General features: G+C 49.3%; 51 protein-coding genes, 19 tRNA genes, 1 other RNA gene, 1 riboswitch and 1 other annotated feature (2 of these 73 only partly in view). Of the genes, 44 read left to right on the top strand and 27 right to left on the bottom strand.

Annotated elements, in window-relative coordinates:
• The 7 genes from B5D20_RS03060 to B5D20_RS13790 all read right to left on the bottom strand — a co-directional run.
• A protein-coding gene (locus B5D20_RS03060) for a TIGR04190 family B12-binding domain/radical SAM domain protein (RefSeq protein ID WP_078664744.1) crosses the window boundary here: on the bottom strand, positions 1-59 show its 5' portion. Its footprint begins 1744 nt before the window's first position; the window shows 59 of its 1803 coding nt (coding positions 1-59); its start codon is at positions 57-59; its stop codon lies off the left edge, out of view.
• A 160-nt stretch (positions 60-219) separates the two neighbouring features.
• Entirely contained in the window at positions 220-822 is a 603-nt protein-coding gene (locus B5D20_RS03055; protein WP_078664743.1) for a hypothetical protein, read from the bottom strand.
• A 113-nt stretch (positions 823-935) separates the two neighbouring features.
• Complete coding sequence (locus B5D20_RS03050; RefSeq protein ID WP_078664742.1) at positions 936-1634, bottom strand: formate dehydrogenase subunit gamma; 699 nt, start codon at positions 1632-1634, stop codon at positions 936-938.
• Positions 1621-2493: a hypothetical protein gene (locus B5D20_RS03045; protein WP_078664741.1), complete on the bottom strand. Its 873-nt coding sequence runs from the start codon at positions 2491-2493 to the stop codon at positions 1621-1623. Before B5D20_RS03045 ends, B5D20_RS03050 begins: the two co-directional genes overlap by 14 nt.
• 30 nt (positions 2494-2523) lie before the next feature.
• Entirely contained in the window at positions 2524-2715 is a 192-nt protein-coding gene (locus B5D20_RS03040; protein WP_078664740.1) for a hypothetical protein, read from the bottom strand.
• Positions 2716-2737: 22 nt separating this feature from the next.
• On the bottom strand, positions 2738-2911 hold the full coding sequence (locus B5D20_RS13795; RefSeq protein ID WP_159071944.1) for a hypothetical protein: 174 nt from the start codon (positions 2909-2911) through the stop codon (positions 2738-2740).
• Positions 2912-3135: 224 nt separating this feature from the next.
• Positions 3136-3300, bottom strand: coding sequence for a hypothetical protein (locus tag B5D20_RS13790; protein ID WP_159071943.1), 165 nt, complete (start codon positions 3298-3300; stop codon positions 3136-3138).
• Between the two features lie 242 nt (positions 3301-3542).
• Here B5D20_RS13790 and B5D20_RS03035 point away from each other — a divergent pair, with 242 nt between their 5' ends.
• Genes B5D20_RS03035 through fdhF form a run of 5 tightly spaced genes read left to right on the top strand, consistent with a single transcriptional unit; the run spans position 3543 to position 10077 of the window.
• Positions 3543-4109, top strand: a complete 567-nt coding sequence (locus B5D20_RS03035; protein WP_078664739.1) for a 5-formyltetrahydrofolate cyclo-ligase — start codon at positions 3543-3545, stop codon at positions 4107-4109.
• 26 nt (positions 4110-4135) lie between these two features.
• Positions 4136-4624 carry an NADH-quinone oxidoreductase subunit NuoE gene (gene nuoE / locus B5D20_RS03030; RefSeq protein ID WP_078664738.1) on the top strand — a complete coding sequence of 163 codons (489 nt, stop codon included), beginning with the start codon at positions 4136-4138 and terminating at the stop codon, positions 4622-4624.
• Between the two features lie 10 nt (positions 4625-4634).
• Positions 4635-6437: an NADH-quinone oxidoreductase subunit NuoF gene (gene nuoF, locus B5D20_RS03025; RefSeq protein WP_078664737.1), complete on the top strand. Its 1803-nt coding sequence runs from the start codon at positions 4635-4637 to the stop codon at positions 6435-6437.
• Positions 6438-6451: 14 nt separating this feature from the next.
• Positions 6452-7390: an NADH-quinone oxidoreductase subunit G gene (locus B5D20_RS03020; RefSeq protein ID WP_078664736.1), complete on the top strand. Its 939-nt coding sequence runs from the start codon at positions 6452-6454 to the stop codon at positions 7388-7390.
• Complete coding sequence (gene fdhF / locus B5D20_RS03015) at positions 7387-10077, top strand: formate dehydrogenase subunit alpha (protein ID WP_078664735.1); 2691 nt, start codon at positions 7387-7389, stop codon at positions 10075-10077. Before B5D20_RS03020 ends, fdhF begins: the two co-directional genes overlap by 4 nt.
• 38 nt (positions 10078-10115) lie before the next feature.
• Here fdhF and B5D20_RS03010 read toward each other — a convergent pair whose 3' ends face one another.
• The 17 genes from B5D20_RS03010 to B5D20_RS02930 form a co-directional block, all read right to left on the bottom strand.
• Positions 10116-11585, bottom strand: a complete 1470-nt coding sequence (locus B5D20_RS03010) for an alanine/glycine:cation symporter family protein (protein ID WP_078664734.1) — start codon at positions 11583-11585, stop codon at positions 10116-10118.
• Positions 11586-11731: 146 nt separating this feature from the next.
• Positions 11732-13714 (bottom strand): NAD(+) synthase, encoded by a 1983-nt coding sequence (locus tag B5D20_RS03005; protein ID WP_477021179.1) that lies wholly within the window; start codon positions 13712-13714, stop codon positions 11732-11734.
• A gap of 119 nt (positions 13715-13833) precedes the next feature.
• Positions 13834-14532, bottom strand: coding sequence for a hypothetical protein (locus B5D20_RS03000; RefSeq protein WP_078664733.1), 699 nt, complete (start codon positions 14530-14532; stop codon positions 13834-13836).
• 143 nt (positions 14533-14675) lie between these two features.
• A tRNA-Val gene (locus B5D20_RS02995) sits at positions 14676-14752 on the bottom strand.
• A gap of 5 nt (positions 14753-14757) precedes the next feature.
• Positions 14758-14833, bottom strand: a tRNA-Met gene (locus tag B5D20_RS02990).
• 7 nt (positions 14834-14840) lie between these two features.
• Positions 14841-14914 (bottom strand) — tRNA-Gly (locus tag B5D20_RS02985).
• A 9-nt stretch (positions 14915-14923) separates the two neighbouring features.
• Positions 14924-15014, bottom strand: a tRNA-Ser gene (locus B5D20_RS02980).
• A gap of 9 nt (positions 15015-15023) precedes the next feature.
• Positions 15024-15099 (bottom strand) — tRNA-Thr (locus B5D20_RS02975).
• Positions 15100-15106: 7 nt separating this feature from the next.
• Positions 15107-15181 (bottom strand) — tRNA-Arg (locus B5D20_RS02970).
• Position 15182: 1 nt separating this feature from the next.
• Positions 15183-15257: transfer RNA gene (locus B5D20_RS02965), tRNA-Gly, on the bottom strand.
• Between the two features lie 14 nt (positions 15258-15271).
• Positions 15272-15354, bottom strand: a tRNA-Leu gene (locus B5D20_RS02960).
• Positions 15355-15362: 8 nt separating this feature from the next.
• Positions 15363-15438, bottom strand: a tRNA-Lys gene (locus tag B5D20_RS02955).
• A 10-nt stretch (positions 15439-15448) separates the two neighbouring features.
• Positions 15449-15523: transfer RNA gene (locus B5D20_RS02950), tRNA-Gln, on the bottom strand.
• Positions 15524-15529: 6 nt separating this feature from the next.
• Positions 15530-15615 (bottom strand) — tRNA-Tyr (locus tag B5D20_RS02945).
• 10 nt (positions 15616-15625) lie between these two features.
• Positions 15626-15701, bottom strand: a tRNA-Thr gene (locus B5D20_RS02940).
• Between the two features lie 4 nt (positions 15702-15705).
• Positions 15706-15781, bottom strand: a tRNA-Glu gene (locus tag B5D20_RS02935).
• Positions 15782-15857: 76 nt separating this feature from the next.
• Positions 15858-15934, bottom strand: a tRNA-Pro gene (locus tag B5D20_RS02930).
• 505 nt (positions 15935-16439) lie between these two features.
• On the opposite strand from B5D20_RS02930, the gene B5D20_RS02925 reads away from it, so the two are divergent.
• The 19 genes from B5D20_RS02925 to B5D20_RS02835 all read left to right on the top strand — a co-directional run bounded on the left by B5D20_RS02925 (position 16440) and on the right by B5D20_RS02835 (position 28931).
• Positions 16440-16631, top strand: coding sequence for a hypothetical protein (locus B5D20_RS02925; protein ID WP_078664732.1), 192 nt, complete (start codon positions 16440-16442; stop codon positions 16629-16631).
• A gap of 87 nt (positions 16632-16718) precedes the next feature.
• Entirely contained in the window at positions 16719-16913 is a 195-nt protein-coding gene (locus B5D20_RS02920) for a hypothetical protein (protein WP_078664731.1), read from the top strand.
• Positions 16914-16926: 13 nt separating this feature from the next.
• On the top strand, positions 16927-17118 hold the full coding sequence (locus tag B5D20_RS02915) for a hypothetical protein (protein ID WP_078664730.1): 192 nt from the start codon (positions 16927-16929) through the stop codon (positions 17116-17118).
• 27 nt (positions 17119-17145) lie between these two features.
• Entirely contained in the window at positions 17146-18036 is an 891-nt protein-coding gene (locus B5D20_RS14050; RefSeq protein WP_078664729.1) for a cytochrome c3 family protein, read from the top strand.
• 11 nt (positions 18037-18047) lie between these two features.
• On the top strand, positions 18048-18815 hold the full coding sequence (locus B5D20_RS02905) for a formate dehydrogenase subunit gamma (protein ID WP_078664728.1): 768 nt from the start codon (positions 18048-18050) through the stop codon (positions 18813-18815).
• A 92-nt stretch (positions 18816-18907) separates the two neighbouring features.
• Positions 18908-19450, top strand: coding sequence for a cytochrome c3 family protein (locus tag B5D20_RS02900; RefSeq protein ID WP_078664727.1), 543 nt, complete (start codon positions 18908-18910; stop codon positions 19448-19450).
• A 145-nt stretch (positions 19451-19595) separates the two neighbouring features.
• A complete protein-coding gene (gene pdxS, locus B5D20_RS02895) occupies positions 19596-20480 on the top strand; it encodes a pyridoxal 5'-phosphate synthase lyase subunit PdxS (RefSeq protein ID WP_078664726.1) in 885 nt (294 codons plus the stop codon).
• 1 nt (position 20481) lies between these two features.
• Positions 20482-21051, top strand: coding sequence for a pyridoxal 5'-phosphate synthase glutaminase subunit PdxT (gene pdxT / locus B5D20_RS02890; protein WP_078664725.1), 570 nt, complete (start codon positions 20482-20484; stop codon positions 21049-21051).
• 177 nt (positions 21052-21228) lie between these two features.
• Positions 21229-21327, top strand: a riboswitch (glycine riboswitch).
• A gap of 102 nt (positions 21328-21429) precedes the next feature.
• Positions 21430-21656: a binding site (T-box leader), on the top strand.
• Between the two features lie 71 nt (positions 21657-21727).
• Entirely contained in the window at positions 21728-22873 is a 1146-nt protein-coding gene (locus tag B5D20_RS02885; protein WP_078664724.1) for a pyridoxal-phosphate-dependent aminotransferase family protein, read from the top strand.
• A 46-nt stretch (positions 22874-22919) separates the two neighbouring features.
• Entirely contained in the window at positions 22920-24497 is a 1578-nt protein-coding gene (serA, locus tag B5D20_RS02880) for a phosphoglycerate dehydrogenase (RefSeq protein WP_078664723.1), read from the top strand.
• Between the two features lie 29 nt (positions 24498-24526).
• Complete coding sequence (locus B5D20_RS02875) at positions 24527-25171, top strand: histidine phosphatase family protein (protein ID WP_078664722.1); 645 nt, start codon at positions 24527-24529, stop codon at positions 25169-25171.
• Positions 25172-25318: 147 nt separating this feature from the next.
• Positions 25319-26590, top strand: coding sequence for a serine--tRNA ligase (gene serS / locus B5D20_RS02870; RefSeq protein ID WP_078664721.1), 1272 nt, complete (start codon positions 25319-25321; stop codon positions 26588-26590).
• 66 nt (positions 26591-26656) lie between these two features.
• The gene (locus B5D20_RS02865; protein WP_078664720.1) at positions 26657-27862 is read left to right on the top strand and encodes an MFS transporter; all 1206 of its coding nucleotides are present in this window, start codon (positions 26657-26659) and stop codon (positions 27860-27862) included.
• Positions 27863-27901: 39 nt separating this feature from the next.
• Positions 27902-27992, top strand: a tRNA-Ser gene (locus tag B5D20_RS02860).
• Between the two features lie 10 nt (positions 27993-28002).
• A tRNA-Ser gene (locus tag B5D20_RS02855) sits at positions 28003-28097 on the top strand.
• A 5-nt stretch (positions 28098-28102) separates the two neighbouring features.
• A tRNA-Arg gene (locus B5D20_RS02850) sits at positions 28103-28179 on the top strand.
• A gap of 6 nt (positions 28180-28185) precedes the next feature.
• Positions 28186-28260: transfer RNA gene (locus tag B5D20_RS02845), tRNA-Arg, on the top strand.
• Positions 28261-28281: 21 nt separating this feature from the next.
• Positions 28282-28761 (top strand): tRNA adenosine(34) deaminase TadA, encoded by a 480-nt coding sequence (tadA, locus tag B5D20_RS02840; protein ID WP_423230528.1) that lies wholly within the window; start codon positions 28282-28284, stop codon positions 28759-28761.
• A 75-nt stretch (positions 28762-28836) separates the two neighbouring features.
• Positions 28837-28931 (top strand) — tRNA-Ser (locus tag B5D20_RS02835).
• 52 nt (positions 28932-28983) lie between these two features.
• Here B5D20_RS02835 and B5D20_RS02830 read toward each other — a convergent pair.
• Positions 28984-29214 carry a helix-turn-helix domain-containing protein gene (locus B5D20_RS02830; protein ID WP_078664718.1) on the bottom strand — a complete coding sequence of 77 codons (231 nt, stop codon included), beginning with the start codon at positions 29212-29214 and terminating at the stop codon, positions 28984-28986.
• A gap of 129 nt (positions 29215-29343) precedes the next feature.
• Here B5D20_RS02830 and B5D20_RS02825 point away from each other — a divergent pair, with 129 nt between their 5' ends.
• From B5D20_RS02825 to B5D20_RS02790, 8 genes are all read left to right on the top strand, one after another.
• Positions 29344-30537 (top strand): AIPR family protein, encoded by a 1194-nt coding sequence (locus B5D20_RS02825; protein WP_078664717.1) that lies wholly within the window; start codon positions 29344-29346, stop codon positions 30535-30537.
• Between the two features lie 106 nt (positions 30538-30643).
• Positions 30644-33871, top strand: a complete 3228-nt coding sequence (locus tag B5D20_RS02820; RefSeq protein WP_078664716.1) for an ATP-binding protein — start codon at positions 30644-30646, stop codon at positions 33869-33871.
• A gap of 19 nt (positions 33872-33890) precedes the next feature.
• Positions 33891-34484, top strand: a complete 594-nt coding sequence (locus B5D20_RS02815) for a DUF7680 family protein (RefSeq protein WP_078664715.1) — start codon at positions 33891-33893, stop codon at positions 34482-34484.
• Between the two features lie 14 nt (positions 34485-34498).
• Positions 34499-37648, top strand: a complete 3150-nt coding sequence (locus tag B5D20_RS02810; protein WP_078664714.1) for a DUF1156 domain-containing protein — start codon at positions 34499-34501, stop codon at positions 37646-37648.
• Positions 37649-37675: 27 nt separating this feature from the next.
• A complete protein-coding gene (locus B5D20_RS02805; protein ID WP_078664713.1) occupies positions 37676-41542 on the top strand; it encodes a helicase-related protein in 3867 nt (1288 codons plus the stop codon).
• A gap of 200 nt (positions 41543-41742) precedes the next feature.
• Positions 41743-42282, top strand: coding sequence for a hypothetical protein (locus tag B5D20_RS02800; RefSeq protein WP_078664712.1), 540 nt, complete (start codon positions 41743-41745; stop codon positions 42280-42282).
• A gap of 61 nt (positions 42283-42343) precedes the next feature.
• Positions 42344-42826 (top strand): hypothetical protein, encoded by a 483-nt coding sequence (locus B5D20_RS02795; RefSeq protein ID WP_078664711.1) that lies wholly within the window; start codon positions 42344-42346, stop codon positions 42824-42826.
• Positions 42827-42836: 10 nt separating this feature from the next.
• Complete coding sequence (locus B5D20_RS02790; RefSeq protein WP_078664710.1) at positions 42837-43583, top strand: hypothetical protein; 747 nt, start codon at positions 42837-42839, stop codon at positions 43581-43583.
• Between the two features lie 31 nt (positions 43584-43614).
• On the opposite strand, the gene B5D20_RS02785 is transcribed toward B5D20_RS02790, so the two are convergent.
• Both B5D20_RS02785 and B5D20_RS02780 read right to left on the bottom strand, forming a co-directional pair.
• The gene (locus tag B5D20_RS02785; protein ID WP_159071941.1) at positions 43615-44409 is read right to left on the bottom strand and encodes an enoyl-CoA hydratase/isomerase family protein; all 795 of its coding nucleotides are present in this window, start codon (positions 44407-44409) and stop codon (positions 43615-43617) included.
• Between the two features lie 57 nt (positions 44410-44466).
• A complete protein-coding gene (locus B5D20_RS02780; protein WP_078664708.1) occupies positions 44467-47691 on the bottom strand; it encodes a DEAD/DEAH box helicase in 3225 nt (1074 codons plus the stop codon).
• Positions 47692-47829: 138 nt separating this feature from the next.
• On the opposite strand from B5D20_RS02780, the gene B5D20_RS02775 reads away from it, so the two are divergent.
• From B5D20_RS02775 to B5D20_RS02715, 12 genes are all read left to right on the top strand, one after another.
• Positions 47830-48057, top strand: a complete 228-nt coding sequence (locus tag B5D20_RS02775; protein WP_078664707.1) for a hypothetical protein — start codon at positions 47830-47832, stop codon at positions 48055-48057.
• Positions 48058-48119: 62 nt separating this feature from the next.
• Positions 48120-48779: an IS607 family transposase gene (locus B5D20_RS02770; protein ID WP_078664706.1), complete on the top strand. Its 660-nt coding sequence runs from the start codon at positions 48120-48122 to the stop codon at positions 48777-48779.
• Positions 48733-50160 (top strand): zinc ribbon domain-containing protein, encoded by a 1428-nt coding sequence (locus tag B5D20_RS02765; protein WP_078664705.1) that lies wholly within the window; start codon positions 48733-48735, stop codon positions 50158-50160. The genes B5D20_RS02770 and B5D20_RS02765 overlap by 47 nt, the downstream gene beginning before the upstream one ends.
• A gap of 553 nt (positions 50161-50713) precedes the next feature.
• Positions 50714-50978, top strand: an RNA gene (gene ffs, locus B5D20_RS02755) — signal recognition particle sRNA large type.
• 66 nt (positions 50979-51044) lie between these two features.
• Complete coding sequence (gene dnaX, locus B5D20_RS02750; RefSeq protein WP_078664703.1) at positions 51045-52685, top strand: DNA polymerase III subunit gamma/tau; 1641 nt, start codon at positions 51045-51047, stop codon at positions 52683-52685.
• An 11-nt stretch (positions 52686-52696) separates the two neighbouring features.
• Complete coding sequence (locus tag B5D20_RS02745; protein ID WP_078664702.1) at positions 52697-53014, top strand: YbaB/EbfC family nucleoid-associated protein; 318 nt, start codon at positions 52697-52699, stop codon at positions 53012-53014.
• Between the two features lie 24 nt (positions 53015-53038).
• Complete coding sequence (gene recR / locus B5D20_RS02740) at positions 53039-53638, top strand: recombination mediator RecR (protein ID WP_078664701.1); 600 nt, start codon at positions 53039-53041, stop codon at positions 53636-53638.
• A gap of 56 nt (positions 53639-53694) precedes the next feature.
• Positions 53695-53955 carry a pro-sigmaK processing inhibitor BofA family protein gene (locus B5D20_RS02735; protein WP_078664700.1) on the top strand — a complete coding sequence of 87 codons (261 nt, stop codon included), beginning with the start codon at positions 53695-53697 and terminating at the stop codon, positions 53953-53955.
• Between the two features lie 130 nt (positions 53956-54085).
• Positions 54086-54907 carry an ABC transporter ATP-binding protein gene (locus B5D20_RS02730; protein ID WP_078664699.1) on the top strand — a complete coding sequence of 274 codons (822 nt, stop codon included), beginning with the start codon at positions 54086-54088 and terminating at the stop codon, positions 54905-54907.
• Positions 54840-55598, top strand: a complete 759-nt coding sequence (locus B5D20_RS02725) for an ABC transporter permease (protein ID WP_078664698.1) — start codon at positions 54840-54842, stop codon at positions 55596-55598. Before B5D20_RS02730 ends, B5D20_RS02725 begins: the two co-directional genes overlap by 68 nt.
• A gap of 20 nt (positions 55599-55618) precedes the next feature.
• Positions 55619-56476 carry an ABC transporter substrate-binding protein gene (locus B5D20_RS02720; RefSeq protein WP_078664697.1) on the top strand — a complete coding sequence of 286 codons (858 nt, stop codon included), beginning with the start codon at positions 55619-55621 and terminating at the stop codon, positions 56474-56476.
• A 215-nt stretch (positions 56477-56691) separates the two neighbouring features.
• A protein-coding gene (locus B5D20_RS02715; protein ID WP_078664696.1) for a hypothetical protein crosses the window boundary here: on the top strand, positions 56692-57086 show its 5' portion. 271 nt of this gene lie beyond the right edge of the window; 395 of the gene's 666 nt are visible here — the first part of the coding sequence; the start codon lies at positions 56692-56694; the stop codon falls past the right edge of the window.

Genomic DNA, 57086 nt, shown 5'->3' with positions numbered 1-57086 from the left:
AAATCATAGACGCTCGGGGCGTGCAAAAAGACCACATCAGTGGAGAAGAGTCTTTTCATCGGTCAGGCCTCCTTTGTTAAATGCGATTACATTCACAATTATATTGGACATGATTGGCAAAATTCCTGCTCATTGGTGAGTAAAAGTTGTAACTTTCACAAATTTATCTGAAAAAATATGCCTCTGCTATACCATATGCAGAGGCCGGGGGTAGTAACACTATTTTCCCTTATTTTGCGGATGGCAAACCGAGCAGCGGTTACTGGCCATAGCGCCGTTATGACAGCCTTTGCATTCTGCCATCTGCACCCGGGAGGGTAAACGCTGGGCCAGGGGGATGAGTTTAGCTTCCGTATATTCTCCGGGGAAGCTGAGCTGCCTGAGGAGTGGGCTTTTGCTGATGCCACGGTGGACGATTTTAGCGTGGCAGTCAACACAATCCACCTGCCTGGTAGTATGCAGGAAATGGGGAACGTTCAGATTGTCTGGCATGGTTAACTGGCGCCGGCTAGTGTGGCATTGACGGCAAGTCTGGTCGGGGATGAAGTTACCCTGGATTGGGGTCTGAAAAAAACCCCGCCAGTGCCGGTAGGCAAAGGTGGTAAGGGTAATGTCCCGATGACAGTTCAGACAGCCGATTTTCTGGTGGGAAGAGAGACGCCAGGTAATGACATTGGGGATCATTTCATGGCAATTATCACAGAGGGCGGCTTCCCGGCGATTCTGACTGAAATCGATGCTGCCCTGGCTGAAAAGGACGGCGGCAGTCAGGGCCACCAGCAAAGTCAGAAGGAGGAAGATAAACAGCCTTTTCATGCTCATCAGTTCACCTCCTTCAACTCAACCCCAGTGGGATGTATTCATAGAGGAACCAGAGCAAAATGAAAAGGTAGAGGAGCATTTCCAGAATAATCAGGAGGCGATTGCGGCTATATTTAAATACTGCCATGGCGGTTCACCTCCTGGCGAATGCGTTCCAGCTCCAATGGATGTTCATGTTCCATTACCTGTTCATCCATCAGGCCACTGAACCAGAGGGTATTGCCAGGGAAGAAGTCCGGGTTGAAGTGGACATTGTAAAAGTGCCAGGTGAAGATGACCAGGACGGCCAGGACTGCTTCATCACTGTGGCCAACCCGCCAGCAATCAATGAGCCAGCGGGGGAGGAAAGAGGCCCCCCATTCGGGAAACCACATGACAAATCCGGAACCGCCGATGATAAACATCCCCCAGAAAACTGCCCAGTAGTCGAATTTTTCTTTGTAAGAATAGCGGTCAAACCTGGCCGGTTGCTCAGAAAGACCTAACTGATATTTCAGGTGGTCAGCCAGGTCGGTAAAATCCTTGAGAGTTGGCATTACAGCCCAGCCCAGCTCCCCTTTCCAGGTTTTGACGGCCATCCAGACCAGGTGGTAGATACAGGCCAGGGTCAGGATCAGTCCACCGAAGAGATGCCACTTGAACATGGTCTCAAAGCCACCGAAGAAATCGACTATGCTACGGGCCCAGGGGGCGTGGTTGAATTTGATCGAAAGGCCGGTAATGGCGCAGAGAGTAAAGCTGCTGAAGACACCGATATGTTGCAGACGCTGGTGTATATCCCAGCGCTGGTAGGCGGATTTAGTGGCTGCCATAGGAGCCACCTCCTTTAGCGGCTTTCCATTTGCGATAGAGTTCCAGTTCCATGTGAATGGTAAGCAGTACCATTACACTAATGGTCAGCCAGACAAAAAACTTGAGGGTATAGTACATGGGGGAACCGGGCCCTTCCTTTTCCAGCAGAAAATGTTCAGTGCCTTTGGCGAAATTGGGTTCGGCCCGGAAATGGCATTTGGCACAGGTTTGTGGTACATTCACCTTGTTTACCGGTGAAGCCGGGTCTTTGGGACCAAGGATGTTGTGACTGCCGTGGCAGCCGCTGCAGGTAGCGGCTTTGGTACCTCCTAAATCCACAGCTTTGCCATGAAAGCTCTCGGTATAGCTTTCCTTGATCCTGCCGCTATGGCAACCGGAAGCAGTGCAGGAAGCAGTCTGATTGCGACCAGAGGTATGAGCCAGGGGGTCTTCTTTCTTGCGGATATCGTGTTTGCCGTGGCAATCCTGACAGAGGGCGGTGGGCTTACCCTGCCGGCGGGCCAGCCCATGGGCACTTTGGTCATAGACTCTGGTAATATAATCATGGCAACGCCGGCAATTGCTTTCTACCAGCCGCCTCAGTTCAGCACCGGTTTTGGCACCAACGTGGGGGTAGTCGGTGATATCGGTGTGGCAGGTGGTGCAGCGATTGGTGCCGTGAATAGAGGAGAAGTATTTGCTCTCATCTACATAGAGACTGATTTTTTGGCCATTGCTTCGCGTATGCAAGCCCTGGGCCCCATGACAGCGCAGACAGCCTTCATTGAACTTGCGGGCGGCAGCCAGGTCGGTATCAGCCAGGGCCCAGCCGGGCCAGGTCAAAAGCAGCAAGAGAAGAAAGAGAAGGGACTTTTTCACGGGCATCACCCCTTTCCGGATGAGGAGGATTTAGACGCCGGGCCAGACGATGAAGATGCTTAAAGCGAAGGTCAGAAAGGAGATGAGGGCACCCAGCAGCAAGAAGGTCAGGCCTTTACTGACGGGATGCTTCAGCTTGAGTCCATAAAAGGCCACCCAGGCGCCCAGGGAAAAACCAAAAGCCAGAATCAGGACCAGGCCAAGGATAAACAGAACTTTCATAGAGCATACCTCCTTTGCAACCTCACGGGTCATTGGAACCGATAACCTGCCAGGGACTGCCGCCAGTAGAAAGAATCAAATAGCGTTTGCAGTGGCGGCACTTGATGTAGAGTTTGTATCTCTTTTTCTGGGCCACGATTTTGCCACATTTGCAGTAGACGTTTTCCAGTTGCTCCTGTTGCCTTTCCCGTTCCATGTTCCCCCTCCCTTGCTGTTTGATCAAAACCAAAGGCCGGCCCTGCACGGTAAAGTTCCATACAGGCCGGCCTCAGGACTCAGGGTCTCCGGGCTCTGGCTGAAAGCCTTTGTCCTCCGGTGAGCACTAAAAAATGCTCGCATTTTCTTTTAGTCCACCGTAAAGAAAATGCCAGCATTAGTAGTCTAATGCTGGCCTCTGGACTTAACGTCTCTGGACTCTCTTCAATATTCTTTTTTAAATTCGCGCCAGAAGATACGGGGCTTGGTCTGACTGGCCTGATTAAATCTGATGATTAAAAACCGCTTGCAATGACGGCATTTAATGATGATCATATTATCCTGGTACTGACAGATGAGCTTGCCGCAGGAGCAGCGGATATCTTCCATTTAGCTCACCTTCTTCACTATTAATTTATGCACGATTCCCCCCGATAGTACTTTTTGGGCTAAATTTTCTCTGTGCGTACTTGCGACCACTTTCACCAACCTCATCTTCCCTCCCCCTTTTTCACCTCCTGGTAAATAATATGCGCAAGTGGTATAATAGTTGCAAATTTTTTATTGTATCCCAAAAAAGACGGGTATATAATAAAAAAGAGTAAGAAAATTCACAAAAAGGTGGTCAGGGGATGAAAAAGGAACTACGCCGGCAGGTCCTGGCTGCCCGCCAGAACCTCACGCCGGAGGAGGTAGGGGAGAAAAGCCGGCAGATTATCGCTGCCCTGCTGGACTTGCCGGAAATCAAGGCTGCTGAGACGGTAATGGCCTATATGGATTTCCGCCAGGAAGTGGAGACCGGGCCCTTGTTGCAGGAGTTGCTGCGGCTGGGAAAACGAGTAGTATTGCCGGTGACGGATGTCGAGAATAAAGTCCTTTTGTTGTATCAAATCCAGGATCTGGAGCGGGATATTGAGCCAGGGGTTTGGGGGATCCGGCAGCCGAAGACCATTTTACCCCGTCTGGTACCGACTGAATTGGATGTGGTAATTGTCCCGGGAGTTGCCTTTGATTATCGGGGCTACCGGCTGGGTTATGGTGGCGGTTTTTATGACCGGTTTTTGCCTCAAACCAGGCCGGATTGCCGCTGGCTGGCTCCCATCTTTGAGTTACAACTGGTGCCTGATGTCCATCCCGAAGCCCATGATTGCCGGATGCACCGGCTGGTGACTGAGGAGAGGACTTTAAATTTCATCTGAAACCATGGAGGAGGGGGAAATAAGGGATGACGTGTTGTCAATGCGGGCAAACGCCCAGGGATCCCAAACAGGAACAGTTAGAACAGGTACTGGCCCATTATGCTGGCCAGAAGGGGGCACTGATTCCGGTGCTGCAGGAAGCCCAGGAAATCTATGGCTACCTGCCGCCGGAAGTATTGCGGCGCATTTCGGAAGCGCTGAATATTCCCTTTGCCAAAGTTTATGGTGTGGTCACATTCTATGCCCAGTTTCATCTGAAGCCCCGGGGCCGCAATATTATTCGGGTCTGTCTGGGGACGGCCTGTCACGTGCGGGGTGGGGCCAAGATTTTTGAAACCATCCAGAATGAACTCAATATTAAGGATGGGGAGACCACCGAAGATTTGCGCTTTACTTTAGAATCAGTAGCCTGTATCGGAGCCTGTGGGCTGGCACCGGTGATCATGGTCAACGATGATACCCATGGTCGCCTGACACCGGACAGGGTCAAGGAAATCCTGGCCCAGTATGAATAAGAGGGGGGAAATGAGGGTGGCACAGTTGCAAAAAGTAGAGAGAATTTTAATCTGTGGCGGTACCGGCTGTATGTCTTCCGGTTCGGTCAAGGTTATGGATGCCCTGAAGGCAGAACTGGCAGCCCGGCAACTGGGACAAATTGAAGTGGTTATGACCGGTTGTCATGGTTTTTGTGAGCAGGGGCCGCTGGTGATCATGGAACCCCAGGGGGTGTTCTACCGCCGGGTACAGGTGGAGGATATTTCTGAATTAGTGCAATCTCACATCATTGAAGGAAATATCCTGGAACGCCTGCTTTATCAGGATCCTGGCAATCAGCAAAGAGCGATTACCTATCGGGATGTGCCCTTTTATGCCAAACAGCAGCGGGAAGTTCTACATAATTGCGGCCATATCGATCCGGAAAACATTCAGGAATATATTGCTGCCGGCGGCTACCAGGCTCTGGAAAAAGTGTTGCGGGAGTATACACCCCAGCAGGTAATCGAGGATGTGAAAAAATCCGGCCTGCGGGGCCGGGGGGGTGGCGGCTTCCCCACCGGTTTGAAATGGGAATTTACCAGCAAAGCGCCCGGTGAGAAAAAATATGTTGTCTGTAATGCCGATGAAGGGGACCCGGGGGCATTCATGGACCGTTCCGTTCTGGAAGGGGATCCCCATGCTGTTCTGGAAGGGATGTTGATTTGCGGCTATGCCATTGGGGCCGATGAAGGCTATATCTATGTGCGGGCCGAATATCCGCTGGCTATCAAGCGGCTGAAAGTAGCCATCGCCCAGGCGGAAGCGGCCGGTTATCTGGGTGACAATATCCTGGGCAGCAATTTTAGTTTCCGCATTAAAATCAAGGCTGGTGCCGGTGCTTTTGTCTGTGGTGAGGAAACGGCCCTGCTCAACTCTATTGAAGGGGAACGGGGTATGCCCCGGCCCAGACCGCCATTCCCGGCTGTCAAAGGGCTATGGGGTAAGCCGACTAATATTAACAACGTAGAGACTTTTGCCAATGTACCTCTTATCTTCCGCAAAGGGGCAGACTGGTATGCTGCTATCGGGACGGAGAAAAGTAAGGGTACCAAAGTCTTCGCTATGACCGGTAAAGTGAACAATACCGGTCTGGTGGAAGTGCCCATGGGTATTACCATGCGGCAGATCATCTTTGATATCGGCGGTGGTATCCGGGATGGCAAGAAATTCAAGGCCGTTCAGATCGGCGGTCCTTCCGGTGGCTGTCTGCCTGAATCTCTGCTGGACTTGCCTATTGATTATGATTCCCTGATCGCCGCCGGGGCGATGATGGGTTCCGGCGGTCTGGTGATAATGGATGAAACTACCTGTATGGTGGACCTGGCACGCTTTTTCCTCAATTTCACCCAGAAGGAGTCCTGCGGCAAGTGTACCCCCTGCCGGGAAGGGACCAAGCGCATGCTGGAGATTCTGCAGCGGATTTGTGCCGGGGAAGGCCGGGAAGGGGATATCGAAACTCTGGAACGGCTGGCCAGGGTGATTAAGTCCACTTCCCTTTGCGGCCTGGGACAGACGGCTCCCAACCCGGTACTGTCCACTCTGCGCTATTTCAGGGATGAATACGAAGCCCATATCCGGGAAAAACGCTGCCCGGCCGGAGTCTGCAGCAATCTGCTCACCTACTATATCGATGCCGAAAAATGTATAGGTTGCGGGTTGTGTAAAAAGAACTGTCCGGTGGGGGCTATCAGCGGCAATACCAAGGAAGCCCATGTTATCGATCCCGCCAAGTGTATCAAGTGCGGTGTCTGCATGAGCAAATGTAAATTCGGCGCTGTCGGGCGCAAGTAGGAGGTGGGCCGTCGGTGAATAAAGTGACTTTGACTATCAATGGTCAAAAAGTGACGGTTCCCGCCGAATATACGGTTCTGGAGGCAGCCCGGGAGCTGGGCATCAACATTCCCACCCTCTGTTACGATCCCCGCCTCTCCAAACCCGGGGCCTGCCGGCTCTGTGTGGTGGAGGTGAAAGGGGCCCGCAATCTACCGGCTTCCTGTGTCACGCCGGTGGCAGAGGGAATGGAAGTGGAAACCCATTCCCCGGCGGTAATGGAGGCCCGGAAAACCATCCTGGAGTTATTGCTGGCCAACCACCCCAATGATTGCCTCACCTGTGAGGCCAGCGGAGCCTGTTTGCTCCAGCAGTATGCCTATGAATACGGAGTACGGGACCCAGGTTTTGGCGGCGAACGCCATGCCTATCCCCTGGATGATAGCAACCCTTACATCCAGCGGGATTTGAATAAATGCATTCTCTGTGGCAAATGTGTCCGCATCTGTGCCGAGATCCGCGGTCAGCATGCAATTCACTTTGCCTACCGGGGCTTTAGTACCAAAATCGCCCCGGCCCTGGATACTGATCTGGCTTTCTCCAACTGCATCTACTGCAATAACTGCGTTTCCGTCTGTCCGGTAGGGGCCCTGGTGGATAAGCGCACTGCTGGTCTGGGCCGTACCTGGGAACTGGAGCGGGAGGAAAAAACCTGTACTTTCTGTGAAGCGGGTTGTCAGTTCTTCCTGCTCAAAAAGCAGGGGCAGGTGGTTGGTGTTGCTGCCGGGCAGGCAGCACCGGGACGCCCCCTGTGCCTGAAAGGGCGCCTGGGCATGGATTTGCGCTACAATCCCAAGGCGCAGCCGCCTTACTTGCGCAATGAAGATGGCAGTTTCCGCCTGGCACCCTGGGCAGAGGCTCTGGGCCTGACCGAAATCCTGGCTAACCTCCAGAAAGAGGGGGGAGAGAGATGAGCACTGTTACTTTGACTATAGACGGCCGGCAGGTGACTGTACCCAAAGGCACTACCGTGCTGGAAGCAGCCCAGGCTGCCGGTCTAGACATTCCTACCTTTTGCCATGATCCGGAATTAACCCGGCCCGGCGCTTGCCGCATATGTGTGGTGGAAATCGAGGGTATGCGCAATCTGCCTGCCTCCTGTGTTACTGAAGCGACTGATGGGATGGTGGTCCATACCGAAAGCCAGCAGGTGCGGGAAGCCCGGCAAACCATCCTGGAATTGCTGCTGGCCAACCACCCGGAAGATTGCATGACCTGTCATAAAACCGGCAACTGCAAGCTGGCGGAATATGCTTACCGCTATGGTGTACGCCAGCCCTCCTTCCAGGGGGAAAGGCATGATTTTCCCATTGATGAGAGCAGCCCCGTTATCCTGCGGGATAATAACAAATGCATCCTCTGCGGCAAATGTGTGCGGGTTTGTGCAGAAATCCAGGGGCGGAGTGTCCTGGATTTCGCCTACCGGGGTTTCAATACCAAAATCACCCCGGCTCTGGATACCGGCATGGGCGAGTCCGTCTGTATCGGCTGCGGCAGCTGTGTCGCTGTCTGTCCGGTAGGGGCGCTGGTGGAAAAGCAGATGGTAGGCCAGGGCCGGCCCTGGGAGATGAAAAAGGTTCGCACCATCTGCCCCTATTGTGGCACCGGCTGTACCATTCAGCTGAATGTCAGGGATGGCAAGGTAGTTGGGGTTACTACAGATGAAAGCGGGGAAGTCAATGGCAAACACCTCTGCATCAAAGGCCGCTTTGGCTATGATTTCATCCATAGCCCGGAGCGTTTGACCACTCCTCTGATTCGCAAAAACGGTGAACTGGTACCGGCCAGCTGGGATGAGGCTCTGGACCTGGTCACCAGTAAACTGAAGGAAATCAAGGAGCGGGACGGCGGGCAAGCATTGGCTTTTCTGGCTTCGGCTCGCTGCACCAATGAGGAAAATTATCTTCTCAACAAACTGGCCCGGGCTGCCTTTGGCACCAATAATATCGATCATTGCGCCCGCCTTTGACACTCCTCTACTGTCGCCGGTCTGGCGATGGCATTTGGCAGCGGGGCAATGACCAACTCCATTGGTGAAATCAAGGACTGTGAAGTTTTACTGGTAATCGGTTCTAATACCACTGAAGCCCATCCCATCATCGGGGTGGAAATGCAAAAAGCAGTCCGCCGGGGAGCCACTCTCTTTGTGGTCGACCCGCGGCGCACGGAAATTGCTGCTCTGGCTAAAGAGCATCTGCAAATTAAACCAGGGGCCAATATCCCGCTTCTCAACGCCCTGGCCTACACTATCATTGAGGAAGGCCTCTGGAATAAGGAATTTGTTAAGGAGCGGACAGAAGGCTTTGAGGAATGGGCAGCCAGCCTGACCAACTTCAAACCGGAACTGGTGGAAAACTATGTCGGGGTGCCGGCAGAGACCATTAGGCAGGTGGCGCGGGCCTATGCCCGGGCGGAAAAAGCCGCTATTTTCTATACTATGGGCGTGACCCAGCATACTTCCGGAACTGCCAATGTCCTGGCGATTGCTAACCTGGCTCTGCTCTGTGGCCATCTGGGCAAACCCAGCTCCGGGGTCAATCCCTTACGGGGTCAGAACAACGTCCAGGGAGCCTGCGATATGGGCGGCTTACCCAATGTCCTGCCCGGCTACCAGAGTGTAACAGATGAACAGGTCCGCCTCAAATTCCAGCAAGCCTGGGAAGTGGATTATCTGCCTGCCACCCCTGGTTTGACGGTGGGAGAAATGCTGGAAGCTGCTCATGCCGGGTCCATCAAAGGCATGTTCATTCTGGGTGAGAACCCCATGTTAAGCGACCCGGATATCAAGCATGTGGAAGAAGCTCTCAAGCACCTGGAATTCCTGGTGGTCCAGGATATCTTCCTGACGGAAACAGCCCGTCTGGCCCATGTAGTGCTGCCGGGCGCCAGCTTTGCTGAAAAGGATGGCACCTTTACCAATAGCGAGCGGCGGGTGCAGCGGGTGCGGAAAGCCATTGAGCCCATTGGAGGGGCCCGGGCTGACTGGCAGGTGCTGGCGGAAATCGGCCGCCGCCTGGGGCTGAAAATGGACTACAGCCATCCGGCAGAGGTCATGGCTGAAATCGCCAGGGTTACACCTTCTTATGGTGGCATCAGCTACGAGCGGCTGGAACAGGGTGGCTTGCAGTGGCCCTGCCCCAGCCCTGACCACCCCGGTACGCCGATTCTGCATGTGGGCAAATTCAGCCGGGGGCTGGGCAAGTTCCATGCCGTGGATTTTACACCACCGGCAGAGCTGCCTGATGAGGAATATCCCCTGGTACTCAATACCGGGCGGCGCCGTACCCACTACCATACTGGTACCATGACCAGGCGTTCCCGGGGCCTGGCGGAATTTATGCCTGCTGATTATCTGGAGATTCATCCTCAGGATGCTTGCCGTCTGGGCATTGTTGATGGGGACCTGGTGAAGGTGGTGTCGCGCCGGGGGGCCATCACCATCAAGGCCAAAGTGACGGAGATGGTACGGCCTGGCACAGTCTTTACTTCTTTCCATTTTGCCGAAAGTGCAGCTAACCTGCTGACCAATACCGCTCGTGATCCCATTGCCAAAATTCCGGAATTGAAAGTAGCGGCGGTTCGCGTGGAGAAAATAGGGTAAAGGTAAGCCCCTCTGCCTGGAGCAGAGGGGCTTGCTTACTACTTGGCAGCCATTGTACCTTTGTTTTGACCCTGTTGCCGCTGTTTATAGGTGAGCCAGAAATCGGCATTCTTGATGCCCAGTTTGACCGGATCGAAAACCGGATCCAGGCCCAGAGCTTTTTGCTCTTCATAATCCTTCAATGCCAGCAGTGCCGGTTTTTGCAGGATCAGGATGGCGATGACATTCAACCAGGCCATGATACCTACGCCCAGATCACCCAGGCCCCAGGCTACGGTAGCGGTCTTGACCGCACCGTAATAAGTGGAGCCCAGCAGGGCGAAACGCAGCAAGTTTATAGCGATTTTGCTATTGTTTTTAAACAGATAGGCGATATTGGTCTCAGCGATATAGTAGTACGCCATCAAGGTGGTGAAAGCAAAGAAGAACAGGGCAACTGCTACGAAACCTGCACCAATGGAGGGGAAGAGGGTTTCCACAGCTTTCTGGGTATAAGCAGGACCGATATCCACTCCGGGCAGATTTTCGACAATAAAGCCGCCGGCAGGATTGATGACATTGTATTTACCGGTAATCAAGATCATAAAAGCAGTAGCAGAACAGACCAGTAAAGTATCCACATATACGGAGAAGGCCTGAACAAAGCCCTGTTTGGCCGGGTGGGAAACTTCAGCAGCAGCGGCTGCCTGGGGACCAGTACCCTGACCGGCTTCGTTGGAGTAGATACCCCGTTTTACCCCCCAGGAAACAGCCAAACCCAGGATACCGCCAAACATGGGATCCAGTCCGAAGGCATTTTTGAAAATCAGCGCAAAAACATGGGGAACTTCAGTGATATTAACAACCATAAATATGAGTGCCATTAATATATATCCGATTGCCATAAAAGGAACAATCAATTCAGCGGCACGGCTGATACGTTTGACTCCACCGAAGATAATCAGGCCCAGCAATGCCACTACACCAGCACCGGTAATGGCCGGGCTGACGCCAAAAGCGTTCTGGATACTGGCAGCAATACTGTTGGACTGGACACCGGGCAACAGGAAGCCCATAGCCAGCACGGTAGCTACTGCAAAGGTGACAGCATACCATTTCATACCCAGTCCTTTTTCGATGTAGTAGGCAGGACCGCCCCGGTATTGGCCATCTTTCTCTACTTTATAAATCTGGGCCAGAGCTGATTCCACGAAAGCCGAGCCGGCACCCAGGAAGGCGATGGCCCACATCCAGAAAACTGCACCAGGCCCACCATAAGCGATGGCGGTAGCAACCCCGGCGATATTGCCGGTACCAACCCGGCCAGAAACGGAGAGAGCAAAGGCCTGGAAAGAAGATACCCCTTGTTCGGAGCTGCCACCACCAAGGAGCAATTTCACCATGTCCTTGATGTGACGGACCTGGAAGAAGCGCATGCGCAGGGAGAAATAGATGCCTGCTCCCAGGCAGAGGTAGATGAGGGCTTTGCTCCAGACATAGCTGTTGAGCAAGTCGACTAGTTGTGCCATAAAAAGCCTCCTTTTTTGATATGTATTGTGCAACAACCATGGACATAGTAACATAATTTTCGGAAAAATTCAATAACTTGTTTCCGGGAATACACCATACACGGACAATTATTAAGATAAAAAATAAAAAGGCCTTTAATGGCCTTTTAAAAATTTTCCAGTTCCTTCAACCATAAGTTAACCTGGGCGTCACTGGGCATACGCCAGTCGGCCCGGGGGGAGAGGGAGACCGAACCCACCTTGGGTCCATCAGGCAAACAAGAGCGCTTAAATTGCTGACTGAAAAAACGGCGATAAAAGACTTTTAGCCACTTGCGGATTTCATCTCCAGCATACCTACCAGTAAAAGCCTGATCAGCCAGGAAAGCGATTTTCCGTGGCGGCAGATTAAAACGAACTAGATAGTAAAGGAAAAAATCATGGAGTTCATAGGGTCCGACGATGTCTTCTGTTTTTTGCTGGATATTGCCACTGGCATCAGGAGGCAGTAGCTCCGGACTGATGGGAGTGGCCAGAATGCGATGTAAACAGGCGGCGGTGGCGGGGTCGGCAGCATGTTCGGCCACCCATTCCACCAGGTATTTGACCAGGGTCTTGGGCACCCCGGCATTGACAGCATAATGACTCATATGGTCCCCGTTATAGGTAGCCCAGCCCAGAGCCAGTTCTGACAAATCCCCTGTCCCGACTACCAGCCCTCCGTGCTGATTAGCTAAATCCATCAGGATCTGAGTGCGTTCGCGCGCCTGAACATTTTCATAGGTAATATCATGCCGGGCTGGATCGTGCCCGATATCCTGAAAGTGCTGTAAACAAGCGGGTTTAATATCGATTTCCTTACAGGTTACCGCCAGAGCCTGCATTAGCTGCAGGGCATTGGTATAGGTAATATCGGTAGTGCCAAAACCGGGCATAGTGACCGCCAGGACTTGTTCGCGGGGATAACCCAGCAAATCAAAGGCCTGGCAGGTAACCAGCAGAGCCAGGGTGGAATCAAGGCCACCGGAGATACCAAGGACAGCGGTTTTGGCGCCGGTATGCTCCAGGCGCTTGGCCAAACCAGCCACTTGAATTTGGAAAATCTCCTGACAGCGCCGGTCCCTGGCGCCGCTATCCTGGGGAATGAAGGGATGAGGAGAGATATGGCGCCGTAAGGGTTGACTGGTATAATCATAATCCCGGTAATACTGAATTTCTACCTGGCGGGCTGGTACCGGCGGAGTCACCAGTTGACAGCTGTCAGCAAAGGTTTTATTGGCCAGCCGCTCCAGATTCAGGCGTTCCACATCGATTTCTGACCACAGTAACAGGTTTTCCCGCTGGAAGCGGGGAGAGGAGGTCAGGATTACACCATTTTCCGCGAGCAGACAATCACCGCCGAAAACAGTGTCAGTGGTGGACTCGTGTACGCCGGCAGAAACGTAGAGATAACCGGCCAGGCAGCGGGCACTTTGCTGCTGGATGAGTTCCCGGCGATAATCGGCTTTGGCTACCAGTTCATTGCTGGCTGAGAGATTGATGAGTAAATTGGCCCCCTGAACGGCCAGAAATGAACTGGGCGGGATAACGGCCCAGAGGTCTTCGCAAATTTCCACACCCAGAGTATAGCCTAGCTGGGGAGAGTGAAATAAAAGCTGTCCAAAAGGAACAGGGTATCCTGGCGTTAGTTCTACATTGGACAGTTCCCGAATTAACTCCTGACCGGAAGAAAACCAGCGTTTCTCATAAAATTCCTTCTGATTGGCCAGATAGATCTTGGGGACAATCCCCAGGATCTCACCCCGTTGCAGGACAGCGGCACAATTGAACAGGCGGTGCTTGATGACTAGAGGCAAACCAACTACAACCACTACCTCGTTGGTCCTGGTAGCCTGGGCCAGAGCCAAGAGGGCTTGTCTGGCTTTATCCTGCAACAGGCCCTGCAGGAAAAGATCGCCACAGGTATAACCGGTAAGACACAGCTCCGGAAAAGCCAGCACGGCCAGGTTATTCTGATCGGCCGCCTGGATTAACTGAATTATTTGCTGCAGGTTATAATCGATGTCAGCCACTTTCAAACGGGGCACAGCTGCCCCGACTCGGACAAAGCCAAAGGTATGCATTTCAACCATCCTTTTTACCAAAATCACAATTCAATTTTACTCTTTTTTTTAGTGGCTGACAAATGTAAAAGAAATGACTGCCTGATACTCACGCTGGCGCAAGGTGTACCATTGGGACAACTTTGTTTTAAAGCTCAAAATTAATCCTAACAAATCAGAGCATCTACTTGTTCGGCAAGGGTGAAAGAGGTTTTCCAGACCCTTGCAGGTAGATCCTGTTTTTGTACCGGTAACTTAAAAGTCCGGACCAGTTTTTCAAATTTTTGATCCAGCCAGGGTGGTGTCCAGGCGCCCGAACGACAAATATGAATGGCTGAGAGCGGGAGCGGTGATGGAAGAAGAAAGGGGCTGGTGTAACCTATGGGGAAAGTACGATTTTGTTCGCTAAACCAGCCCGGGTCTTCTAAGGTGTGGGGGCTGTAAACAATGGTTGCCCGCTTAATAATTTTTTCCTGCAATAACTTCCCCAGCCAGTTGGCGCAATTGACTTCATAATCCAGGGAAGCCAGCCCGCCATATCCTAAATCGGCATGGGTATCAAAAAGGATCACATACTCGATATCCATTTCTCTGGCCAGTTCGTAAGAATACTTATGGGAATCGGTCACAAGCAAGAGTGCATCAGGGGAATAAGAAAAATATTTTTGCAGATAGCAGGGAAAAAGATAATAGAAAGGGATAACGTCCACAGTTTTGCTTAAATCCTCGCCCTGGCGTTTGGCTACCAGATACCGCTTATACCAGAGTTGATTCTGGTTGCGGACGCTTTCCCGCAAGGATACCTGCCATTCCGGCCGGGCAGGCACAAAAAAATCCCAGTCAATACTTAAAAGAATTCCAGCCATAGCTATCACCTTTCAAGTATTAAAAGGGATTAATTGTCTATTTTCATTATACTGTGACTGCACAGAAAAATAAATAGCAGTACTACGAAACAAAAAACCGCTAATCAGGTTAGAACCTGAACTAGCGGTTTTCATCGTACTTATGGTGGGCGATACAGGACTTGAACCTGTGACCTCTTGCATGTCAAGCAAGCGCTCTGACCAACTGAGCTAATCGCCCGTGTTTGGTTGCGGGGGAGGGACTTGAACCCTCGACCTTCGGGTTATGAGCCCGACGAGCTACCAACTGCTCTACCCCGCGTTGATAGTGGAGCGGGTGATGGGAATCGAACCCACGCAACCAGCTTGGAAGGCTGGGGCTCTACCACTGAGCTACACCCGCATTTTAAACTGGCGGAGAAGGTGGGATTCGAACCCACGCGGGACTTGCGCCCCCTACAGCATTTCCAGTGCTGCCTCTTGATCCACTTGAGTACTTCTCCGTGCTAAACTGGAGCCACTAACCGGGATTGAACCGGTGACCTCATCCTTACCAAGGATGCGCTCTACCTACTGAGCTATAGTGGCAAGCTGATGGTGCGCCCGGTAGGAATCGAACCTACGCACCAGGTTCCGGAGACCTGCGCTCTATCCACTGAGCTACGGGCGCCTGGAGCGGAAGACGGGATTCGAACCCGCGACCCTCGCCTTGGCAAGGCGATGCTCTACCACTGAGCCACTTCCGCATAATGCCCACAATTGGTGCGGGTGGAGGGACTTGAACCCCCACGGTTTCCCGCTGGAACCTAAATCCAGTGCGTCTGCCAATTCCGCCACACCCGCGCGGATAATGGTGAGCCATGCTGGACTCGAACCAGCGACACCCTGATTAAAAGTCAGGTGCTCTACCGACTGAGCTAATGGCTCGCGAAATAAGTGGCTGGGGTGGCTGGATTCGAACCAACGCATGGCGGAGTCAAAGTCCGCTGCCTTACCACTTGGCTACACCCCAGCGAAATGGTGGAGGAGGTAGGATTCGAACCTACGAAGGCGTCAGCCGGCAGATTTACAGTCTGCTCCCTTTGACCACTCGGGAACTCCTCCATAGATATTCTGGAGCCGGCGACAGGACTTGAACCCGCAACCTACTGATTACAAGTCAGTTGCTCTACCAGTTGAGCTACGCCGGCAGGTTGGTGACCCCTACGGGATTCGAACCCGTGTTACCGCCGTGAAAGGGCGGTGTCTTAGACCACTTGACCAAGGGGCCATATGCACTTCTGTATTTTACACAACCATTCCGTGTTTGTCAACACTTTTTCTTGCATTATATCCTGGAATTGCGATGGTCGGGGCGACAGGATTCGAACCTGCGACCCCCTGCTCCCAAGGCAGGTGCGCTACCAAGCTGCGCTACGCCCCGTCGCAAAGAATATGATACACCGATATGCCCATGTTGTCAACAAAAAAATTTGTCGAATAAATTCGAAGGAAAATTTAAAAAATTGAAGGACAATAAGCAGGATTTTTGCAACCGAAGAAGAATAATATACGTACAAAGTTTCACAAGCAAGCGGCGCCGCGAATGTGAAATTGGCCACAATCTCCTGCAGCGGTTATGGTTGGGAGAGGCGGTAAGTCAGCGAAGATTTACTGCCGGGGAGGGAAGTGAGTTTTGTATGGGCAATGTTAATTGTCAGTGTGGTAAACTGATCTGTCAGGTTGTGGATAATACTTTGATCATTAAATGCCGTCATTGTAAAAGGTTTATTCTAATCCGTTTAAATGAAACGCGTACCAAGCCTGTTATTCATTTTAAAACTTCATAGAGATTCTAGAGTCCAGAGACCTTTGAGTCCGGAGACCGGCAGGAGTTCCTGACAGGAACTCCTGACCGGTCTTTTTCTTTGGCGAAGGAGGTGAAAGGTGTGGCAGGTATTATTCCCCACAAGGAAGGGGCGGAAGTAAGTCATTTACTGGCTGATGTTCGTTGTATGTGTGGCAAAATCGTTGCACAAAGAGCACGTACCAAAATCTACATTAAATGCAGACATTGCAAGCGCTTCATTATCATCGATACCAGGGAAGATTGCAGTAACTGGGAAACCAAATACCGTTAAACCCAGTCCGGAGACTTTCAAGTCCTGAGACCGGTAGCTGGCCGGGCCTCAGGGAGGTTCGGTTTTTTTGTGGAGGAGGGTTGTCCAATGTTAACTTTGCTGGGAATTGGTGCACTTCTTTCACTGGTGTTTGGTTTTAGCTCAGGCGGATATGTAGCGTTCTATGTGTTGCCTGCTGGCAATGGAGTGGTAAGGTCTCTGTTAACCATGTTCCTGGGGGTGCTCATTTCGGCAATAACTTTTGTGCTGGCCGTCAGTCTGGTCTGGCCGGCGGTGATGTAAGGGGGGATTGAGCATGTTAAAGGCTGTATTAATAACGCTGGGGGTATTATGTTTGCTTTTTTCTCTGGCAGTGAGTGCTTATGTTACCCTTTATAAGGTGAAAGCCAGAAATGTTTCGGGTATGCTCCTGTTTGTTTTACTGACCCTGGTGATCTGGATAGGAGCTATTTCCGTTGCTGTAGCAGGGGTTATGGTGCATCCGTGAGACGGGTACTGATAAGGAGGCGAAATAATGAAAAAAACAATGAGCCCGTTGAGGCTGACCTTACTGATATTAATGGGGCTGTTCCTCTGCTGGTTTAAACAGGGGACGGCTTTTGGAGCTGAAGAACAATTTGCTGCCAAACTGGCGGAAAATCGCCGCTTCAATGAAGGCTGTCTGCGCTGCCATGGCGCCATCGGGCTGAAAACCAAAATGGATGGCAAAATAGTCAGTCTTTATGTTGATGAAGGGGAATATCTGGTTTCCCAGCATGGAACCAATCGCTGTACCACCTGTCATCGGGATATTACTGAATATCCCCATACCGGGGCCCTGACCGGGGAAAAAATGCGAGTAGCTATTGATAATAATTGCCGGGACTGTCATAAGGATGTAACTGCGGTATACAGCAACAGTGTGCATAACGGGAAGGTGCGGTGCAGTGCCTGTCATGGGGTGCACAATATCCGCAAAAAAGAAGACGCCCTGGCGCTGGTAGCCAAACAGCAAATCCCCCATACCTGTACTGCGGCAGGATGTCACAGTGGGCGGATCAAGGAGTCCTATGAAGAGAGCTTCCATGGCAAAGCGGTTCTGCTGGGCAGTCAGAAAGCGGCCAGCTGTGTGGATTGTCATGGTTCCCATGAAATTAAGGGGCCCGGTATGGCGGCTTCGCCGGTGAGCAAAACCAATACCCCAAAAACCTGTGCTAAATGTCATTTTAAGCCTGAAGTCAATTTTGCTGCGGGGAAAGAGCATTTTCTTCTGGAAAAAGAGGGTGAAGGAGCTCCCATGTACTATACCCTGAAGTTTTTTGTCTGGTTAACTATAATTGTTGTTACTTTGTTAATCATTCATATGCAGCTGGAACTGTATCGCAAGCTTAGAAATGCGCTGGCCAGCGGGGAACAGCAACACTAGGAGGGGTTGGAATGGAAAAAAGGCACTACCGGGCTGCAGTTAGACGCTGGAATCTTCATCAACGTATTCACCATATTGGTATGTTTTCTACCTTTATTCTCTGTACTATTACCGGCTTGCCCATTAAATGGCATGATAACAGTTTATCCCTGGCCCTTGCCCGCTGGTTTGGCGGGCCGGATACCATGCTCAATATTCATATCGGCAGCGGATTAACCATGATTGCAGTTAGTATTTATCATTTGGTCTGGATGTTTTACAAAATGCTGGTTAAAAAAGATCTGGGCTGGGCCATTATGCCAGCTTTAAAGGATGTAACTGACCTGGTGCAACACCTGAAATACCAGCTGGGTTTTACTGACCAACCAGCCCGGTTTGATCGCTATTCCTACAAGGAGAAGTTTGACTACTGGGCGGTATTCTGGGGGATGTTCATCATTGGTGGTTCCGGTATTTTCATGATGATGCCGGAATGGGGAGCGGCCCTGATGCCCCGCTGGCTCATTGATTGCTGGCGGATTGGTCATAGTGATGAGGCGGTACTGGCCATTCTGGCTATCTTTGTCTGGCATTTTTATAATGTTCACTTCAATCCCGATTTTTTCCCGGGCAGCACAACCTGGTTTAATGGGTTGATGGATATTAGGGTAATGGAACACGAACATCCCCTGGAACTGGAGCGAATTAAAAAGGAGCAGGAAAAAATCATCCTGATACCGGAGGAAGGACAGGAGGGAGAGGCATGGCCGTCTTCAAACACAGTCGCAACAAAGGTTTGATTATTGTTGAAATGATCATTTACTTTCTCATCCTGGGCTGGTTTCTGGCTGAATATTTGCCTCTGGGGTTAAGCTAAAGGAGGGACAGGAAAATGGTCAAAACATTTCGGGTCTGGGGTACATTGACGATGGCCATGCTGGTAGTGAGTTTATTGATTGCTACTTTTTTTAGCGTAGGCAGTATCGGTTATACCCAAAATAAAGAAGAAAACAGCCTTTGCGGAAGTTGCCATGAAATGCAACCACAGATCAATTCCTGGCGCTTATCTACCCATGGCCGCATTGGCTGTCTCAAATGCCATCCCAATGTACCCATGACCGAGCTGGCTTATAAACACTGGCGCGGTTTTTACAATCAACCCATCAAGAAGAAAACCATAGTGCCCAATGCAGTCTGCCTGGATTGCCATAGCCGGCAGCGGGATATTTCTCCTCCGGGGGGGCTGGTGGTTCCCCATGAATATCATACTCAGAAGGGAGTAGACTGTGTGGATTGTCATGCTGGTCTGGTGCATTCCACCCGGCAGCCAGGAAGTCCCAGGATCAAAATGCCGGTCTGCCTGAAATGTCATAATGGCAGCAAAGCTACCAATCAATGTAAGGATTGTCACGGAGAGAATGTACCCAAACAATAGGAAATATTTTATCTTGCCATGCCCGGCAGAATTGAGAGCCGGGCATTTACTTTTTATACTTTCTCTATCGGAATAGTACAGATAGCTTGTCAGCGCAGGAAAAGTGTAGTAAAATATTCAGGAACAAAGTGTAGGAGGGAAGAACATCATGGAAAGGGGAACTTTTCGCGTTAAAGCTGGCCTGGCAGAAATGCTGAAAGGCGGCGTCATTATGGATGTAACTACACCGGAACAGGCTAAAATCGCTGAGGAAGCGGGCGCCTGTGCCGTTATGGCTTTGGAAAAAGTACCGGCCGATATCCGGGCTGCGGGCGGAATTGCTCGCATGGCCGATCCCACGGTAATCAAGCGCATTCAAGATGCGGTCACCATCCCGGTAATGGCCAAGTGCCGGATCGGGCATTTTGTGGAGGCCCAGATCCTGGAATCTCTGGGCGTGGACTATATTGACGAAAGTGAGGTCCTCACTCCTGCGGATGATAAATTCCACATCAATAAATGGGAGTTCAAGGTACCCTTCGTCTGCGGGGCTAAAAACCTGGGGGAAGCCCTGCGCCGGATTGGGGAAGGGGCTGCTATGATCCGGACCAAAGGCGAGCCGGGTACCGGTAATGTGGTGGAAGCAGTCAAACACTTCCGCACGGTGATGGGAGAAATTCGCCGTCTGCAGATGCTGCCCCAGGAAGAGCTGATGACTGCAGCCAAGGAGATGGGCGCTCCCTATGAACTGGTGGTGGAAGTGGCCAAAACCGGGAAGTTGCCGGTGGTGAACTTTGCTGCTGGCGGTATCGCTACTCCTGCTGATGCAGCTTTGATGATGCAGCTGGGCTGTGATGGTGTTTTCGTCGGCTCCGGTATCTTCAAATCCGGGGATCCGGTCAAACGGGCCCGGGCCATTGTAGCTGCCACAACCCACTACAATGATCCGCAGGTGCTGGCGGAAGTTTCTAAAGACCTGGGTGAGCCCATGGTCGGGATCGATATTTCCACTATTACTCCAGAAATGAGAATGCAGGATCGGGGCTGGTAAAATGAAAATCGGGGTATTGGCTCTGCAGGGTGCTTTTCGGGAGCACCGGCTGGTGCTGGAAAAACTGGGTGTGGAAGTTGTTGAAGTACGTAAAAAGGAGCAATTGGCAGAGCTGGCGGGGCTGGTAATCCCCGGAGGTGAATCAACTACCATCGGCAAATTGATGGTGGATTTTGGCCTGCTCTCCGAAATCAAGGAGCGTTTTCAGCAGGGGATGGCGGTTTTTGGAACCTGTGCCGGCTTGATTCTGCTGGCAACCGAGATTATGGGCAGTGAACAGCCGCGGCTGGGCTTGATGGAGATGACTGTCAAGCGCAATGCCTATGGTCGACAGGTGGACAGCTTTGAAGTGGATTTGCCGGTTCCCGCTATCGGAGCACAGCCCCTGCGGGCGGTTTTCATCCGGGCCCCCTACATTGAACGAGTTGGTTCCGGGGTTGAGGTAATGGCTACCTTCCAGGACAAGATCGTCCTGGCCCGACAGGGCAAGGCGCTGGCGGCGGCTTTCCATCCCGAGCTGACCGAGGATTATCGTTTGCATCAGTATTTTGTGGATTTGTGTAAAAAATAAGTGAATGTCACTTGACATAAGACATTTGTCTTCGTATAATTGTAAACAAAAATGAATACAGCTTCTGGATGAAGGTTGCAGAAGAAGGTAACGGGGTTTACCCGTTACCGCCGAAGGGGCAAGGCGGTATTATGCCGCTCAAACTCTCAGGTGGCTTTTGAGCCAGGTACTGTAACCGGACAGACCTCTGGAGAGACCTGGCAAGACCGGGCGCCGAAGGAGCAAGCCTGCCAGCCGGCAGGTCAATCTCTCAGGCAAAAGGACAGGGAGCGACAGGATGCGTTTGTGGCTTCGTTTACCCTTTTAGCAGCAGTGACCAGAGGACCAATCAGGAGATTGGTCCTTTCTTATAATTCCATCTAACCATCATCTCATAAGGGTAACCCGTTGAAAGGGAACATAGGCAGGAAACAGGCAAGAGAGCCGGTGGTTGGTGCGAACCGGTCCTGGGAACTGCTGAATCCGCCCTGGAGGGGATCCACCGAAGGGCCGTGGCCTGGTAAGTGGATACGGTGGCGCCGTTATCGCATCGAGAGGGTCAAGGGGATATTATTGCCTTTTGGCCAATTAGGGTGGCAACGCGGGAACAAGCTCTCGTCCCTAAAGCTGAGGCTTTATGGATGAGAGCTTTTCTATTTATAATAATCATCTAAATCCGGGAGAGGGGTTGATTTTAATGTTGCAGGACAAAAAGTATCTAATGATTCCTGGGCCGACACCTATTCCACCGGCGGTCCAGCAGGCCATGATTCGGCCCATGATCGGTCACCGCAGTGGGGACTTTGCCAAACTGCACGAACGGCTGATTAAAAAGGCCAAACAGGTTTTTCAGACTGAAAAGGACCTGTTTATTCTCACCCAGTCCGGTACGGGGGGACTGGAAACGGCAGTGGCCAATGTGATCAGCCCTGGGGACAAGGTACTGGCCCTGGTTACCGGTAACTTCGGCGAGCGTTTTGCCAAAATCGCCCGTTTATACGGAGCAGAGGTAGATGCTCTGGAGTTCCCCTGGGGTGAAGCCATTGATTTGAAACAGGTAGAGGAAAAGCTGGCTACCAATCAGTACCGGGCCGTGCTGGCTACCCACAATGAGACTTCCACCGGTGTTACCAATGATATCGGGGGTCTGGGAGCCCTGGTGGCCAAAACCGATGCTGTCCTGCTGGTGGATGCCGTCAGCTCCATGGGCGGGATGGATATCCGCACTGATGAATGGCAGGTGGATATCATGGTTACCGGTAGCCAGAAGGCCTTGATGTTGCCGCCGGGGCTGGCTCTGGTCAGTGTCAGTGAAAAGGCCTGGCAGGCTATGGAGACGGCCAAAGCTCCCCGTTTCTACTTCTGCCTGAAGCAGGCCAGAAAAAATATGGCGGAGTGGAATACCGCCTGGACTCCCAATGTTACCCTCTTTTACGGGCTGGAAGCTGCTCTGGACATGATCCTGGCGGAAGGCTTACCGGAAGTCTTTGCCCGGCATGCCCTTATGACAAAAGCTACCCGGGCCGCTATCAGAGCACTGGGCCTGGAGTTGCTGGCTGCTGATGAAGTAGCTTCCCATACTGTAACTGCTGTTAAGGGCAATGACCAGCTCAATACCGAAGACCTGCGCAAGGTATTGCGTACCAAATACGGGGTGACTTTTGCCGGTGGCCAGGGCAAACTGAAGGGCAAGATTTTCCGTATCGGCCACATGGGTTATGCCGATAAGCTGGATATTATCCTGGCTATTGGGGCGCTGGAAATGGCCCTGGTTGAAGTGGGCTATCCGGTACAGCTGGGTGCCGGTGTGGCTGCCGCCCAGAAGGTATTTCTGGAAGGGTAAGAGGTTTCGCAGTTAATGAAGTTAGATAAGGGGAAAGGGGATTTTTATGCGGATACTGGTCTTAGATGGTGTCAGTGAAAAAGGAATAGATATCTTGCGGGAACCCGGGTTTACTGTGGATGTTATCGAGGAAAAGCTGAGTGAGCAGCAACTGGTGGAGATGATTCCCGCCTATGATGCCGTGGTGGTGCGCAGTGCTACCAAGATCACTGCCCCCATTATTGCGGCGGGGGTAAACCTGAAGGTAATCGGCCGCGCCGGTGTCGGGGTAGACAATATCGATGTTCAGGCTGCTACTCAGCATGGTATTATTGTGGTCAATGCTCCCGATGGCAATACCATTGCCGCGGCTGAACACACTCTGGCCCTGATGCTGGCCCTGGCTCGCCATGTACCCCAGGCCAATGAGGCCTTGAAAAAGGGGAAATGGCTGCGCAAGGAATTTACCGGCGTGGAGCTGCGGGATAAAATCCTGGGGGTTATTGGGCTGGGGCGGATTGGTACCGCAGTGGCCAAACGGGCCCAGGGCTTTGCCATGAAGGTCATCGGTTATGACCCCTATATCACCCATGAGCGGGCCCGGGAAATCGGGGTGGAACTGGTGTCCCTGGAGGATGTCTATCGGGAAGCGGACTTTATCACCGTGCATTTGCCCAAAACCAAGGAAACGGTTAACCTGATTAACCGGGAAGCCCTGGCCAAAATGAAGCCGGGGGTACGGATTATCAATGTTGCCCGCGGTGGCATCATCAATGAACAGGATCTGTATGAGGCTCTGAAGACAGGTAAGGTGGCCGGAGCAGCGCTGGATGTCTTTGAAGTGGAACCCACGACGGAAAGCCCGTTGTTTGAACTGCCCAATGTGGTAGTTACCCCGCATCTGGGGGCATCTACCGAGGAAGCCCAGGTCAATGTGGCTCTGGATGTGGCCCGGGAGATTGTCACCATCCTGCAGGGCGGCATGGCCCAGAATGCTGTGAATATGCCGGCCATTCCCAAAGAAGATGCACTGGTTGTTAAACCTTATCTGGCCCTGGCGGAAAAGCTGGGCAAGTTTATCTCCCAGCTCACTTCCGAGTTTGAGAATATCGAAATCACCTATGCCGGGGATGTAGCCTGCATCAATACCGCTCCCCTGACTACCGCCATCATCAAGGGGATTATGGAATCCTACAGTGATGTGCCGGTCAGTTATGTCAATGCGGTACAGCTGGCCAAGGGGCGGGGCCTGCGCATCATGGAAACCAGGGAAGAAGAGGCCCATGACTATACCAACCTGATTACCGTCAAACTGACAGGCGGGCCCTGTCCTAAAGCCGTTGGCGGTACCCTCTTCCGGGATAATGATGCCCGCATCGTCTTAATAGACGGTTATCGCATCGACATGGTGCCGGAAGGCTACATGCTGGTTGCCCCCCATATTGATAAGCCCCGGATCATCGGGCGGGTGGGCACCCTCATTGGTGAGCATGACATCAACATTGCTGGAATGCAGGTGGGCCGCAAACAGGTGGGTGGCCGGGCTGTGATGGTGCTGGCGGTGGATAATGTGGTACCGGAGGCAATTCTAGGAGAAATAGCCAAAATAGATGGCATTATCGATGTCAAGTTCGTTTCTTTATAGAAAAACTAATCGGGGAGGAGCTTTAGTTTATGACCAGAATTATTCTTGCCCGCCATGGTGAAACCAACTGGAACCGGGAAGGGCGTTATCAGGGCCAGCTGGACACTGAACTTTCTCCGCTGGGCTGGCAGCAGGCGGAAAGGCTGGCTGAGGCCCTGGCTAAATTACCCATCACCGCTGTCTATTCCAGTCCGCTGAGCCGGGCCTATGAAACTGCCAAAAAAGCTGCAGAAAAGCATCAGCTGCCGGTGGAAATCGTGGAGGGATTGACGGAAATTCACCATGGCTGCTGGCAGGGGCTGTATGCCCATGAGGTCAAGGAACAATACGGAGTGGAACTGGAGATCTGGCAATCCGCTCCCCATCAAATCACCATGCCCGGGGGCGGGGAATGCCTTAAGCAGGTCCAGGATCGGGCAGTAGCAGCTCTGGAGATGATCGCCAAACGCCATCCCGGGGAGACGGTGCTGGTACTGAGCCATGATGCCACTATCCGCGCTTTCTTCTGTTATGCCCTGGGCATGGATTTGGCCAACTTCTGGCTCTTCCGCCAGGACAACACCTGTATCAATGTGGTGGAATACCTGCCAGATGGTCGCTGGCGGCTGAGTAAACTCAATGATACCTGTCATCTGGGCTCCCTGATCTGGGATGTCGATCAGAAGGCATTATAACTACCTATCCCCACTTCCGCAATGGAAGTGGGGATACTTTTCCTGCGACCAGGTATAATGTATGCATAATGCCAGCAAAAGCCCTTTGCCAAACAGGAATAGATATAGTAAAATATTCCTTAATCAAGGAAATGGGAGGCGAAATTCGTGCTGGACATCAAATTCATCCGCCAGAACCCGGAAATAGTGGAACAGGCTTTAAAAAACCGGGGGGCAGCGGTTTCCCTGCAGGAGTTCCTGCAACTAGATGAGCAGAGACGGAAGTTATTGGTGGAAGTTGAGCGGCTGAAAAATCAGCGCAATACCACTTCGGAAGAAATTGGCCGTTTGAAAAAACAGGGTCAGGATGCTACTGAGCTGATGGCGGCTATGAAGGAAGTGGGCAATCGCATCAAGGAACTGGATGAGCAGGTGGCTCAAATCGAAGCCAGGCTGGAAGAAATCGTTCTGACTATCCCCAATGTACCCCATAGCTCCGTTCCTGTTGGCGCTGACAGTAACGATAACCCGGTAGTGCGGCGCTGGGGAGAACCGCGGCAATTTGATTTTGAACCCAAACCTCACTGGGAAATCGGGGAAGCCCTGGGCATTCTGGATTTTGAACGGGGCGGCAAGGTGACCGGTACCCGCTTTACCTTCCTCAAGGGGGCAGGGGCCCGTCTGGAACGGGCGCTGATCAATTTCATGCTGGATTTACATACCCGGGAACATGGCTATGTGGAAGTTTTCCCACCCTTTCTGGCCAATAGCAAAAGCATGACCGGGACCGGGCAGCTGCCCAAATTTGCGGAAGACATGTTTGCTGTTTCAGGGACAGATTACTACCTGATTCCTACCGCTGAGGTTCCGGTTACCAACCTGTACCGGGAAGAGATTTTAGATAGCAGTCAGCTGCCCATCTATCACTGTGCCTACAGTGCCTGCTTCCGGGCCGAAGCCGGGGCCCACGGCCGGGATACCCGCGGCCTCATTCGCCAGCACCAGTTCAACAAAGTGGAGCTGGTCAAATTCACCAAACCGGAAGACAGCTATGAGGAACTGGAAAAACTGGTCAACAATGCGGAACGGGTGCTGCAACTACTGGGCCTGCCTTACCAGGTAGTGGTATTGTGTACCGGTGACCTGGGCTTTTCCTCGGCCAAAACCTATGACCTGGAGGTCTGGCTGCCCAGTTACAATACCTACCGGGAGATTTCCTCCTGTTCCAATTTCGAAGACTTCCAGGCCCGGCGGGCTGGTATTCGCTTCCGCCGGGATGCCAAAGCCAAACCGGAATATGTCCATACCCTGAACGGGTCAGGGCTGGCTGTCGGCCGCACTCTGGCAGCCATTCTGGAAAACTATCAGCAGGAAGATGGTTCGGTAGTGATACCGGAAGTCCTGCGGCCCTACATGGGTGGATTGGAAGTAATTAGATAGAAAAAGGGACAGACACGGGTATAGTGCCCGTGTCTGTTAGCTCATTTACGGGGAAGGGAGACAGCTATGGGGGAGAGTATAGAAGTTGCAAGCAAGACCAGGATCCAGGCAGGTAGCCGGGAATATCTGAAAGCCAATATTGCCTTGAGCATCGGGGGTATGGCGGTGTTTGCCAATTTGCATTTCACCCAGCCCCTTTTGCCCCTTTTTACCCGGGAGTTTGGGGTCAAACCGGCCGAGGCTGGCTTGACTGTTTCGGCGGTGATTTTTACCCTGAGCGTGTTTATGCTGGTTTTTGGAGCGGTCTCCGATGCCTGGGGCAGAAAAAAGATCATGGCTGCCGGTTTGCTATTAACAGCCCTGCTGGCTTTTGCGGCTGTGTTTGTGCAGAACTTTCCTCAGCTGGTTCTGTTACGGGCTTTGCAGGGAGTATTTCTGGCCGCTTTACCGGCCCTTGGCTATGCCTACATTGGGGAGGAATATGAACAGAAGGCTGTGGCTGCTGCTATCGGTATGTTTATCAGCAGCAATTCCATTGGCGGTATGGGTGGCCGGATTATCAGCGGCGTGATTGCCGATTACTGGGGCTGGCGTTATGCCTTTTTAGTCCTGGGAGGCTTATGCCTTCTGGGGTATTTGCTTTTCCTCTGGTGGCTACCCCCCTCCCGGCATTTTCGCAGCCGGCCCTTCAGCGGGCAGAAAGCTCTGGCGGAAATCAAGGAACACTGGTCTAATCCTGTTTTGCGTAATGCTTTTCTTCTAGGTGGCATGGTTTTATTTGTTTTTGTTGGCCTCTTCAATTATCTGGGTTTCCGCCTGCAACAGGCTCCTTATTATTTTTCTACTACTGCTACCGGCTTTTTGTATTTAACCTATCTGGCCGGTACCTTTAGTTCCACTTTATCGGGGCGGCTGGATGGCAGGCTGACCATACCGCAACGCATTTTAACCGGTCTGGTCTTGATGTTACTGGGCCTGGTCATGATGATACTAAAACCGCTGTTTTTGATTGTAGCGGGCTTGATTTTCTTCTGTTTCGGCTTTTTCTTTGCCCATGCTGCAACCAGCAACTGGGTCAGCCGTAAAGCCAGACAGGCTCGGGCAGCGGCTTCGGCTCTCTATTTGCTCTGCTATTATCTGGGGGGAACTGCTGGTGGCTACTTTCTGGGTTATGTCTGGCAATGGGGCGGCTGGCTCTGGCTCAGTGCAGTTTGTTTTTTCATGCTGCTGGCTGCAATGGTAGTTAACAGGCAATTAAACAGAGTTTATTGACAGGAAAAATAGCTTATGCTATACTCTTTTATGTATCGCGGAGGGGTGTCCGAGCGGTTTAAGGAGGCGGTCTTGAAAACCGTTGAGTCCTTGACGGGCTCCGTGGGTTCGAATCCCACCCCCTCCGCCAGTCAGAAGCTGGAGAGATGGCCGAGTAGGTCGAAGGCGGTCGCCTGCTAAGCGACTATACGGGCTAAAACCCGTATCGAGGGTTCGAATCCCTCTCTCTCCGCCATTTACGCGCCCGTAGCTCAGCTGGATAGAGTAACAGACTACGAATCTGGTGGTCGCAGGTTCGAATCCTGCCGGGCGCGCCATTTTCCGTCCTCGTAGCACAACGGATAGTGCAACCGCCTCCTAAGCGGTAGATTCAGGTTCGACTCCTGACGAGGACACCATCAGAGGGAATTGCGATGCAGCTGGAGCACGATGATGCATATTACATGGGGTTGGCCCTGGTTGAGGCCAGAAAGGCCATGGCCCTGGGGGAAGTACCTATTGGCGCTGTGCTGGTGCGCCGGGGTGAGGTAGTGGCTGCTGCCCACAACTGGCGAGAACTGGCCCCGGATCCCACTGGCCATGCTGAAATGCTGGTTATACGGGAAGCTGCCCGCCGGCTGGGCGGCTGGCGCCTGACCGAGTCTACCCTGTATGTAACGATTGAACCCTGTCCTATGTGTGCCGGGGCCATTGTCCAGGCCCGCATTGAACGGCTGGTTTATGGCGCCGCAGATCCCAAGGCCGGGGCGGTAGATAGTCTAATGGATCTGGTCCGGCATCCGGGCTTGAATCATCAGGTGGAAGTGACTGCCGGGGTACGGGCGGAGGAGTGCCAGGAACTGATGAAAGAGTTTTTTCGGAAGTTAAGGCTGAATAAGCAGAAAGATGCCCGGGTTTAGGCCCGGGTTTTGTTGTCAAAACTTGTAGTTGTGAAGCTGATAAAAATGTGCTACAATATAGGGCGTGAGCCATGCGGAGAGATGGCCGAGCTGGTCGAAGGCGCTCGACTCGAAATCGAGTAGGCGGGCCAAAACCCGTCTCGTGGGTTCGAATCCCACTCTCTCCGCCAGATTTGAATAAGACGGCCTGGTGAACTTAAAGGGTTCGCCAGGCTTTTTTGTTTATAAATCGATTATTTTGAAAAAATCGCTTAAAGAGATGCCTAGAGCTTTGCAAATCTTATAGAGTGATACAACTCTAATTGATTTTTCGCCTCTTTCGATATTTCCAATATAGTTATAATGGAGACCGGCATATTCGGCAAGTTCTATTTGGGTAAAACCGTTCTTTTCTCTTTCGTGCTTGACTCCTTCTCCTATTTTTCTTATTATTTCTTCACTTGAATATAGCATTACATTTATCCCTCCCACATTTTTTAAAAATACATACTATAGTATGTTTACATATATCTGGTGTGTTTGTATAATTAATGTGTAGTTAATTTTACTACTATAACCATTATTTTTCAAGGAGGGACTTTTATGATAATTAAATTCAAAGTTACCAGCTTTAGACAAATACCTAACCCTTATGGTCTCTTTAAAGACGATAGTAAACAGAAATCTCCTGAAATGTTTATCGTTATTGCTAATGTTGATGATATTCCTGATAAAATACCAACTAAAACTAATCCAAGAGAACAGAACATGCGCACGAAAGTGGCGGCAAAAATCCGTGAGGGACTGCTTACTAACAATTCATCTTTTTATCTTTTAAACAGAGGCATATTAATGTCTGTAAAAGAGGTCAAATATGATCCAAACAAATCTGAAATTACCCTGATCTTTGAAAATGAATCAGTTCATGGCATTGTAGATGGAGGACATACTTACAGAACTATCATTGAGAACCGTCAGAGAAAAGCGGAAGATAATAAACAGTATGTTAAACTTGAAATTCTAACCGGAATTGAGGATATTTTTGAAGATTTAGCTGCAGCAAGAAATCAGTCTGTACCGGTAGATGATACGGCAATTGCGGAGCTAAAAAATAAATTTGATATAATCAAAAATATAATTAAAGATGAACCATTTTTCGAAAACATTGCTTTCAAAGAAAACGAAGATAAGCCAATAGAAATAGATGAAATAATTACTATACTTCATATGTTTAACATAGATAAATATGGAGATATGGAAAGGATGCCAGTCAGTGCGTATAGTTCCAAAAGTTCGTGTGTTAAAGATTATCTAGAAGCGTATGACAAAAACGCAGCAACAAATCAAGTTAATAACCCTTATTATAAAATGAAAACTATTATGGTTGATATTTTTAAATTGTATGATTATGTTGAGAGTGGAATGGCAAAAAAATATAGGGAATATAATAACTCTGGTCAGTATGGCCGGATTAAAGGCGTCGAAATAGTGCGAAATGAAATTAGATTTGAAACAAAATTTTATAAGCAACCGATGGATTATAAAAGTCCAAAAGGGTTTCTATACCCAATCATAAATGCTTTTAGGGCACTTGTTAAAGAGGAAAATGGTTTTTATCAATGGAAAGATAATCCGTTTAGTTACTTCGATGAAATAGGGAAGAATCTGGTTGGAGAAACAGTGGAGAGAAGCAGAACTTTAGGTAATAACCCTAATGCTGTTGGCAAGGATACTGGCCACTGGAAACAGTTGTATCAGTCAGTATTAACACACTATTTATTAAAGCAAATTAAATAATAATAATTTTTTTACAGGGGGGATATCCCCTGATTTTTTTTGAAAGGATTTTTCTGGTTATTGACGAATTATAAATATATTTAGCAAAAAAAGAGGGGGATGGGTTGTGAGATCAGTGCTGGAAACATGTCAGCCTCGTCCGGAGTTGCTGGCAGGAACTTTTAATCCAGAAGTATTTACAGCATCACTTGGGCCTGTTATCGAATATTATCGTACCGGAGCAAGAGTGCTGGACAACCTGTATACTAATGCTGAACTCTTTTTCCGGGAAGCAACCTTCCCTACCCAGGGGCTAAAAACAACCTTATTTGAGGTATTCAGCCGTTTAGCGGGAGACAATACTGCTCCTGCCATTCATCGTCTGGAAACGGCTTTTGGTGGCGGTAAAACCCATACTTTGATAGCCTGTACCCATATTGCTTATAGAGGGAAAGAGTTGGCAGAAGTTGTTAACGATATTATTTCCCCCGATTTATTACCCGAACCAGGAACGGTACAAGTGGTAGGAATAGCGGGAGATGAAATACCTGTACATCAAACCAGAGGTCAGAAACTGGTACCCTATACTCTTTGGGGAGAGATTGCTTATCAAATCGGTGGGGAAAAACTATATCTGGAATTGGAAGAAGAAGTTAACTCCTATGCTGCTCCAGGCAGAACCTTTTTTGAGAAGGCGCTGGCTGGCCGGAAGGTGATCATTATGCTGGATGAGCTGGCCCAGTATGCAGCTCGTCTGGAGGCAGCCCGGCCGGATGGTGCCAGTCAACTGGCCGCTTTTTTAATGGGATTGCATAACTTTGCGCGTACTCATAGTGGGGTTACGATACTGTTAACTCTGGCAAGTGCAACCGATGCTTTTGCAAAACAGACAGAACAACTGGCCAAACTGATAAGCCAAGTAAGAGGGGAAGAAGTTTCTGAGGATGATGCAATAAATATAGGGGAAAAAGCTGTGAAAGGGATAACCAGTGTTGTAGCCCGTGATGCTGTACCGGTCACTCCTGTACAGGCGGCTGAAATATCAGCTGTTCTGGCCAAGCGTTTGTTTGCGTCAGTGGATCGAGCTGCTGCTGAAGAAACTGCGGAAGAGTATATGAAAATGTACAAACGCAATTCGAACCTGTTGCCGGAAGAAGCAGCCACTGAAGATTATCGCAATAGAATGGTTGCCAATTACCCCTTTCACCCTACTCTGGTAGATTTTTTGAATAAAAAGCTGGCCAGTGCAGAGAATTTTCAGGGCACACGGGGAGTTTTACGGGTATTGGCTCTGGCAGTGCGAAGTTTATGGCTGAAAAAGAAAGATGTTCCGATGATTCATGCCTGTCACCTGGACCTGCGTGAAGAAAGGATCGTGAATGAAATACTGGGTCGTACAGGCAGATCGGAGATCCTGTTTGTTCTCAATGCAGATATCGGAAGCGTAGATACCGGTACACTGGAAGGGGGAGCCAGTAATGCTGAACTGGCTGACCGGCGCAATCCTCATCCAGAAGGTTATCCGTTATATGAATATACCTGGAAGACTGTGTTTTTGCATAGTTTGGTTGGAAACGAAGAAGGTCTGGGCTCCAGGATTTTTGGAATTACTGAAGCAGATGCGTTGTTTGCGGTGGCTTTTCCAGGCATGACCCCACCGCAGGTAAAAACTGCGCTGGAAGAAATTAATGAAAGCGCCTATTATTTAAAGTTTGAACAGGGCAAATATTTTGCCAGCGAAGAGCCGACTATTAACAGTATTCTGGCCCGAATTCGTCGCACCATCAGATCAGATGATATTAAGGATCTGCTGGCCCACACTGCCAGAAAAATTATTACTGATGGCTCGGGACTGTTTCATATTGAACATGATGTGGTAGGGCCGGAAGATATTCCGGATGGGAAAAACAGACTTGTGCTGGGAGTTGTATCTCTATTTGCAGATACTGTTGATGTACAGGCATTGATTACTTATCAAGGGTTTAATCAGCCCAGGATGCAGCAAAATATTGTGTTTGTTCTGGTGCCTGATACTGTTACCGTCACCGCACCTCGACCCAATACCAATGATATTTTATTTGCCGACCAGAGCTCAGCTATAGAAATTAAGCAGAGAATCGAAGGCATCGCCCGTCAGGTAAAAGCTATGCGTATTCTGAAGGAAAAGCCGCAGAGCTTTGGTGTTAACCCGCAGCGTTTGGATGATGATGACTTTAAAAAGCGTTTCCGGGAAAGGGAACAGGCTTTGATCACGGCTGTTTCCGAAGTCTATACAGGACTTTATTATCCTTCAACCACTGGCCATATAGTTCGCAAGGAGATTAAAACGGCTGGTGGAGAAGGAGGTACACCGTTTATCGAATTGATGAGGGAAACGTTAATTAAAGATCGGGAATTATTGACCAGTGCCAATGTCAGCCAGTCAGACTTAATGTCTTTGAAAAACCTTTTCTTCAGCGAAGATCGGGATAGTATCAGCTTGCAAAAATTGCGCGAAAACTTTTATTGCCTACGGCACTGGCCAGTAGTAGAAAACAACGGGGTTTTTGAGCAGATCATCAGAGCAGGTGTACAAAAAGGAGTCTGGTGTTTGTTCCGAATGGAAAATGAAAATAGCTGGCCAGCAGAGTTTTATGATCAGGAAACAGATTTACCGATGAGTTTGAACTTGTCTGATCCTGGTTATTGGATTGTCACTCCCCAGGGAGCCAATAAACGGGGCTGGAACAGAGAAGACCGAATTGACCCGGAGGTTTTACGGAGAGATATTATTTACAAAATCGAAAATAATGAACCACCTACCTGGGAGGAATTAAATGTCCTTGTTACCCGGCAATATGGAGACGGGGCTCAGCAGCAATTACAGGAAGAAGTAGTGGAAATGCTCAAACGCGGAGAGCTCCTGGTTTGTCGCCAAACTGGCAGTTCGACAATGCCGGAGATAATATCCGGTAATACAGCGATATTTTATACACCGATGTCCATAGATCGGATTTTGACTCCAGAGCAGGCACAAGCAAAAGGCTTGCTTGATAAACAGGTGAAAGACAAGTTTACTTTGCGCGGTAAGGAAGGAGCTGAAAAAATCTGGCCATTATTGCATCGGATTGGCAGTATATATAATCGAGGGGCCAAAACGAAAATCGATTATTTGGACTTGACAGATCTTACCTTGCCAGATGGGGGAACCCTGCGCCTGGAGCTAAATAATGCTTCGCCTAAAACCATGAAAATGCTGGGAGAATTATTCGAGGTTCTGGCTAATGTTGTTTCATTAGGAGAGAATACGGAAGTGATTTTAGAGGTAGAGGAACCTGATGAGAGTTGTTTGCTAATGCAGGAATTAAAAAAATAGTTCAGGTGAGGTATAAATAATGAACAAAAAGAAAAGCGCCCTCTGGGATCTGGAAAGGGATTTGCAGCAAAGGATCTTGCCATTAAACGCAATAGCGCCATGGGTGCTACGAGTTACTGAACACAAGGATAAAACAGGCCCGGTTTTAATTATTAAAGAAAGGCTAATTAGCGAAAATGGGAAAGCAGAGAAAGGCAATTTGAAAGATAGAGGACTATTATATGGACAGGCCTTGCACCGCTGTTTACCTGTGATTCGGCAAATTATTTCACCAGTGTGTGATACAGAAGGAATACCTCTGGAACTACAGCGCTTTTTTCCCGCGACTAAAATCACCTATCGCGGCAACTTACCATTGAATGAGGAAGCCGGAGCCAAGTTAGCATTAATTTTTAAACTGCAGGAAAGAGTACGGGAAATGGACCGGGTGGAATTGATTGCCTGGCGGGTAGCCAAATTTAGCCGGGAGGAAGCAGCTTACTGGTTATCCCGTGCTACCCAGTATGGAGAAACAGCTAATCGCTGGGCGCAGGCCGGTATGCGGATCATGCTGGGCGGCCAGCCCGGAGATAAAGGCATCGAGGAAATGCTGATTCAACTTAGGAAACAGTAAGGGGGAGGAGAGGGATGGAGAAAAGATTTATCGAGGCTGGTTTTCCCTGTCATCAGGTTGGTGCGGAAACGCAACGGGAGAGAGATACGGGGAAAGCTCCTCCAACTAATAGGTTGCATGTCTGGTGGGCCCGGCGGCCCCTTACCCCCAGCCGGGCAGCAATTCTGGGTTCGCTGTTGCCGGCGACAACGGACCCCGAGTGGTTTTTGCGCCAGCTGGGGATAGAAAAGGTGCAGGCAATGGTAAATGGTGAGCCCTGGACATTAGTTGGGAATATACTAAAGTATATTGAAATGGACGATCAGGGTAAAGAATGGCTTATAATCAACAGATCTGTATTAAATGCGTTACAAAAAGAACAGGAACGTCGTAAAAAAAATAGAGATACTATAGATTTAATTTGCAAATCAGATCCTGGCTATAAAAATAATCTTGTTATTTTAGGTTGGCTAAAAGATTCAGAACCATTACCGGAGCCTTTTCCTGGGATAGGGGAGAGAATTGAGGTTCGACGAATAGCTGCAAATCCGGCGATGGTTAATGAGAGAATAGAACTAAAGGATGAGCTGAAGAAAATTGTGAAGGATTTCAATTGGACAGATGAAGATCTATATGGTTATAAAAGAGCCTTTATGTCTTCTCCATTAATAAGAAGTGAAATGAGTAATTATTGTATCTTAGATCCTACTGCTGGCGGAGGATCTATACCTTTTGAAGCATTACGATTAGGTTGTAAAGTTATAGCTAACGATCTTAATCCAGTTGCTAATGTAATATTAAATGCTACACTAAATTATCCTTTACGTTTTGGTATTAATCTTTCTCAAGATATAAATTTTTGGGCTCAAAAATTGATCAGTAGTTCAGAGAAAAAAATAACTAGATTTTTTCCAGAGAATTCATTTAGTACTGGCATTGGCGAAAGGGAATATATTGTAGACTACCTTTACACCCGTCAGGTAACCTGCCCCCATTGTGGCGGAGAAGCCCCGCTTCTCAATACCTGCTGGCTGTCCAAAGAAGGAGAACAATGGGGGGTACGATTAATTACCGATCATGGCAAAGTTTCCTTTGAAACCTACCGGGTCAGAAATGGCAAAGGCCCCAATGGGGAAGATCCTAACTTCGCCACAGTCAAGGACGGGGTAGGCACATGTATTCACTGCCGGCAGGCTATCTCTGCCGAAGAAATCAAGGCTCAGGCACGAGGTGAATCTCCTCATGGCAAGTGGCAGGACCGCTTGTATTGCATAGTGGCTGTACGCTATCAGCCCGAACTGGATGCAAATGGCCAGCCGGTACGCTACCGGAGTGGAGAAAAAGCTGGCCAGATCAAAACCAAAAAGGTGCGTTTTTTCCGGCCCCCGAATGAGCAGGATTTGGCTGCACTGGTTGCAGCAGAAAAATATCTGCAGCAACGCTGGCCGGAATGGGAAGGTCAGGGCTTGATTCCTACGGAAAAAATTCCAGATGGACACAAAACTAAGGAACCATTACGTGCTGGAATGCAGCGCTGGTGTAATCTTTTTACCCCCCGGCAATTGCTGGGCCATCTCACCCTGGTAGAAGAACTCAACCGGCTGAAACCGGAAATCCTGAAGGAACTGGGAGAAGAGCGCGGGCGCGCAGTAATTACTTATTTGCAGTTTGTAATTGATAAGGGACTTGATTATAACAGCAAACAGACTAGATGGGAGTATACACGAGGTATTGTTAAAGGAACTTTTGGCAGACACGATTTTTCCTTAAAATGGACCTTCGGTGAAATGATTCTTACCGGGCCTCACTCCGGTGCTGCCTGGGCCTTATCCCAGGTACTCGATGCCTATCAAGGTATTGCTGAATTGCTGGCTCCGCTGCATGAAAAACTCAAAGGGAGTGAGCCTCCGGTAACTATTACCAATGGTACTGCTGCTCATTTAAACATTGATTCAGCATCAATTGATCTGATATGCATTGACCCTCCTTATTATAACAACGTTCAATACGCCGAGCTTTCGGATTACTTCTATGTCTGGCAACGGCGAACCCTGCAGGATCTTTATCCGGATATCTTTACCAGGCGCTTGACCAATAAAACCGATGAAGCGGTGGCCAATCCCGCCCGGGATGGTTCGGATAAAGAGGCAGCCAGAGTGTATGAACGCATGATGGGTGAAATTTTTGCTGAATGTCGCCGGGTGTTGAAAGATGATGGCCTGATGACGATTATGTTTACTCATAAAACGCAGGAAGCATGGGAAGCACTCACTCGCTCTTTGATTGAAAATGGCTGGATTATAACTTCTTCTTTTCCGGTTGAGTCAGAAGCCGAAGAGTCGACCCATCAAAAGGATATGGCAGCTGCAGCCAGTTCTATCTTTTTAACCTGCCGCAAACAGAGTAAAGCAAATACCGAGCCGTCCATCTGGACAGGCTTTGGTAATACCGGTGTTGCGCAAAAGATCAGGACGGCTGTACAGGAGGCCTTGCAGGAGTTCGAGCCATTAAAATTAAATGCCGTAGATGAAATGGTAGCCTGTTATGGCCGGGCTTTGCAGGTCTTGTCTGAGCACTGGCCGGTTATGGATGGAGACCAATACGTCAGTCCGATTCAGGCTATGAATGAGGCCAGTGCCGTTGTAGCCCATCATCAAATTGCCCGACTTACCAGGGGGAAATTGCGTCCCGATGATTTAAATCCGGAAGCGGCGATGACATTAACTCTGTTTGGCATTTTTGGACTGCGGGAATTTCCTTACGATGAGGCACTAAACCTTTCCCGTTCTTTGAATATCAGTCTGGAAACCCGCCCGGCAGGTTACAAAATAACCGGCCGCATGATTGGCATTAATAATGAAAACAGGAGTCGACGTTCGCAGCGCGGTCAGGAGGAAGCAGGCTATTTTGCTCCGCTGGTTCGGAAGGGCTCGAAACTGAGGCTGGTATTACCGGAAGAAAGAAATCCATACCGAATTGATAATCCCCAGACTGAATGGGACGTTTTACATGGGGTTATTTTAGCATATCGGGAAGGGGATATACCGTTAGTGCGGACTTACCTGACCCAGCACGCGGAAGGCAGGGAAGAGATTATTAAAGATTTGCTGGCTATCTGGGCTAATGGAGTGCATGTAGCGGAAATACGTAAAGAAGCGGAAATGATTTTGTTTGGTTTGAAATAAGACTAAACTGGGTTGTGGGGGAGAATAATGGTACAAGCTCAAGGTTTGCAGTCCCGCCAATGGCGCCTTTCTTACAAAACATCTTCTACCATAATCGATGGTCGACCGGTAGATATGCTGCATGACTTTTATATTCCTGCCCTGAGTTTGGCAGTGAAATATGATCGTGTCGCCGGTTATTTTCGCTCATCTTCTCTGGCGGCTGCTTCGCAGGGGTTTTCTGCCTTTATCGGGCGCGGTGGTAAAATGCGGCTAATCGTTGGTGCGGATCTGGAGCCTGAGGATGTTAAGGCAATATTAAAAGGTGATTCATTACGGCTGGCCGCAAACTTGAATAAACAGCTGGACCATTCTGAAATATGGTCAGAGGAAGTAAAAAACGGGGTTAATTTATTAGCCTGGATGGTGGCTCGTGGCTATCTGGAAGTAAAAGTGGCTTTCCGGTTACATCGCGTAACCGGAGAGCCTCTTACTATTGATTCTGTTGCTGATGGCTACGTCCACGAGAAATGGTTTATTCTTACCGATGAGTTTGGAAACCGGCTTTATGGTTCAGGAACATTAAATGAATCAAGGACTGCCTATGTGTATAATGCAGAAAATCTTGATATTCATTGTGACTGGTGGGGGGACATAGAACGACAAAGGGTTGAGGAAGCTGAAGAACAATTTGAGCAAATCTGGACCGGGAAAATGGCTCATTTGCCTGTGTTTACTTTGCCGGAGGCAGTAAAGCTGCGCTTGATAAAATTTGCCGAAAATCTTGATTTTCCAGTAGAGGTGGATGGGACCAGAGCCTATACACCCCCGGTTAAACCTCCATCTGCCCTGGAAAGGTTAAAATTTGCCCTGATCAAGGATGGACCTCGTTTGCCTGGAGGCAAATATGTTGGTTTGGAGACAGCGCCGGTTGAGCCCTGGCCGCATCAAAAGATGGTTGTCCGCAAATTGATTGACACCTGGCCCTATTCTTATTTGCTCTGTGACGAAGTGGGTTTAGGAAAAACTATTGAAGCTGGCTTGGCCATTCGGTCTCTTTATTTATCTGGATTGGTTAAACGCATACTAATAGCAGCACCTGCCAGTTTGACTATTCAGTGGCAGAGACAAATGGCAGAAAAGATGCTTTTACCTTTTGCCCTTGTAAAAACGAGTCCTGAAATCTGTCATGAGTATATTTTCCCAAGAAAAGAAAATAGACAGGCCAGTAACTTATTTGACAAGAATTTAATGATTGCGTCAACCGGGATATTAGTACGGCAGGAACGAAAAAATGAATTGCATAAGGCATTGGATTTTGATATTGTCCTTCTGGATGAAGCGCATTATGCCAGGAGACAAAATCCTGCAGCAGGTTTAACAGCCTACCCGGAGTTTGGCCAGTTGTATGAACTGGTAAGAGATATTTTGCGCAGAAAAGCGAGAAGCCTGTGGTTAGCTACAGCTACACCAATGCAAATTCATCCTGTTGAGGTGTGTGATCTGCTTGCCTTAACTAACAGGGCAGGAGCATTTCAGTTTGATCCTACCTTGACTTTACAATATTATGAGGTACTTGCCAAAATTTTATACGATCAATCTGTATCTCAAGAAGAATGGGACTTTTTGCATCAGGTAGTTAATGCAGTTAAATCTGAAGATCCGATGGTATGGGATTATGTACAGGAATGTGTAGTAGATCATAGAAACAGTGCATTTCGTAACTGGATAAATTATGGGAGAATTCCTCGTAACCGGGAAAAGGAACATATTCTGAAAGTGTTATTCGCGATTTCTCCTTTGGGCAGAGTAATGTTAAGACATAATCGGCAATTGCTAGAAATATATCGGGAAAAGGGACAGTTACAACAAAATTTGGCTAAAAGGCATGTGCAGACAATACCAGTGGAGTTTACTCCTTTGGAACGAGAAATCTATGATGACCTTGAGAAATATTGTAAGGAATTATCGCGCCAGATTAATACCAGCGGAAGCCAGCCCCTTAAACAAATGCTCACCTATATGCTCAGTTTTCTTAGACTACGATTTGCATCCAGTCTATTTGCTTTGCGGGAAACCCTGAAGCGTCGTCTAGATAAAGTTGAAGCCACATTAAAATTTCAAGCTTCTTTTACAAATGAGTCAGAAAGCTCGGAAATGAGGTGGAAAGAAGTTATTGAAGAAACTGAGTATGAAGAAGATGAGATTGCAGTTGAATCTTTATTAAAGCATCGGAATAAAGATGATTTGGAATGGGAGAAAGAACGGCTTACGGAAATGTTGAACAAAATGCAGGATATATCCTGGCCATCCTCTAAGATGCAGAAATTATTATCCATTCTTGACCAAAGGCGGAATCAACAAAGCAAACGTTTACGGCAAACTGTTATTTTTACCCGTTTTTATGATACTCTAAAAGATATTGTTTTCCGCCTGCAACAGGCTGATCCCAATATTCTTGTTGGTACCTATTCGGGACAGGGGGCAGAATATTTTGATCCCAAAACGAGTCGGATGGTTATGGTTGACCGAGAGGTAGTCAAAGAGCGATTTTTAAGAGGTGAAATAGATATTCTTGTCTGTACTGATGCTGCGGCCGAAGGTTTGAACTTACAAACTGCAGACATGCTTATCAATTTCGATTTAGGCTGGAACCCTATGAAGATTGAACAGCGGATTGGTCGTATTGACCGGATTGGACAAAAATATGAGAACATATATGTTATTAACTTATGCTATCTAGGAAGTGCAGAAGAAATTGTTTATGGGCGTTTGCTAAACCGATTAGCACAGGCTAATCATATTGTCGGAACTCAGCAAATTTCCCTCTTACCTATCGAACCAGAGGAGTTTAGACAATTGACCGAAGGGGAATTGACAGAAGAAGAGTTGGAACAAAGAGCTAAAGAGAGAATTATGTATCAAAAACAACAAAACGAAAAAATGGAGATAAAGGCCGAAGATCTATACAATATATACCTGAAAATGGAAGAAAAGTATCATAAGCAAAAGGCGCCTGTTGATCTATCGGCTATTTGGGAGGGATTAGCAGAATCAGAATACATGCAGAACCTGGGCTGCAAGGTAGAGTGGCAGGCTGATGAGCTTATTTTGAAATTGGATGGTATTGCCAACATACCCTCCAATACCAGGTTGACTGTTTCACGCAGCTTATATGAACAGGGCGCCAGGGTCAGAAATTTGCATTTTGCATCCTACGGTGATCCTGTTTTCGATACTTTGCTTGATCATCTATCAAGTTTTGATATGCCTAAAAGTGTAAAAAGAATTTCAGTAGCTCTGGAAGAAAACGAAAGCTATGAGGTTGTAGGTTATGGAGTTGTTTGTAGAGGTCCAAATGGCACACGGGAGATTCGTCTGATTACGGGCTGGTCAGATTTAACTGGTTTGAATTTAGTTGAAGATGATGAGATTACTGATGATGAAGTTGAATTACTGAGAAAAGAATTAAAGGTATTGTTTGAGCAAGAACTGGTAGATATCAATCGTGCCAGGGTCATTGAAAAAATTAATCTTGATAAGGCTAAGGCTCAATATATTTTAAGCCTGCTTATAGCCTATGAAATGATAGAAGACAAAGCCAAAAGTATGCGTGAAGGAGCTACCTTAAATGAAGTCTGTCAGGAGATTGAAAAGCTTTTCAATGATAGAAACAAAATAAGATATGTTCTGGAAAACGCACCATATCTTGAAAGATACAAAAACAATTTATTATTTACCTGTAATAGAATAATCGGCCAACGGTGGGAAATTGTCGTTGATACCATTTTGGCCCAAAGTGCCCTTAATAGTGCTCGTAGAATAGCTGCCAGATTAAAACAAAGCAGTAGCAGGATACAGGCTGAGCAGGTTTTGAATTCAATAAAAAAAGAAATATTGAGTTATCTTGATTAAGCAATTACTATGACGAAAAAATGTCTATCCGGTTATCCGGGTAGGCATTTTTTTCAAAATCAAATTATGGTATTTTATTCGAAAATATGTTTAGAGAAGGCATTTGGTGGGATAATTTTTCATAGTAAGTAATAAATCTCAAAACAAGACTGAAAATATTGACAGGAAAAACTATTTTATGGTAAGGTGGTAATACGGAAATGATTAGAGGTGAACTGGTTATGAGGAAAATAAATTTATTAAGGAGTCATCAATTTTATATTTCCGATATTAATATGAATAATATTTTTTTTATTCTGGAAGAAAGACTTTCTAATTTTTTTAAAGTTTTACAACAAAAAATTAAAGAAATTAAGGAAAATAGTGGCAATATAGAAAACGGGGATGAATATTTAGAAGATGTTGATGATATTGAAAAAAAAATGATGGTAATTTGCAATAGGATAAAAGAAACTTTAAAAACTAAAGATATCAATAATGTTCAATATGAACGTCTATGTAAGATTATTGAACATCATATTTTAACATCGAAAAACTTATTTCAGAGTGAAAAGACACAAGCAAATTATAATATTTTGTTAAACTATTTATCTGAAGTACCCTGTTATTTAGAAATTGATATGGATCTTTATAGTATACCAGGTTTAAAAACACGAAAAGTGAAAATAAATAACAATAATAAAATGGTACTTGTTAAAAAATATAATTTGCACTATTATTTGCACTACAGATCAGCTTAATTAATATAAGCTGATTTTTTTGTGGGAAAATAAGCGAAATCTTATTGAGGAGGAATATCTTATGGATGAAAAATTATATAATACGTTTATTTCGTTGATAAATTTAAACTCAATTGAGCTAGATTTATTACACGTAATAAAAAATGAAAATTTTAATAAGCAAGAACAATTATTAAATATAGGAATAAAATTCGAAATACTAGAAATAAATCATAATGGCTACGAACTTAATGTGCCTTTTAATATGACTGTTATTGCATATTCCGGGAATAACGAGGGAGAGGGTATAGATGAAAACATTAAAGATGAAGATAAGTGTTTTACAATATCTCTGCAATTCACATTAAGTTATAATTTTTTGGTCAATGATGAAAACAAAAAATTAATAAATGAATTTACAGAAGAAGTCTTTTCTGAATTTGCAAATAGAAATGTGATTATTAATGCCTGGCCCTACGCAAGGGAATTAGTGAGTAATTTAACTACCAGAATGGGTTTTGCGCCTTTGTTTATACCTCCGTACAAAAATTTACCTGTATTCTAAGGTGATTAAAATGTCTCTTTCTTTTATTAAATATAAAAAACCCAGTTCAAATCCAGTAATTCAGCAAATAACTGAAGAAATAAAAAATAATTTAATTCTTTTAAGATATATTTCAAGGATTTTTGCCATATATTCGATAAATGATAACGCTAATCTTGAAGAAATAGATAGATACATTAGTGACACGATAAATAACCCGGCACTAACTTTATGTTCGGAGAAAAAGAATAAAATCATTGATCTAATTAAAAATATATACAGAAGTTTAAACTTTGAGAAAATACGATCTGAAATTCTGGAAAATATTGTTTATGAACTAGGTCCATTTAAAATCAATCATGCTATAAATGCTTTTTTAGAGCCTCGAATTATGGATGGTGAAGTAATTATTGGAAACAGCGATCACCGCTGTGATGTTGTTTTTTATAATAATGATACTTCTCCTTTAGAAATACTCGAATGTAAGACCAATATAAATAACTCAATCCCTTCTAATATGCCTTTTGAAAGAATCAAAGATAAAATAAAAAATCAAATCCTATATATGGTGAATGTATATAACTATTTAAAAGAGCACTACTGTGAACCGGCAATTTTCATAGCATGTTATAATGTAGACTATAAAAAAGCCCAGAAAAACCTAAATGAAAATTGGGGATATGCATTTCTTAAATGCATTGGACCAGAAGATATTATAAGAATTTCTCTATATAAGAAAACATATAAAAAAGAGGAGGTCTTGAATTATGTTGACTAGACCTCCTCTTACTTTATTCCCTTCTTCCTTCCTATCTCCCCCGAAACTCAGGCTTCCTTTTATCAAAAAACGCCCTTACCCCCTCTACATAATCCTCGCTCAGACAGGACTGCATGATAGTCTGCCGTTCCAGTTCCAGGATGCGGGCCAGTTCCGGCAACAGCCCCTCATTGAGCAGGGCCTTGCTGCGGGCAAAGGCCAGAGTGGGTCCGGCGGCCAGCTGCTCGGCCAGCTGCAGAGCTGCCGCCGGCAATTCCTCATCAGCTACCACCCGGTGCACCAGCCCCAGAGCCAGGGCCTGTTCCGCGCTGACCACCGGGTCCAGTAACAGCAGTTCACTGACCCGGCCCAGGCCCAGCACGGCTCCGGCCAGGTAGGTGAAGGCTCCATCAGGAGTGAGGCCGGCGCTGGTATAGGCCTGCTTGAAGCGGGCAGATGCGGCAGCCAGGCGCAGGTCACAGGCCAGAGCCAGGGTGAAGCCGGCACCGCCTACGGCGCCATTGATGGCAGCGATGACCGGCTTGGGCAGCAGGCGCAGGTCCATAATGAAGCGGTTCAGGCTCTTGGTCACATCCCGGAAGAAAATACTCTGCTGGGGAGTGCCGATGGCACTGCTGGCCTTTTTTAAGTCTCCGCCCACGCTGAAGGCTTTGCCGGCACCGGTGATCACCACCGCCCGGATGGCGTCATTTTCCCGGCAGTGCTCGATGGCCTGGATCAGCTCCTCGCCCAGCTGGCCATCCAGAGCGTTGAATTCCTGGGGCCGGTTGAGGGTGATGAAAGCTACTGCCCCTTTTTGTTCCAGTTTCACTTTCTCCCAGTTCATTTCTCTCTTACCTCCCATTTTTTTCATTTCTACCTTAGACCGTCTGGCTGTAAATTGTCAACCAGTGGTGGTCAGATCAAACAATTCCCTTAGCTCTGCTTCTGTCAATTTGGAGAGGAAAGTTTCACCGGGCTGGATGACGGAAGCGATCAGTTCCTTTTTGCGTTGTTGTAGAGCAAAAACCTTTTCTTCAATAGTGCCCTGGCTGATCAGCTTAATCACCTGAACGGCCTTGTTTTGACCGATACGGTAGGCCCGGTCCGTGGCCTGTTCCTCGACAGCGGGATTCCACCAGGGGTCATAGTGAATAACCATATCGGCACCGGTAAGATTGAGACCGGTACCCCCGGCTTTCAGGGAAATCAGGAAGACTTTGCCCTGGCCCTGGTTAAAGGAGTGGGCCATGCTCAGGCGTTCTTCTGGCTTGACAGAACCATGAAGATAAAAATGCTCGATACCTTCTCCTAACAGGTACTGGTGCAATATGTCCAGCATCGAGGTAAACTGGGAAAAAACCAGCACCCGATGGCCGCTGGCCAGAGCATCAGTCAGGACTTCCTGGAAGAGCTGGAATTTGCCGCTGTCCCCCCGATAGTTGTTCAGGAAGAGGGCGGGATGGCAGCAAATCTGCCTGAGCCGGGTGAGGGCGGCCAGGATTTTCATTCGGCTTTTCTCAAAACCGGCGGCAGCCAGCTCCTGCGCGATTTCACCCCGGGCCTTTTTCAAATAGGCCAGATAGACTTTTTGTTGCTCGGCGGTGAGAGGAGCCTTGATTTCCGTCTCGATTTTTGCCGGCAGCTCCTTCAACACATCCTTTTTCACCCGGCGCAGGATGAAGGGTTTGACCAGACGGCTGAGTTCGGCCAGAACTTCGGGATTGCCCCGGGCAATGGGCAATTCATATTTGCGGCGAAATTCCTGATAATGGGGGAAATAGCCCGGGAGAATGAAATTGAAAATGGACCAGAGCTCGGCCAGGGAGTTTTCTATGGGTGTACCGGTTAAGGCAAAATAGCTTCTGGCATTGATTTGCAGGACCGATTTGGCATTAACGGTCTGAGCATTTTTGATGTGCTGGGCCTCGTCCAGAAAACAGTAAACAAATTGCTGCCGGGCATAAAGTTCAATATCCCGCCGGATCAAGCCATAGGAAGTGATGACAAGATCCCACTGGTTCAGGTTTTCCAGCAGGGCCTGCCGGTCTTTTGGGGACCCCGAGACCACCAGAACTTTCAGTTCAGGGGCGAACTTGCGAGCTTCGGCTTCCCAGTTATAGACCAGGGAGGTAGGAGCGATGACCAGGGATGGTCCTGGAGAAGTGTCCTGTTCTGAAAGCAAGAAAGCCAGGACCTGCAGGGTTTTCCCCAGCCCCATGTCATCGGCCAGGATGCCGCCCAGGCCGTGGGCGGCCAGGGTTTTCAGCCAGCGGAAACCGGTTTTCTGGTAGTCTCGCATCACCTTTTGCAAAGAAGCAGGCACTTCATAATCATTGTCCTGGGGCTCCAGGATGGACTGCACCAGCTGTTTAAAAGCCCGGTCGCGGCGAAGATTGGGCAGATTGTGCTGGCGCAGAAAACTGTCCAGATACATGGCCCGGTATTTGGGCAGCTGGATGGTGGCTTCCTGCAGGGCGCTGGCATCGAGATTCAGGTTTTCCAGCAGCCGGGCCAGTTGCTGGAGTTCCTGTTGCTGCAGGAGCAGGAAAGAGCCATCCTTGAGCCGGTGGTATTTTTTCTTTTCCTGCAGGGAAGCCAGGATCTCCCGCAATTCCTCTTCGGGCAGGTCGGGGAAAGTAAAACTGACTTCCAGCAGATTATCTTCCTCATTCAAACGCACCCGCCCGGAAAAATCCAGGGTCGGGCGTACCCGCAGTTTTTTAAATTCCTCGGAATAGAAGATTTCAGCCAGTTCCTGCAGCCGGGGCAGATAAGCAGTAATAAACTCCAGTACCTTTTCTTCCTCATCCAGGTAAATTTGACCCTGGTTGACGGTGAAATCGGCCAGTTCCAGCAGGGAGAGAATGGCATTTTCCTTTTCCTGGTTCCGCACCAGCAAAATATCTCTGGCCGGAATCTGGTTGCTGAAGGGATTGATAGTAATAGTACCATATTCAAACTCTACCCGGGCGCTGATTCCCTGTTCCCCGTAGCGGTCGAAATAGATGCGGGCTGCCAGGGGCTGGCGGATAAAACGGCTGGCCAGTTCTGGTGCGATCTCCAGCTTGCTTATTTTTTCCAGAGCGGGCAGGAGCTCGGTAGCGAACCGGTCTTTGTGTTCTGAAGCAAAAATCAATCGCTTTTCCTGATTTAACACCTGAGCTAGAGGTAAAAAGTATCTTCTTTGCTGATCGTCTTCGACCTGCCAGATTTCCTCCTGATAGAAGAAAAAGCTGCCATCCCGGGTCAGGGGGCGGGGGGGAAGGTCGTTTTCCACCAGGGATAATACCAGTTCGTCATTTGCGGCAGCTAAATTAAAGCCAAGGGATAAACCCTGTTTAATCCGGGTTAGTTTGCTGTGATTGCCAGGTAAACATAAAACAAAAGATTTTTCCTTCAAACTGTGTAGCAGCTGGGCCAGATGGTAATCGCTCAGGGGCAAGGGACGTTGTTTGAAATGGGAAGTGGTCTCATATCGGTCAACAGCGGCATATTGTTCGTACATTTCCTGCAAAAAGTCAATTACCGGCTGGTCACAGGCGGCAAAGGATTGTTTGGTCGGTTCAAATGTAAATTTCTGGCCAAATTCCAGCGGTTGTCCTGTTTGAAGAGAACTGACAAACTGATTCAGGTCCCTTATGACATAGAGGCGGGACAGACCGATTTTCAGGCCCAGGTAAGCAAAAATAACATGATCCATTGGTTGCAGGGTCAATTCAACTTCCAGATTTAGTTCCTGCTTAATGGGAGAAGTAGGGGTAACGGCTAAATGACTGAGCAGTTTAGCCCCCAGCTGACGGGCTCTCCGGTTTTGCATAGCCTGAGGGTCAAAGGCATAACCGGTTTGTAATGCCTTCAGTACCGCAACTACATGTTTGCAGATTCCTGGCAACTGGTCATGGGCGGGACAGGTGCAGTAATAATGCCAGGTACCTGAAGGGTAAAAGCGGAGACGAATATTGTAAAGATTGCGATTGCTGACTATGGCCCGAAATTCGTCCCTGTCATGGTCATATTCAATGTGCTTAACCAGACCGTCCGCAAAATATTCCAGGCCCCGTTCGTAGACTTTGGGGCTGGAGGCGGCTTGTTTGATTTGTTTTTCACTGATTTCTGGCACATTCATGGGTATTTTATCCTTCCTTAAATATTTTATATTTAAACCTTAGACTTTTTTATTCCGCCTGTCAACAGGCAGCAGGAATTTTCCACCTTCTGGCGAAAACAGAAAAATGAAATCAAGACAAAAAATGGGGGAGTAAAGATGGGGGAATTGCGCAATCTGTCTGCCTGTATTGAGGAGGTCAGGGAGGCGGCTCTCAAATATGAACCTGGCCCACCTGATCCCGCGGACTACCAGGAGCTGCGACAGCGGCTGGCTGCCTGTCGCGGCAAATTGCCGCCTCTGTACCGGCAGGCAGTATTTGATCCTTTTGACCGGGCCTTAGTGGAGCTGGGGCCAGGAGGTAAGAAACAGCTTCTTTTCTTTTAGCAATTATCCAAAATAGGTATTGACAACCAACATCACCTGATACACCAATATGGTGATGTTTTATGAAACTTTACACAGTGAGCGAATTCGCTGAAAAACTTGGGGTCAGCGTATCGACCTTGCGTGCATGGGACAAAGAAGGCAAATTGGTCGCCCTGAGCACGCCTACCAATAAAAGAAGATACACGGAAGAAATGTTATACCGGGCGCTGGGAATAAAGAACCGCCAGGAACCAAAGAAAATTGTTTTATACGCCCGGGTATCGTCCTCCGGGCAAAAGCCTGATCTGGAAAACCAGTTGAATTATCTGAAGGAATTCGCCGCCGGCAAAGGGCTGGCTGTGGACGAAATACTTTCCGATGTCGGCTCTGCCCTCAATTATAAGCGCAAGAATTTTTTGAAGTTGTGCGGGATGGTCACCCGGGGAGAAGTCAAAACGGTCATCATCGCCCATAAAGACCGGCTGGTTCGGTTTGGATTCGACTTCTTCGAGGAATTGTTCGCCAAATTCGGCTGCGAAATCCTCGTGGCCAACAAATCCGAAGACATGTCCCCAGCCCAAGAGTTGGCCGAAGACCTGATCAGCATCGTCCAGCATTTCGCGGCACGGCTGTACGGCCAGAGGACCTATAAAGCTCGCAAGTTGACCAAAACGGTGAGGGAGGTGTTAGCCAGTGCAGCAGACGGTCAAGCAGAAAAGTCTGCCGCTGAACAAAGATAAGTGGGCCAGGATAACTGAGACGGCAGAAGCATATGCCAGGCAGAAGAACTCCTTCCTGGTGGAGTACGGGCATGTGAAATACCTGCACTATCTGGGTAAAAAGCGGAAGCTGCGGGACGAGCTGGTTGCAGCCGGTTTCACCAGCCCTTTCGGGCTACAGGCCCGCCAGTGGAAGCTGGTTTTGGACGACGCCCTGTTCACCCTGGAGAGGCAGTGGGAGGCCGCCATCGTCGGGGTCAAAGAGCGGCTTTACCGTCATGAAGGCCTGTCTGACGAAGAAAAGCACTACGCCTTCTGGCTTTTATATAGAGATGAAAAGCGCGGCCGGGATTGGAAGAGGCTCCAGGCGATTTTCACTCATGAAGACGTGGTTAATCAAAAAATAAGTTTGGACTCAGAGGGCCGTGCCAAGGTGAGAAATTATCTGAAGCGCGCCTTTCGCCGCATCTTAGGCACAAGGCCCCGCGTCAAAAAAGCCCGCAGTTTCGTGGTAGACCAGCAAATGTACCGTGTATTTAACAGGGGAAAGCGGCAGTATATTGCCGTAGCGACATTAACCCCCGGCGAAAGGGCGGTCATACCCTTGACTGGGATACACGCCATGCGAGGCAACCTGCGGGTAGTCCTCTTTCCGGACGAACAAGCGGTGGAAATCCATCTGAGCAGGGAACCGCATACTTACTCGCCTGGTGAGGGAGAGGCGGGCATCGACCTGGGCGTGACGGAAGTATTTACCGATGATACTGGCAGAAAATACCGGCCCGAATATGGTGAGGCTCTGCAAGAAATGTCCGACCATATTTTGGACAATAGCCGGAAACGCGGAAAACTCTGGGCCTTGCGCCGGAAATTATTGGAGCAGGACCCACCCAAAGCCCGGCGTATCTTAAAACACAACCTGGGCCTTATCAAGCAAACCAGGAGAAACAAAAGATATCGGGCTAGGTGCGAAAACGAAATCAACCGGGCGTTTAACGAACTCTACAAAAAACGCCGGCCGCAGATCATCGCTTATGAAGACCTCGCCCACCTGCGCGGCAAAGCCAAAAGCAAAGGCCTCTCCCGCAAGGTGAGCGGCTGGCAGCGAAACATCATCAAGGAGCGCCGGGAATACAAGAACTACGTCTACTCCGTCACCGACCCCGGACCGCAAAACGCGGCCTATTCCAGCCAGGAGTGCCCGCAGTGCGGTTGGGTTGACGCCAAGAATCGCAATGGAGACATTTTTAAATGCCGCCAATGCGGTTTTACTGCCGATGCTGACCAGGTAGCAGCTATGAACCTGAAAAAAAGGCTGCACGACGAAGAGATAACCCGTTACACCCCGTATAAAACAGTGAAAGAAATATTGCTCCAGCGTTATAATCAAAAGGCTAATTAACCTTTTAGTCTCCCGGGATGTTCCCGGGAAAGGGCAGGGATTGGCCCGGGTGGGAGAAAGCTCCGACGGAACGGGCGTTGGCTGACAGCGGCGCACGCGAAGCGGGCTTTGACGATGAGGTTTCCCCTCCGGGAAACTGAGCGCCGCCGGGTAGCTGGGGCTGAGATGTACGGCGAACGGCATTTCGGCCGGCCAAACCGTTCCTGCCCTTCAGGTGGGAGCCCGGTACTCAGGCAACTGTGCGCCGGGTGTCAACACCACCCCGCCGTTTGGAAGCGTTTTTGCAGCGTGACTGTTTCGGGCGGGACTCCAGAAGCCCGTGGTCCGCCTGCCCCGTCAGCCGGGCAGGTGGGGGTACCCGGCCTCTCGGAGAGCGTAAACTGCTTTTGCTGTCAACTTTATGATTATTTGATAGAAGTTGATAGTAAAATTGAAACAGGCATCTATGCTGCCCATGTGGTGGCACTAAAATATTTATGCCACTCCTTTCCTCTTGCATTTATCCTTGCTTTCAGGGTATAATAAACAAGTCAAAGCAGTCAATAAAGTTTGGTCGTGCTAGATGGGGAGGTAGCGGTGCCCTGTAACCCACAATCCGCTATAGTGGGGTCGATGCCCGGCAGCGGGTCTGTTTCATGGGGTCCGGTCTCCGTAAGTGGTGTGGACGGTTGGGTCCTGCGCAACACAAGCTCTCGAACCGTGTCAGGTCCTGACGGAAGCAGCACTAAGGGATGTCTTGGGTGTGCCGCGGGAGTGCCTGGCCTGAGCTAACTGCGGGGATAACGCCTGGGAGGCAGGATTCAATGCCGGGTGCACGGCCATTAAATTTGCTCCAGCAGGTGGTTTTTTAACCGCCTTTTTTTTAAAGCCATGGGGGGATAGGTATGGCTTATCTGGCCTTATATCGGGAATGGCGGCCCAAAACCTTTGCGGAAACAGTAGGGCAGGAGCATGTCAGCCGGACTTTGCAAAATGCCCTGCGCACCGGCAGGATCGCCCATGCCTATCTGTTTTGTGGGCCGCGGGGAACCGGCAAAACTACCACAGCCAAATTGCTGGCCAAAGCATTGAACTGCCGCACGGGCCATGGTAGACCGGTGCCGGAACCCTGTAATGAATGCGAAAACTGTCAGCGTATCAACCAGGGCAACAGCATGGATGTCCTGGAAATCGATGCTGCTTCCAATCGCGGTATCGATGAAATTCGGGAACTGAGGGAAAAGGTCAAATTTGCCCCTACCGAGGGTTATTATAAAGTCTACATAATCGATGAAGTACACATGCTGACCAATGAAGCCTTCAATGCCCTGCTCAAGACCTTAGAAGAACCCCCGGGCCAGGTGGTTTTCATTCTGGCGACTACGGAACCCCATAAAATCCCTCTCACCATCCTTTCCCGTTGCCAGCGCTTTGATTTTAAACGCATACCATTAGAGGATATTATGGCGCGCTTGCAGGAGGTGGCGGCAGGAGAAGGAATTAAGGTAACAGAAGAAGCCCTGCTCCTCATCGCCCGGGCAGCGGAAGGGGGTATGCGGGACGCCCTCAGCTTGCTGGACCAGGCGCGGGCCATGGCGGGAGAACAGGTGGAAGGCGACCATATTCGCGCCATCCTGGGGGCGGTCAGCGGGGAAAAAATCGCCCGGCTGCTGGACCAGCTGATCCGCCGCGATCTGGCAGGAGCTTTGCAGCTGGTAGGGGAACTGGTGGAACAGGGCAAGGATTTGCGCCAGTTTGTGCGCGATTTACTGGAATATTTGCGGGATTTGCTGGTTATCCGGGTAGCCAGGGATGTGGATCAGGTTCTACGCACTTCCCCCCAGTACTGGGAACGCTTGAAGGCCCAGGCCGAAGCTCTGTCACCGGCCCGGGTACAGCAAATGATTAATATTTTAACAGAAACCGAACAGGGCATGCGCTGGAGTCAGCAGCCCCGCCTGTTGCTGGAGCTGGCTTTGATCAAGGGGCTAAGTCAGGAAGGGTCTGAGGTAGAGAACAATCTGCAACAGCAGGTAGCTCAGCTGCAGGCTGAACTGGAACGACTGAAGGCAGCAGGACCGGTAACGGCTGGACCGGCCCCTCGGACAACACCGGTCGCCAGGCCGGTTACACGGGGCAAAAAAGTGGAACTGGCAGCCAGTGACCCTGTATTAATGAAACAGGTTCAGGAGGAATGGCCCCGGGTGCTGGAACTGTTGCGCAAGCGTATGCAGGTGCGTGCCTTCGTGGTGGAAGGGGAGCCACTGCACTGTGATGGCCAGACCTTGAGTCTGGTGTTCCCTGACGGAAAAAGCTTTCATCGCGATCGGCTGCTGCAGGGTACGAATCTGGAGATACTGGAAGCCGCGGTGCAGAAAGTGCTGGGCCGGCCCCTCAGGGTGCAGGCTTTGCTGACCAGTGAGATTGCCGGTTCGTCCAACGCAGCTGTTGAAGAGGAGAATAAACCGGATCTGGCTCCTGAGGAGCTGGTCAAAACTGTCCAGGAAACCTTTGGGGCGGCGGTACCGGTGGAAATAAAGGATTAGGAGGCAGGAAAATGTTTGGTGGCAATATGAATCAAATGATGAAACAAGTGCAGAAAATGCAAAAGGAAATGGCCAAACTGCAGGAGGAAATCGCTCTGAAAACAGTGGAAGCTACTGCCGGCGGCGGTGCCGTGCGAGTAGTGGCCAATGGTAAGCAGGAGCTGCTGAGCCTGGAAATCAAGCCGGAAGCAGTGGATCCGGAAGATGTAGAAATGCTGCAGGATATGATTCTGGCAGCTGTCAATGAAGCCCTGCGCAAATCCCAGGAAATGGTGGCAGCGGAAATGGCCAAAATCACGGGAGGGTTGAAAATTCCCGGTCTTTTCTAATCTGATAGACAGAGGATGATTGGCATGTATAGTTATTCTGAGCCTATCGCCCGTTTGATTAATCGCTTTTCCCGCTTGCCGGGCATCGGGCCCAAAACTGCCCAGCGCCTGGCTTTTTATCTGTTAAATGCCCCTGCCGAAGTGAGCCGGGAGCTGGCGGAGGCTATCCTGGAGGCCCGCGAGCAAATCCGCTTCTGTCAGCGCTGCTGCAACCTCACTACGGCCGATCTCTGTGAAATCTGTCGGGATGACAGCCGACAGGGGGATTTGCTCTGCGTAGTGGAGGAGCCCCGGGATGTGGCAGCTTTTGAGCGTTTGCGGGATTACCGGGGTTATTATCACGTTCTGCATGGAGCCATCAAGCCCATGGAGGACATTGGCCCGGAACAGCTGAAAATCAAGGAGCTGTTGCAGCGCCTGCAGACAGAGCCCATCACAGAGGTAATTCTGGCCACCAACCCCACCATCGAGGGGGAGACTACCGCCATGTATCTGGCCAAATTGCTTAAACCCCTGGGGGTCAAAGTAACCCGTTTGGCCCATGGTTTGCCGGCGGGGAGTGTACTGGAATATGCCGATGAAATGACCCTGGCCAGTGCCCTGGCGGGGCGGCGGGAAATTTAGGCAGTAATATCGGGACAGCCTGCCGCATATGCTGAAGGTAACGGGGGGTGACAAGCATGGTCCTCAGTTACCTGGTGGCAGCGGCGGTCCTGCTGTTGCTTTTATATGCGGTGGGGCTCTATCTGACCCGGCCCCTGAAAATTCTCTGGTGGCTGGTAACGCGGCTGGCCCTGGGGGCGGCAACTCTGCTGCTGGTCAACTGGCTTACCGGCTGGCTGGGTTTCAGCTATCCCTTTAACTGGGCCAGTACGGCCCTGGTGGGATTTCTGGGCATACCGGGATTTGTGTTACTGACAGCTTTAAAAATTGCCATGTAAGCCCGATGGGAAAATTCCTGTCGGGTTTTTTCTTTTTTCTCTTGACGCAGAAGGGGATTATCAGTAAAATGATACTAACCAAAAATATAAGAAAACATATCGAAATACTCGGATATAAGGGGTGAGGGAGATGCTGGAAATCTGCCAGGTCACTAAATATTTTCAGCACCAGGTGCTGGCTCCGGTGGATTTGCAAGTGGAACAGGGGGAATTCATAGCTTTTCTGGGGCCCTCGGGTTGTGGTAAATCCACTTTGCTGAATATTATCGCTGGACTGGAACAGCCGACCTCGGGGGAAGTGCGTCTGGACGGGCAGGTATTGACTGCTCCTGGACCGGAAAGGGGCATGGTCTTTCAGGAGCCCGGCCTGTTTCCCTGGTTAAATGTCCTGGAAAATGTGGCCTTTCCCCTGCGGCGGCAGGGGCTGACCGAGGCGGTGGCGCGAGAACGGGCCCTGGAGCTGTTGAAACTGGTCCATCTGAGCCGCTATGCCCACTCCTGGCCCCATGAATTATCAGGCGGAATGAAACAGCGGGTGGCCATCGCCCGGGCTCTGGCTCTCAATCCGCGGATTCTCTTGATGGATGAACCTTTTGCTGCTCTGGATGAACAAACCCGCATGGCCATGCATGTGGAACTGCAGGATATCTGGCAGCAAACGGGCAAGACAATCATCTTTGTTACCCATAATATCCGGGAAGCGGTGCGTCTGGCCGATCGTATTCTGGTTTTTGCCACCCGGCCGGGACGGATTAAAGCCGAGTTCAAAGTCCAGGCTCCTCATCCGCGGCTGGAAGGGGATGGACTGTTGTTGCAGCTGGAAAACCAGATCCTGCGTGAACTGCGGGAAGAAATGGAAAAAGTGTTGAAGGAGGAACTGGGGGATGACTACCATCTTAAGAAGAGTGGTTTTCCTTGGCATCCTGATCGGGATCTGGGCAGTTATATATAATCTGAAAGTGTGGCCAGATTTTCTTTTTCCTTCGCCAGGACAGGTGGTAAAAGCTCTTTGGACTGGCTTTGCTGATGGCACATTAGTTAAAGCAGTTGGCGTTAGCTTGCTGCGATTGATAGTTGGATATTTTCTGGCAGTGATTATAGGGCTGGCTCTTGGTTTATTAATTTGCAGTCATAAATGGTGGGAGGATACCCTGGGGGGGTTAATTGTCGCTTTACAGAGTGTTCCAAGTATTGTCTGGCTACCCCTGGCTTTGCTCTGGTTTAAAATGGGGGAAGGAGCCATTCTCTTTGTAGTTACTCTGGGCGGGGTCTGGACAATGACTATGGGTACGGTAGCTGGTATTAAAAACGTTCCTCCACTACTGGTTAGAGTAGGGAAAACCATGGGGTTAAAGGGATTACCTCTTTTCTGGCGGGTGAAATTGCCAGCCTCTGTTCCCCATTTAATTACAGCTATGCGGCTAGCCTGGGCCTTCTGCTGGCGGGCTCTGCTGGCCGGGGAGCTAATCGGCACCGGGACAGGATTGGGCCAGGTATTGATGTGGGCCAGAGACCTGGGGAACATGGCTCTGGTACTGGCAATTATGGTGATAATTGCCCTTTTGGGAATGTTAACGGATAGTCTCCTGTTCCGTCGTCTGGAACAACGAGTAATGATGCGCTGGGGGTTAAACCGAGCATAGTTTTCAGGAGGTGAGGGTTAATGAAAAAATGGGTTTTTCTTCTGGGAATAGTTACCTTTTTATTTGGACTGGTCGGTTGTGGCAATCAAGCAACGGAGGAACAGAAAACTTTGAAGATCGGCTATTTCCCTAATATAACTCACGCACCTGCCATGGTAGGGATTGAAAAAGGATTATTTCAAAAATATATAGGCCGGGATATTAAGATTGAAGAAAGATATTTTAACCATGGTCAGGAATTGCTGGATGCTCTGGCAGTAGGGGAAGTGGACCTGGGCTATGTAGGCCCGGGACCGGTGGAACAACGGAGCAAACAAGGATTAAAGATAAAGGTCCTGGCTGAAGTAACCCGGGGAGGATCGGCTCTGGTGGTGCGACAGGGAGTAGATATCAAGGACATTAAAGACCTGGCCGGTAAAAAAGTCGCTGTCCCGGGTATTGGAAATACCCAGGATCAAATTCTGCGTAAATTATTGACTGATGCAGGACTGAAGTCGACCTATGAAGGCGGGGACGTGGAAATTCGCGCTCAAAAACCTGCAACCATCAGCGGGTTGTTTGTACAAAAACAGCTGGATGCAGCTCTCCTGGCTGAACCCTGGCCCAGTATGCTGGAAGTAAAAGGGCTGGCAAAGGTGATATACCAGGATGAAGGTGTAAGTGCTGTTATGGTAACTACTCCCGAAAAATATCAAGCCAAACAAGCTTTGATAGATAATTTTGTTAAAGGACATCAAGAAGCTGTGAAGGCAATCAAAAATATGCCGCCGCAAGAAACTGTTCAGCTGGTGGGGCGAAAAATCAAGGAAATAACTGGCTCGGAATTGCCTCCTGATATTTTGCAAAAAGCACTTAAAAAGCTAAACTTCGAGGACTGATGGTCTAACCATTAGTCCTCTTCTCTTTTTTGCCCCATGTATACCATATACTTTCTTGACCTGGACCATTATTAAAGTTATACTTAAACTAATGGTTCAAATAACTCTGGGACCATCATGTTTATGGGGGGACGTGAAGTGTCCCGGCAGGAACCTAATAGTTTGCGGCTTTTTGCGCAAACTAAATTTGATACCCACAACGGGGAGGTGGGGCGTTGGCGCGCATTGTCGAAGCCTATATTGGTGAATATGCCAGTGGCAAATCGGAAAACGCCGTTAACCGGGCTCTGGAGCTGGCGGCTCTGGGACGGCAGGTGACACTGGTGGACCTTGATCTGGTAGAGCCCTTTTATACTTTACGCCCCATTAAACAGGAGCTAAAAGAGCAGCAAGTGGATGTAATCGCCTGGGATACTGCCGAAACTATGGGTCTGGGCGAGGCTGGCTCGGTGATAAAACCGGAAATGCGCTGGGCTCTCTGGCGGCCGGGAGATATTATCCTGGACATCGGTTATGGGGTGGAGGGGGCCAAAACCCTGAATCTGGTGGAAGGGGCCCGGGAAAGCGAGGAGCTGCAAGTACTGGCTGTGATCAATGCCAGTCGACCCAT

It is taken from the genome of Carboxydocella sporoproducens DSM 16521 (assembly GCF_900167165.1).
Taxonomy (GTDB): domain Bacteria; phylum Bacillota.
This window is presented reverse-complemented; position numbering and strand designations above follow the sequence as displayed.

What these genes read in the sequence shown, in the direction of transcription:
- B5D20_RS02915 (WP_078664730.1), top strand. Translation starts at nt 16,927, where the DNA reads ATGTTAAAGGCTGTATTAATAACGCTGGGGGTATTATGTTTGCTTTTT.
- B5D20_RS02725 (WP_078664698.1), top strand. Translation starts at nt 54,840, where the DNA reads ATGACTACCATCTTAAGAAGAGTGGTTTTCCTTGGCATCCTGATCGGG.
- B5D20_RS03000 (WP_078664733.1), bottom strand. Translation starts at nt 14,532, where the DNA reads ATGGCTGGAATTCTTTTAAGTATTGACTGGGATTTTTTTGTGCCTGCC.
- B5D20_RS02900 (WP_078664727.1), top strand. Translation starts at nt 18,908, where the DNA reads ATGGTCAAAACATTTCGGGTCTGGGGTACATTGACGATGGCCATGCTG.
- B5D20_RS02730 (WP_078664699.1), top strand. Translation starts at nt 54,086, where the DNA reads ATGCTGGAAATCTGCCAGGTCACTAAATATTTTCAGCACCAGGTGCTG.
- B5D20_RS02830 (WP_078664718.1), bottom strand. Translation starts at nt 29,214, where the DNA reads ATGCTATATTCAAGTGAAGAAATAATAAGAAAAATAGGAGAAGGAGTC.
- B5D20_RS02815 (WP_078664715.1), top strand. Translation starts at nt 33,891, where the DNA reads ATGAACAAAAAGAAAAGCGCCCTCTGGGATCTGGAAAGGGATTTGCAG.
- B5D20_RS14050 (WP_078664729.1), top strand. Translation starts at nt 17,146, where the DNA reads ATGAAAAAAACAATGAGCCCGTTGAGGCTGACCTTACTGATATTAATG.
- B5D20_RS03055 (WP_078664743.1), bottom strand. Translation starts at nt 822, where the DNA reads ATGAGCATGAAAAGGCTGTTTATCTTCCTCCTTCTGACTTTGCTGGTG.
- serA (WP_078664723.1), top strand. Translation starts at nt 22,920, where the DNA reads ATGCGGATACTGGTCTTAGATGGTGTCAGTGAAAAAGGAATAGATATC.
- B5D20_RS02805 (WP_078664713.1), top strand. Translation starts at nt 37,676, where the DNA reads ATGGTACAAGCTCAAGGTTTGCAGTCCCGCCAATGGCGCCTTTCTTAC.
- B5D20_RS02720 (WP_078664697.1), top strand. Translation starts at nt 55,619, where the DNA reads ATGAAAAAATGGGTTTTTCTTCTGGGAATAGTTACCTTTTTATTTGGA.
- B5D20_RS02795 (WP_078664711.1), top strand. Translation starts at nt 42,344, where the DNA reads ATGGATGAAAAATTATATAATACGTTTATTTCGTTGATAAATTTAAAC.
- B5D20_RS02745 (WP_078664702.1), top strand. Translation starts at nt 52,697, where the DNA reads ATGTTTGGTGGCAATATGAATCAAATGATGAAACAAGTGCAGAAAATG.
- B5D20_RS02865 (WP_078664720.1), top strand. Translation starts at nt 26,657, where the DNA reads ATGGGGGAGAGTATAGAAGTTGCAAGCAAGACCAGGATCCAGGCAGGT.
- B5D20_RS02800 (WP_078664712.1), top strand. Translation starts at nt 41,743, where the DNA reads ATGATTAGAGGTGAACTGGTTATGAGGAAAATAAATTTATTAAGGAGT.
- B5D20_RS02780 (WP_078664708.1), bottom strand. Translation starts at nt 47,691, where the DNA reads ATGAATGTGCCAGAAATCAGTGAAAAACAAATCAAACAAGCCGCCTCC.
- nuoE (WP_078664738.1), top strand. Translation starts at nt 4,136, where the DNA reads ATGACGTGTTGTCAATGCGGGCAAACGCCCAGGGATCCCAAACAGGAA.
- dnaX (WP_078664703.1), top strand. Translation starts at nt 51,045, where the DNA reads ATGGCTTATCTGGCCTTATATCGGGAATGGCGGCCCAAAACCTTTGCG.
- B5D20_RS03040 (WP_078664740.1), bottom strand. Translation starts at nt 2,715, where the DNA reads ATGAAAGTTCTGTTTATCCTTGGCCTGGTCCTGATTCTGGCTTTTGGT.
- B5D20_RS02905 (WP_078664728.1), top strand. Translation starts at nt 18,048, where the DNA reads ATGGAAAAAAGGCACTACCGGGCTGCAGTTAGACGCTGGAATCTTCAT.
- recR (WP_078664701.1), top strand. Translation starts at nt 53,039, where the DNA reads ATGTATAGTTATTCTGAGCCTATCGCCCGTTTGATTAATCGCTTTTCC.
- B5D20_RS02785 (WP_159071941.1), bottom strand. Translation starts at nt 44,409, where the DNA reads ATGAACTGGGAGAAAGTGAAACTGGAACAAAAAGGGGCAGTAGCTTTC.
- B5D20_RS02775 (WP_078664707.1), top strand. Translation starts at nt 47,830, where the DNA reads ATGGGGGAATTGCGCAATCTGTCTGCCTGTATTGAGGAGGTCAGGGAG.
- pdxT (WP_078664725.1), top strand. Translation starts at nt 20,482, where the DNA reads ATGAAAATCGGGGTATTGGCTCTGCAGGGTGCTTTTCGGGAGCACCGG.
- B5D20_RS13790 (WP_159071943.1), bottom strand. Translation starts at nt 3,300, where the DNA reads ATGGAAGATATCCGCTGCTCCTGCGGCAAGCTCATCTGTCAGTACCAG.
- B5D20_RS03010 (WP_078664734.1), bottom strand. Translation starts at nt 11,585, where the DNA reads ATGGCACAACTAGTCGACTTGCTCAACAGCTATGTCTGGAGCAAAGCC.
- B5D20_RS03050 (WP_078664742.1), bottom strand. Translation starts at nt 1,634, where the DNA reads ATGGCAGCCACTAAATCCGCCTACCAGCGCTGGGATATACACCAGCGT.
- B5D20_RS13795 (WP_159071944.1), bottom strand. Translation starts at nt 2,911, where the DNA reads ATGGAACGGGAAAGGCAACAGGAGCAACTGGAAAACGTCTACTGCAAA.
- B5D20_RS02790 (WP_078664710.1), top strand. Translation starts at nt 42,837, where the DNA reads ATGTCTCTTTCTTTTATTAAATATAAAAAACCCAGTTCAAATCCAGTA.
- nuoF (WP_078664737.1), top strand. Translation starts at nt 4,635, where the DNA reads ATGAGGGTGGCACAGTTGCAAAAAGTAGAGAGAATTTTAATCTGTGGC.
- B5D20_RS02825 (WP_078664717.1), top strand. Translation starts at nt 29,344, where the DNA reads ATGATAATTAAATTCAAAGTTACCAGCTTTAGACAAATACCTAACCCT.
- B5D20_RS02885 (WP_078664724.1), top strand. Translation starts at nt 21,728, where the DNA reads ATGTTGCAGGACAAAAAGTATCTAATGATTCCTGGGCCGACACCTATT.
- B5D20_RS03035 (WP_078664739.1), top strand. Translation starts at nt 3,543, where the DNA reads ATGAAAAAGGAACTACGCCGGCAGGTCCTGGCTGCCCGCCAGAACCTC.
- B5D20_RS02770 (WP_078664706.1), top strand. Translation starts at nt 48,120, where the DNA reads ATGAAACTTTACACAGTGAGCGAATTCGCTGAAAAACTTGGGGTCAGC.
- B5D20_RS02875 (WP_078664722.1), top strand. Translation starts at nt 24,527, where the DNA reads ATGACCAGAATTATTCTTGCCCGCCATGGTGAAACCAACTGGAACCGG.
- B5D20_RS02735 (WP_078664700.1), top strand. Translation starts at nt 53,695, where the DNA reads ATGGTCCTCAGTTACCTGGTGGCAGCGGCGGTCCTGCTGTTGCTTTTA.
- B5D20_RS02920 (WP_078664731.1), top strand. Translation starts at nt 16,719, where the DNA reads ATGTTAACTTTGCTGGGAATTGGTGCACTTCTTTCACTGGTGTTTGGT.
- B5D20_RS02810 (WP_078664714.1), top strand. Translation starts at nt 34,499, where the DNA reads ATGGAGAAAAGATTTATCGAGGCTGGTTTTCCCTGTCATCAGGTTGGT.